Origin of the sequence: Micromonospora sp. WMMA2032 (assembly GCF_002688545.1) — a bacterium.
Lineage (GTDB): Bacteria > Actinomycetota > Actinomycetes > Mycobacteriales > Micromonosporaceae > Micromonospora > Micromonospora sediminicola.
In genome coordinates, this window is record NZ_CP024052.1 from 229,610 (window position 1) to 287,280 (window position 57,671).

Sequence of the window (57,671 nt, forward strand, 5' to 3'; positions counted from 1 at the left end):
CGGCCTCGGCCACCACGACCAGGCCCGGCTCGGTCTCCAGCACGGCGCGCAGCCCGGCCCGGACGACGGGATGGTCGTCGGCCAGCAGCAGCCGGATCGGGTCTCCGGTCACGGCCGATTCCCGGGCGGCGTGCGGGGGAGCCGGGCGGACAGCGTGGTGCCCCGGCCGGGCGCGGAGGCGACGGTCAGGTCGCCGCCGAGCGCGCCCACCCGGGCGCGCATGGACGCCAGGCCGAAGCCACCGGCCTCCGGATCGGCAACGGGCAGCCGGTCGGGGTCGAAGCCGACACCGTCGTCGACCACGTCGACGGTGACCCGGTCGGCGTGGTAGCCGAGCGTCACCTCGGCGGTGGTCGCGCCGGCGTGCCGGACGGTGTTGGCCAGACCGGCCTGGGCGATGCGCAGCAGCGTCACCTCGTACGCGGTCGGCAGCGGAGCGGGCACCCCGGTCACCCGCAGGCGCGCGGCGAGCGGGTGCCGGGCGCCGGTGGTGGCGCACAGGCGCTCCAGCGCGCCGGCCAGCGTGGTGTCGTCCAGCGCGGGCGGGGCGAGCGCGGCGACGAAGCGGCGGGCCTCGGCCAGGTTGTCGACGGCGGCCCGGCGGGCCTGCCCGACGTGGCGGGCGGCCGCGTCCGGCCGGTCGGGCAGCACCCGCTCGGCGGCGCTCAGCAGCAGCTGGATGCTGGTCAGGCCCTGGGCGAGCGTGTCGTGGATCTCCCGGGCGAGCCGTTCCCGTTCGGCCGCCACCCCGGCCTCGTGCTGCGCCCGCGCCAGGTCGGCGCGGGTGGCGGTCAGCTCCTCGATCAGCCGCCGACGGCGTTCGCTCTCCCGGTAGAGCGCCTGGTAGCCCCGAACCACGGCCACCGCGACGGCGGCGCCGAGGGCCGGCCCGACCACGCCCGGCACGGTGACCGCCCCCCGGTGGGCGGCGAACGCGACGATCGCCGCCAGGGCGGTCACGCCGACCGCCACCGCACCGGCGCGGCGGGGGAGCAGGTGCAGCTGGAGGACGTACAGCGGGAAGGCGACCCACAGCCCGTCGGCGGTCAGCGCGGTCAACCCCAGCCAGAGCGCGGTCACCGCCGCCAGCCACCAGCCGGCAACCCGCCGCGAGCGGCGGACACCGGGCAGGAGCGCCCCACCCGCGTACGCCAGCAGGCCCGCCGCCGCGACCGCGACCACGGCCGCCGGGTGCGGGCGGCCGGTGGCGACGGCCCGGAGCCCGGCCAGGGCGAACAGGCCCGCCACGAGCAGGTGCAGGCACCAGGCCAGCACGCGGGCGGTCGGCGTCAGGGTGGGAACGGCGGTGGTCACAGCCCTCTCAGCGTAGAGGAACCGCAGGTCGGCGGGCCTCTGTCGAAAGTCGTAACCGGTACCCCGCCGTTCCGCCCCGAAGCTGCCGTCCGTCGCCGGATGCCGGCCGCCCGGCCGACGGCGACCGTGGAGGGCGACCGCATCCGTCGCCGGAAGGGACCGCCGCCGCCGTGTTCGTCGCCTGGAGAGACCTGAGATTCGCCAAGGGGCGCTTCGCCCTGATGGGCACCGTCATCGTGCTGATCACGCTGCTGGTCGGCCTGCTGTCCGGGCTGACCGCCGGGTTGGACCGGCAGAACACGTCCGCGATCACCGGCCTGCCCGCCGACCGGATCGCCTTCGGCGCCGGGCAGGCGTCGTACGGGGACTCGACCGTCACCGAACGGCAGTGGCGCCAGTGGGCCGCCACGCCCGGCGTGACCGCCGCCGAGCCGCTCGGCATCAGCACCACCCGGGTGACCGCCGGCGGCCGGGGCGCCGCCGTCTCCGTCTTCGGCGTCCGGCCCGGCTCCCGCCTCGGCCCGCCCGGCGTCGACCTCGACGACGGTACGGCGGTGCTCACCACCACTGCCGCCGCCGACCTGGGCCTGCGCACCGGTGACCGCCTCACCCTGGCCGGACGGGAGCTGACGGTGGCGGGGGTACGCGGCGACGCCTCCTTCAGTCACACCCCGGTGGTCTGGACCAGCCTGGACTCGTGGCGGCGCACCGTGGCCGCCGGCGCGGACACCGCCACCGTGATCGCGTTGCGGACCGGTCCCGACGTGGACGTGGCCGCCGCCGACCGGGCCGCCGGCACCCGGACCGTCGGCACCGACGAATCGGTGACCGCGATCGGCTCCTACCGCTCGGAGAACGGGTCGCTGCAACTCATGCGTGGCTTCCTGTTCGCCATCTCCGCGCTGGTCGTCGGCGCCTTCTTCACGGTCTGGACGATCCAGCGCAGCGGCGACGTCGCGATCCTCAAGGCGCTCGGCGCCTCCACCACCGCGCTGCTGGTCGACGCGTTCGGCCAGGCCGGGATCCTGCTGGTCGGCGGGACCGTCGTGGGCACCGCCGTCGCCGCCGGGCTCGGCGCCGCCCTCTCCGGCTCGGACGTGCCGTTCGTGCTGACCCCGGCCACCGTCGCGCTCCCGGCGGCGGTGATGGTGCTGCTCGGCACGCTCGGGGCCGCCCTGTCGGTGCGCCGCATCACCTCCGTCGACCCGCTGACCGCCCTGGGGAGCGCCCGATGAGCCTCGACCTGACCGATGTCACCCTCACCTATCCGGACGGGGACAGCCGGCTCACCGCCCTCGACCACGTCACCCTGTCGGTGCCGAGGGGAAGCCTCACCGCCGTGGTCGGCCCCTCCGGCTCCGGCAAGTCGAGCCTGCTGGCGGTCGCCGCCACGCTCGTCACCCCGGACACCGGGGGCGTCGCCGTCGACGGCGTCGTCACCACCGGCCTGACCCGGGGCGCGCTCGCCACTCTGCGCCGACGCGCGATCGGCATCGTCTTCCAGCAACCCAATCTGCTGCCCTCGCTCACCGCCGCCGAGCAGCTCCAGGTGATGGCCACGTTGAACGGACGGTCACCGGCCCGGGTCCGGCGGCGGGCGGACGACCTGCTCGACGCGGTCGGTCTCGGCGCGCAGGCGGGACGGCGGCCGCACCAGCTCTCCGGCGGTCAGCGCCAACGGGTGAACATCGCCCGCGCGCTGGTGAACGACCCGGTGCTGCTGCTGGTCGACGAGCCGACCAGCGCGCTCGACCACGAGCGGGGCGCCGCCGTCGTCGACCTGATCGCCCGGCTCACCCGCGAGCGGGGCACGGCCACCGTCCTGGTCACCCACGACCGGGATCACCTCGCCGCCGCGGACCGGACGGTCGAGATGCGCGACGGCCGGCTGCACCCGGCGCCGGAGGTTCACCGCCTCCCTTAGTGGTAGAGGGCCGTTGGGCCGAGCTGGACCGGGAGCTGGCGCCGTGGCGCCGGGCCGTCCACCACGCCCTGCTCGGCACCCGGGACCGCTACTGACGGAGATTGACACACGAACTGCGCTTCGTGAATAATGGAGCGTAGTTCGAGGGGGAGTACCCGCCACCGGACGCGCGGTCGTCAGGACGGACCCACCACGGGTCCCGGCCGCGCGGGCCGCCCGCGCGGCGGTCCGGGGAGACCTTCGACCCGTTCGCCGGCGACCAGCCGGCCCGGTCGGAGGGAGCGCCGCGCGTGTCCGTACCCCTGTGGGCCTGGTTGGCCCTGACCGCGGCGATCGCCGTGATGCTGGCGGTCGACCTGTTCCTGCACCGCGACAACCACGTCATCGGCTTCCGTGAGGCGGCCGTGTGGTCGGCGGTCTGGATCGCCGCCGGCCTGGCGTTCGGTGTCGTGTTGTGGCTGTGGCAGGGCGACGAGGCCGCCGGCGCCTACTACGCCGGCTACCTGATCGAGAAGGCGCTGTCGGTGGACAACGTCTTCGTCTTCGCGCTGGTCTTCACCTACTTCGCGGTCCCGGCCGCGTACCAGCACAAGGTGCTGTTCTGGGGCGTCATCGGCGCGCTGCTGTTCCGGCTGGTGTTCATCTTCGTCGGCGCCGGGCTGCTCGAGACGTTCTTCTGGACCGCCTACGTGTTCGGCCTCTTCCTCGTCTGGACCGGCTGGAAGATGGCCTTCCGGCACGACGCCGAGATGCGTCCCGAGCGCAACCTCGTCGTCCGCGTCGTGCGCCGGGTCATCCCCACCGACGCCCGCTACCACGGCGACAGGTTCTTCACCCGCCTCGACGGCAGGCGCGTCGCGACGCTGCTGTTCGTGGTGCTCGTCGCCGTCGAGGCCACCGACCTGATCTTCGCGATCGACTCGGTCGCCGCCATCCTGGCGATCACCACCAGCACGTTCATCGTCTGGACCGCCAACGCGTTCGCCGTGCTCGGTCTGCGCAGCCTCTACTTCTGCCTCGCCGGCCTGCTGCGTCGTTTCGTGCACCTGCACTACGGACTGGCGTTCCTGCTCGCCTTCGCCGGGGTGAAGCTGATCCTCTCCGAGACCCCGGTCGGCAAGCTGCCCATCCCGCTGACCCTCGGCGTCATCGTGGTCACCCTCGCCGTCTCCATCGGATGGAGCCTGGTGACCACCCGGGGCGCCTCCGCGGCGGCGACGGCCCGGGCGGACGAGGGTCGCTGACGACGGATCCGCGCCCGGTCCCCGGCGGTCGAGCCGGGGGCCGGGCCGCCCGCGTCGTGCCCTAGACTCGGCGCAGCGTCGCGTGTCGGTGGCAGGCCGTGTCAGGCATGGAGGCGCCGGACCGGAGGGAGCACGACGATGATGATCGCCGTCCCTTCGCCCTCTCCCCGTGGGTGAGGGTGAGCAGACCAGGCTGGTGGCCTGGAGTCAGGAGATGCGCGCCGTCCACGAGCGGCTGCGCGAGGCGCTGCGGGTGACGCGGCAGGCGTTGGCCGACGGCACGCCGGCGGAACCGGCGACGCGTGATCTGCTGCTGTTCTGTCACGGGTTCTGTGCCGCGCTGACCGCGCACCACGAGGGCGAGGACCGGGAGCTGTTCCCGGCGATCGCGCGGCACCACCCCGAGCTGCGGGAAACCCTGCAGCAGTTGCGGCAGGACCACTCGATGATCGGGCACCTGCTCGCCGGCCTGAGCGCCGCGGTGACCCGGGACGCCCCGCCGGAGGAGCTGGGCCGGCACCTGGAGGGAGTGGCCGCGATCATGGAGTCGCACTTCCGGTACGAGGAGCGGCGACTGCTCACCGTGCTGGAGACGCTGGCGCTGGACGCCGACCCGGCCGACGTGCTGGGCCCCCTGTGACGACAGGTCGTGGCCCGGGTGCGCGAACAACCCCCGCTGAACCCCGTCGATCATGAAAGTGGCGGCGAAGTCTCTCGGATCATGCCGCCAACTTCATGATCGACCGGTGGAGGGGGATGGGCGCACTAGGATCGGGGCGGGGGATCACGGGCGGGGGAGCGGGTCGGGTGGGTGGGTCGCAGCTGCTTGTCGTGCTGGACCGGGACAGCTCGGTGCCGTTGCAGCAGCAGCTCTGCGACCAGATCAGCGGATCCGTGCGCAGCGGCCGACTGCGCGCCGGTGACCCGGTGCCGCCCAGCCGGGAGCTGGCCCACCAGCTCGGTGTCTCCCGCACCGTGGTGACCCGCGCGTACGAGCTGCTGCGGGCCAACGGGGTGCTCACCTCCCGCCGCGGCTCCGGCACCCGGGTCAGCGGCGCGGTGCCCGACCTGCCGCACCGCGACCCGCCGGCCCGGGCGCCGCTGCGGCCGGAGCCTCCGCTGCCCACCGACGCGGGCAGCCCGCTGTGGCGGCCGTGGGAGCCGGCGCCCATGCACCGGCCCGACGGCGCGTACGACTTCCGGCACGGCACGCCGGCGCTGGCCAGCTTCCCGGTGGCCCGGTGGCGGCAGTCGCTCGCCGAGGCGGTGAGCCGGGCCGACGCGGTGGCCCTGGGCTACGGCCCGGCCGAGGGCTCGCCGGCGTTGCGCGACCAGATCACCGCGTTGCTGCGGCGCAGTCGGGCGCTGGACGTCTCCCGCGAGCACACGATCGTGACCAGCGGCGCCACCCAGGCCATGGACATCCTGGTCCGGCAGCTCGTCGGCCCCGACGACGTGGTGGTGATCGAGGACCCGAGCCACACCGTGCTGCGGCAGATCTTCGGCTACTCCCGGGCGGCCGTGGTGCCGGTCCCGGTCGACGCCGAGGGGCTGCGGGTCGACGAGATCGCCGACCGGGTCCGCGGCCACGGCCTCGACCCGGCCCGGGTACGCCTGGTCTACGTCACCCCGTCGCACCAGTTCCCGACCGGGTTCGTCATGTCGGAGCGGCGTCGGCGGGCGCTGCTGCGCTGGGCCCGCGAGCACGGCGTCACGGTGCTGGAGGACGACTACCACAACGAGTTCAGCTTCGCCGCCGAGCGGCTGCCGTCGCTGGCCGCCGACCCGCAGGGCGCCGACGTGGCCTACGTCGGCAGCTTCAGCAAGACGCTGTTCCCCTCACTGCGCATCGGCTACGCGGTCCTGCCGCCGCACCTGGTCCGGCCGTTCCTCGGCATCAAGTGGATCACCGACCGGTTGACCCCGACGCTCACCCAGGAGGCACTGGCCGAGTTCGTCGGCTCCGGCGCGTACGCCCGGCACATCGGCCGGATGGACCGGCTCTACCGGCAGCGCCGGGCCCGGCTGCTGGAGGCGCTCTACGAACACTTCGGCGCCGGCGTCCGCGTCTCCGGCGCGGCCGCCGGGCTGCACGTGCTGGTCACGCTCGGCGGCGCGCCCGGCGCCGACGAGACGGCGATCGTGCGCGCCGCCGCGGTGCGCGGCGTACGGGTCTATCCGGCCTCCGGCTACTTCGTCACCCAGCCGCCGTCCGAGCCGACGTTCCTGATCGGGTACGCGGCGCTGCCCACCGCCCGGATCACCGAGGGAGTGGCGCTGCTGGCCGCCGCGGTGCGGGACGCGACGGCTCGGTGAACCGGGGCCGGCGGAACCGGTCGCGCTGGGCGTACGGCACGGTGCAGTCGAAGACCGCCTTCGCGGTCCGCCCGTCGGCCGACAGCGAGCGGGAGTAGCCGGTGTGCTGGCTCGGATCCAGCGGGAAGCCCTCCCGGTCCGGCAGCACCCGCAGGTCCTGGTCGGCCTGGAAGCGGGTCACCATCGCCCACCACAGGTCCTGGTCGGACTCGACGTCGACGTCCTCGTCGACGCAGAGCACCAGCTTGGCCATCCGGAACGCGTCCAGCACCGCCTCCCCGGCGGCCCGGACCGCCGCGTCGTCGGCCGGGTCGCGCTTGGCCGGCCACTGGAGCACCACCATGAGCTGACCGCCGCCGGCGGTGTGGCAGTGCGCGGCCCGCGCCGGTGTGCCCCGGCGGCGCAGCAGGTCCAGCACGGCGGCCTCCATCCCGAAGCCGAGCAGCACCGACTGCTCGTGGCCGGGGCCGGAGACGGCCTGCAGGATCGGGCTCTCCCGGGCGGTGATCGCGGTGACCCGGATCAGCGGCAGCGACGGGTGCGCCCGGCCCTGGTAGCCGAGGAACTCCGGGGTGGCGACGGCGCCGTGCCGGCTCTCCGGCGCCTGCTCGGCCAGCAGCTCGCCCTCGATCACGTACTCGGCGTGCGCGACGAACTCGGCGTCCACGGTGGCGCACGGCAGCAGCTCGACCGGCCGCCCGCCGAGCGCCCCGGCGACCGCCAGCTCGTCGACCTCCGGCGGCACCAGCGAGGTCGGGCAGCAGGAGGAGAGCAGCACCGCCGGGCCCAGTCCGAGGTGGATCGCCACCGGCAGCGGGACACCCCGGCGCAGGGCTGCCCGGTGGGCCAGTTCGAGATCCCGACCCGGCACCATCCAGATGGTCAGCGTGTCCGGGCCCTGCACGCACATCCGGTGCACGGACAGGTTGCGGACGCCGGTGTCCGGGTCGGTGGCGAGCACCGCGCCGAGCGTCAGGTAGGGACCGGCGTCCTCGTCGGTGAGCACCGGCACCGGCAGCGCGGTGAGGTCCGTCGGCAGGCGTCGGCGGGGCCACCGCGCCGGGTCGGGCGCGGGCACCGGCGGGCGGGGTGCGGCCACCGCGTCGAGCAGCCGGTGCGGCAGCTCGGTCGGGGTGACGCCGAGCAGGCCGGCGGCCCGCCGGCGGGTGCCGTAGAGCCCCATCAGCACGGCCCGGGTGGGGCCGTGGTCGGGGCGTACCCGGTCGAAGAGCACGGCCGGGCCGGGGCCGGTGGGCGGGGCGGCGGGCGCGCCGGCCCAGCGGGCGTAGTGCGCCGAGACGCCGTAGCGGGCGGGCAGCTCCTCGGCCACCCGCACCAGCTCGCCCGGCAGCGGGTCGAGCGTGGCCAGCGCGTGCCGCAGGTCCACCGGCGCGCGCAGCCCGGTCATCGCCGGTCCGTCGGGGCCGGGGCGGCCCGCCGGGCCGCCAGCATCTCCAGTTGCATCCGGGTCAGCTCCTCGATCAGCGCACGATAGGTGGCCACCGCGACCTCCGGCGGCATTGCGTGCCGGTCGGCCAGCTCCCGGACCCGGTCCAGGACCTGCCGGACCCGGTCCGGCGACCGGACCGCCGCCTCGTCCGACTTGTGCACGGTCAACTCCCGGACCACCCGGGTACGGACCGCCAGCAGCTCGACGATCCGCTGGTCGAGCCGGTCCACGGCGGCCCGCAGCTCGGCGATCCGGGCGGGACCGTCGACGGCGTCGACCGGCGGCAGGCCGGCCGACGCCCCCGCGTCGTACGGGTCGGTCACGGCTGCGGGACCCGGTCGATCACGAACACGACGGTCGGCTCGTCGTCGCTGCCCTGCGAGCGGTGCTCCTCGTCGTCGGGGATGACGAAGCCCATGCCGGGGCGGCAGGGCACCGAGCGGTCCCGGAAGTGGATGGTGAACTCGCCCCGCAGCACGTAGCCGGTGTGGCCGCGCAGGCACCAGTGGTGCTCGTCGAAACCGGCCGGCAGCTCCAGCAGCCGCAGCCGCTGCCCCCCGACGTACGCGATCTTGACGCGCCCTTCCGCGCCGGGCTTGTCCCACCTCTCCCACTCGGTCGCCGGGAAGTCGATGCCGACCGGCACGGTCGCCTGCTCAGTGGACATTCTCGGTGTCTCCTCTGTTCGGGACGGATTCGGCGCGGCGCTGCCGCGGCACGCGTTCGTTGCGGTCCCGCCGGGGCAGGACCGGGCCGCCGGTGGACCGCCGGTGCTGCTGGAGCAGCTGCACCATGTCGACCATCCGGTGCACCATCCGCTCCAGCGCGTCGACGCCCTCGGGATCGGTCAGCCCGGGCGTGCCCGTGGTGTTGCGCAGCAGGACGGGGAAGCCGCTGCCCACCAGGATCATGCGGTTGAGCAGCAGGTTGTTGACGATCTGGTTGTGCACGGACGAGTCGCTGTAACGGCGTCCGGTGACGATGATGCCGCCCACCTTGTCCGCCAGCGGGCGGGTGAAACGCAGGTAGCCGACGCCGGCCCGCTCGATGAAGATCTGCATCAGGTGGGCCAGGCCGAACCCGTGCACCGGCGCGGCATAGATCAGCCCGTCGGCGCTGACCATCTGCTCCACCAGCGCCGGGACGTCGTCGTCCAGCTGGCAGGGCAGCGTACGGCTGTTGCAGTCGCCGCACGGGCTGCATGGCGAGATCCGGTGCTCGCGCAGCCGCACGGTGCGCAGGACCGCGCCGCGCTCGGCGATCAGACGCCCGGCGTGCGCGACCGCGAGGTCGGTGTTGCCGCCGGCCCGTTCGGATCCGTTGATGGCCAGGATGGTGGCTGCTTCGCTGGGCAATCGCACCCCCGAGGGCTCGTCGACCGGGACGCGGCGCCGCACCGCGCCGCGTCCCGGCCGGGTTCAGTCCGTCAGCTTTCCGGCGAAGTAGTCGATGTAGGCCTGCATGTCGAAGTGGCCGTGACCGGACAGCGAGAACAGGATCGCCTTCTCCTCGCCGGTCTCCCGGCAACGCAGCGCCTCGTCGATGGCCACCCGGACGGCGTGGCTGGACTCCGGCGCCGGCACGATCCCCTCGCTGCGGGCGAACCGCACGCCCGCCTCGAAGCAGGCGGTCTGCGGCACCGCCCGCGCCTCGATCAGGTCCACCTCGCGCAGCGCGCTCACGATCGGCGCCATGCCGTGGTAGCGCAGCCCACCCGCGTGGATGGCCGGCGGGCGGAAGTCGTGGCCCAGCGTGTGCATCTTGGCCAGCGGGGTGAGCCCGGCGGTGTCGCCGAAGTCGTAGTCGTAGCTGCCCTCGGTCAACGACGGGCAGGAGGACGGCTCGGCGGCCAGGAAGCGGACCGTCCGGCCGCCCTCGAACTGCCGGCGCAGGAACGGCAGCGCCAGCCCGGCGAAGTTGGAGCCGCCGCCGGCCGCCCCGACCACCACGTCCGGGTAGTCGTCGGCCAGTTCGAGCTGGAGCAACGCCTCCTGGCCGATGATCGTCTGGTGCATCAGCACCAGGTTGAGCACCGAGCCGAGCGCGTAGCGGGCCGAGCCGCCGCTGCCCATCGCCGCCTCCACCGCCTCGGAGATGGCCAGGCCGAGGCTGCCGGTGGCGTCCGGGTCGGCGGCGAGCACCGCCCGGCCGGCCTCGGTGCGGTCGCTCGGGCTGGCGGTGACCGTGGCGCCGAACGTCTCCATCAGGCCCCGCCGGTAGGGCTTCTGGTCATAGCTGACCCGGACCATGAAGACGTCGCACTCGAGGTCGAAGTAGGCGCACGCCATCGACAGCGAGCTGCCCCACTGGCCCGCGCCGGTCTCCGTGGTCAGCCGCCGCACGCCGTCGAGCTTGCTGTAGTACGCCTGCGGCACGGCCGTGTTCGGCTTGTGGCTGCCGGCCGGGCTGACCCCCTCGTACTTGAAGTAGATCCGGGCCGGGGTGTCCAGGTCGCGCTCCAGTCGGCGGGCGCGGATCAGCGGGCTGGGCCGCCACTGCCGGTAGATGTCGAGCACCGGGCCGGGGATGTCCACGTCCCGGTCGGTGGCGAACTCCTGGGCGATCAGCTCGGAGGCGAACAGCGGCGCCAGGTCGGCCGGGGTGATCGGCTCCCGAGTGCCGGGATGCAGCATCGGGGGCAGTCCCTTGGGCAGGTCGGGGACCACGTTGTACCAGGTCGTGGGGATGTCGCTCTCGGGGAGGACGAACTTCGTCGTGGTCATGGCCTCTTCCGGTGAGGGGTCGGGTGGATCACGGACGGGCGGTGGCCGGCGCGGCGGGTTCCGGCACGGGCCGGGCCCGGGGTCGCACCCGCAGCACTGCGAACGCGACCACGCCGACCACCGGGGTCAGCAGGAGCAGGAGCAGGACCGGGCGGTGCCCGCCGGCCTGCCAGACGAAGCCCAGCCCCATCGGCACCACGAGCCGGGCGGAGCTGAGCACGAAGCCGTTGAGCGCCATGAACCCGCTGACGCGGCGGGGCTCCACGTGGTCGGCGATGTAGGTGGGCACCACCACCGACGCGATGATCTCGCCGAGCGTCCAGACCACGGTGGACAGCAGCACGGCCGGCAGCGAGAACGCGAACACCAGCACCGCCATCCCCGCCGACCACAGCAGGCCGGCGACGATCAGCAGCGTCCGCGTCGGGTACGCCTTGATCCGCTTCTCGATCAGCAGGCCGGCGCCCACCACGACCACGCTGTTGACGGTGTAGACCGCGCCGACCACCGCCACCGACGACGCCAGCACCTCGGTGACCGCGAGCGGCAGCGTGTACTCCAGGCCGATCAGCGGCGCGACGTAGCAGAACGACACCACCACCAGCACCGCCACGTCCAGGTCCCGCCGCAGCTCGGCCCGCCGCGCGCCGGTCGGCGCGGGCACCGTCGCCGCGTCCCGACCGGTGTCGGCCGGCACGAACAGCCGGATGGTGAGCGCGGCGAGCAGCCCGAGCGCGATGTTGCCGGCGAACATCAGCCCGTACGAGTAGGCCGCGGCCAGACCGCCCAGCAGCGGCCCGACGCCCATGCCGAGGTTGTTGGCGATGTAGCTGACGGTGTAGGCGAACGGCCGCTGCTCCGGCTCGGCGAGGTCGGCGATCAGCGTGTTGGCCGCCGGCGCGAACATGCCCATCCCGACCAGCGCCACGAACAGCAGCGCCGCGTACGTCCAGGGCGGACCGTCCAGCACCGCCAGGCCGAGGTAGCCGACCGCGTTGAGCAGCAGACTGGACACCAGCGCGGCGCGCCGGCCGGCGCGGGCGCAGACCGGGCCGCTGAGCAGGCTTCCGGCGAGCAGGCCGGTGCTGCCCACCGAGATCAGCACCCCGGCCTCGCCGGTGCTCAGCTCCCGGCTGCGCACCAGGTAGACCGCGAGCAGCGGGAAGACGAACATGCCGGCGCGGTTGATGAACGACGCCAGCACCAGCATCCGCAGCGGGCGCGGCAGGGCGCGGAACCGGCTCAGCCACATGGCGACTCCCCGGCCGGCTCGGTGCGTACCTCGAACGCGTCCCGGATGGTCTTGAACCGGGCCCGCACGTCGTCGAAGTCCCGGCCCTCGCAGACGTACCAGCCCAGGACGTCGTTGGAGGCGGTGGGCGGGGCGAGCACGTCGCCGACGCTCTTCCACACGTCCGCGTCGAGCACCGAGTCCAGCGCCCGCAGCTCCTCGGCGGTGGTGATCGCGGTGATCCGGCCGTACCGATCGGAGCAGAGATATTCCGTGCCGGTCTCCGGGCCCAGCACGGTGGCCGGCACGTGCGTCGGGTCCAGTTCCAGCCGGCACCACTCGCCGGCCAGGTTGATGCCGCGCCCGGCCTCGATCGCCGGGACGATCGAGCCACCGCCGGCCCGGGCGGCCGCCTCGCCGAAGACCACCTCGTCGTCGTCGCGGAGGAAGAACTCGACGTGCGCGACCCCGGTACGCATGCCGAAGCCGCGCAGGATCTCCGCGTTGGCGGCCAGGATGCGCCGCTCGGCCGGGGCGAGGTCGTGCTTGCGGGAGACGGTGCCGCCCGGCTCGTCGCGGAACTCCAGCACCGAGTAGGTGTAGCGGGACAGCTGCTCGAAGACCACCTCGCCGTCGCGCAGCAGCGAGTCGACGTGGAACTCCGCGCCGCGCACGTACTCCTCCACCCGGTAGTCGTGCCGCGCGTCGGCGACCAGCGGCCAGACCCGGGCCAGGTCGTCGGCCGAGTCGACCCGGTGGGTGTCGCCGCAGGCCCAGCCCGCGTACGGCTTGACCACCACGGGCCAGCCCACCTCGGCGGCGAACTCGGCGACCGCCCCGACGGTGTCGGGCCGGCAGGACCGGGCCACCGGCACGCCCAGCTCGGTGGCGCGGCGGTGCATCACGTTCTTGTCCCGGAACGTCAGCGCCTGCTCCGGGTCCAGGCCCGGGATGCCGTGGTCGCGCCGGCACCGCGCCGCGGTGAGCACGTCGCCCTCGAACAGCGGGAAGATCCGCTCGACCGGACGCGCGGCCACGATCCCCGCGACCGCCGCGCGGACGGCCTCCGGGTCGTCCAGGTCGGCCCGGTGACAGGGCAGGCCGGCGGCCTCCGGGGCCGGCTGGTCGGCCGGCAGCAGCACCAGCGTGTCCACGCCCAGGTCGGCGGCGGCGGCGACCACGGCGCGGAACTGGGCGAGGTAGCGCCCGGCGGCGGGCCGGTAGACGACCAGGACCGCCCGGTTCACGACCGGCTCCCCGTGGTGCCGCCGGCCGGGCTGAGCGGGGCGTCGAGGGCGAACACCGCGTCCCGGCCGTCCCGGTCCAGCACCGCCCGGGGCCGGGGCGAGCCGGTCAGCTCGCCGAGCGCGTCGTCGAGGCGGGCCAGCGCCGCCTCCACCTCCGCCCGGCCGCCCGGGTGGGCCGCCTCGACGGTGAGCAGCAGCCGGCGGCGGCCCAGGTCGGTGCGGACCAGGTGGCCCTGGCGCCAGTTCCAGCGCCGGGAGTGCGCTCGCCCGTCCCCGTCGGCGTAGACGATCTCACCCGGCTCGGGTCGCTCCGGCGCGTCCGGCGCGCCCAGCGGCAGGTAGGTCTCGGCGCCGTCGGCCGGCCGGACGAACAGCTCGGCGATGCCGTCGACCGCGCACGAGGCCACCGGCAGCGCGGTGTCCAGCGAGACCGCGTTGCAGAGGTCGACGAGCGCGTTGATCCGGGGCAGCCGGTCGCCCCGGGCCACCCGGCGGGCGATCGACTCGGCGGCGCACGGGAACCGGTTCGGGTTCACCCCCACCGCCCGGTACGCGGCCCGCCACGCGGCGACGCCCGGCAGCTCCGCCACCCCGGCCTTGTCCAGGTCGGCCCGGTGCAGCGCGTCCTCGGCGGCGGCCAGCAGCGCCGCCACGGCCGGGGAGGCCGGCCCGACCTCGACCGCCGGCACGGCGATCAGGCCGAGGACGTAGTCCGGCACGCTGCTCAGCACCCGGTCGTCGATGCGGACGGCCAACCGGTCGGCGCCGTCGTCGAGCTGGGTCATCGTCATCCTCGTCGGTTCGGTTCACACGGTCGCCCCGACCGTACGGAGCGGACCAGCCACCGGTTGTGGCCAATCCCGGCGGATCCGGTGAGGCCAATCGGGGCGCTCACCGGCGCACGGCGGCCCTCGGCGCGGGCCGGCCCGGCTCACGTCCGGTTCCGCCCTGAACGGGCGGTTCCCGGTCGTCCCCGGCGCGGCCCGGACGCGCGCCGAGCAGCGCGGCGCCCAGCGCCAGCACGCACAGCGCCGCGCCGACCGGACCGAGCAGGTCGACGGCGTGCTCGCCGCCGTGCCGCAGCACCCGGTTGCCGAGGAAGCCGCCCAGCGCGATGCCGAGGAACGTGGCCGACGAGTTGAGCGACAGCAGCAGCGGCCCGGAGCCCGGCGCGACCGTGAAGAGCCGGTGCTGCTGGGCCGGCTGGGTCGCCATCGCGCTGAGCCCCCACGCCGCCATGGCCAGCGTGGCCGGCAGCAGCGCCTGCCGGGTCAGCGGCAGCGTGGCCAGCACCAGCGCCAGCCCGGCCACCGAGGCCAGCAGGACCGGCCGGGCGCCCCACCGGTCGGTGGCCCGCCCGCCGAGCACCGTGCCGACGACCCCCGGCACGCCGAAGACCAGCAGCAGCACCGCCAGCAGTGTCCCGTCGCCGTCGGTGGCCGGGGCGAGCAACGCCCCGACGTAGGTCAGCGCCAGGTAGCCCCCGGTCATGAACAGCGCGGTGGTGAGCACCGCCGCGCCGACCCGGCCCTGGCGCAGCGGCGCGAGCCGGGCGGCCAGCCCGGGGCCGGCCGGCAGCCGCATCGCCGGCAGCCCGACCGACACCGCCGCCGCGCAGCCGGCGCCGAGCGCGGCGAGCAGCCAGAACGTGGCCTGCCAGCGCAGGTCGGCGGCGAGCCAGGTGCCGAACGGAACGCCCGCCACGGTGGCCGCGGACAGACCGCCGAGCACCACCGCCATGGCCCGGCCACGCCGCTCCGGCGCGGCCAGCGCGGCGGCCGAGGCGGACGCGGCGGGCACGTACAGCGCCGCGCTCACCGCGGTCAGCACCCGCGCGCCGAGCAGCAGCGGCAGGTCGGGGGCGAGCGCCGACGCGACGTTGCCCACTGTGAACCCGGCCAGCGAGAGCAGCAGCACGGTACGGCGCTCCCAGCGGCCGGTGACCGCGCCGAGCACCGGCGCGGCGACCGCGTACGCCAGCGCGAACACGGTGCTCACCCAGCCGGCCGAGGCGACGCTGACGTCCAGGTCCCGGGCCACCTCGGGCAGCACCCCGGCGACCACGAACGTGTCCGTGCCGATGGCGAACGCGCCGACCGCCAGCAGCGGGACCACCGGGACGACCCGCCGCATCAGGCCACCCCCGCCGGCTGCCGGTCCCGGTACGCGGCGGCGTCCCCGGCGACCACCGCACCGCCCAGCAGCACCAGTTCGATCGCCTCCGGCCGGCCCAGCACGGTGATGTCCTGCGCCGGGTCGCCGTCGGTGACCACCAGGTCGGCCAGCCGGCCCGGCTGCACCGTGCCGGCCTCGTCGCCCCGCCCGGCCAGCCGCGCGCCGTTGGCGGTGGCCCAGGTGAGCACCGTGGGCGCCGGGATGCCGGCCATGCTCACGTAGGTCTCCAGTTCCTCGGCGTAGCGGCCGTGCGGCGTCCAGGCGAAGCCGAAGTCGTCGCCGGCCACGATCGGGATGCCCATCTGGACCATCAGCGGCAGGATCCGCAGCGTGTTCTCCACCTCGGCCTCGAACTCCAGCGTCTCCAGGTATTCCGGCGTCTTGCCGTGCGCGGTGCCGGTGGTGAGCAACCGGTGCGGCTGGTGCAGGCTCGGCACCACGAAGATGCCGCGCTCGGCGATCGCCTCCAGCGCCGCGTCGTCGGCGTACGTGGCGTGGTCGATGACGTCCACCCCGGCGGCGATGGCGTTGCGGATGCCGCCCAGCCCGCGCGAGTGCGCCCGGATCCGCACCCCGCGCTCGTGCGCCGCGCGGGCCGCGACCACCAGCTCCTCGGCGGTGAAGAGCAGCTCGTGCGAGCGCCCGTTGGGGAACGTGTCGTCCCCGGTGGAGAACACCTTGATGATCTCCGCGCCCTGGTCGACCTCGGCGTTGACGTAGTCGACCAGTTCCTCCGGGGTGTCGGCCAGTCGCATCAGGTCGGTCGGGATCCGCTGCTTGACCGCCGGGTTCCGCCGCTCCGGCGGGCCGGACACCATCAGGTCCCGGCTGCACGGGGTGATCCGCGGGCCGGGCAGCCGGCCGGACTCGATCGCCCGGCGCAGCGCCATGTCGATGCCGGCCACCGAGCCGGCGCCGACGAACGCGGTGTAGCCCAGCCGGAGCATCGCCGCCGCGTTCGCCGCCGCGCCGAGCGTCACCTCCGGGACGGTGTACTTGAACAGCGTCTCCCGGCCGTCGAGCACGTTCAGGTAGGCGATGTGGGTGTGGCCGAGCGTCATGCCCGGCATCACCGTCCGGCCGTCCAGGTCGAGCACGTCCACATCCGGGTCGTGCAGCGGCGCCTGCGCCTCGGGCAGCACCGCGACGATCCGCTCGCCGTCGAGCAGCACGCTGTGGTGCGGGCGGGACGCCACGCCCAGTCCCTCCTGGACGGTGGCGCGGTGCAGCAACGTTCGTCGGGACACGGTGGTCACTCCGATTCTCGAAGGGGTTCAGCGGTGGCCGAAGAGCAGCCAGACGATCTCCGCGCCGGGGCGGCGGACCACCCAGCGCAGCGCGTGCCGGCGTACCCCCGGGGCGTTGGTCACGGCGAGGTCGGCGTCGCCGGCGGCGAGCAGTTCGGCGGCGTGCTGGGTGGAGTCCGCGTCGACCCACCGCACCGGGCGGTCCGCCAGCGCGGGCGGCGCCAGGTCGCCGAAGATCCGCCGGACCTCCCAGAGCGCGGCCACCGTCACCTCGCCGGCGCCGTCGGGCGCGCCGTCCGCGCGGGCGGCGATGCCGTACTCCGGGGTGGCCTGCGCGAAGTACGCGTCCAGCCGCAGGTCCCGGTGCCAGTGGAAGCGGGTCGCGCCCTGGTAGGCGCTGGGTACCAGCGCCTGGTCGACCCGCCGGTTTACCAGCGCGCCGAGCACCGCGTCGAACGTGTCGCACAGCTCGATCCGCAGCGCGTGCCGCTCGGCGAGGAACGCGGCGGTCAGGTGGCTGGACGTGCCGGGCGGACCGAGCGTCGCCACCGCCGTGCCGGGGTGGCGCGCCCAGCGGTCCACCACCGTCCGCCACCGCCGCCCGTACGCCCCGGCGAGCGGCCCGGGCAACGCGGGGACCGGCCCGGCGGCGGCGGTGTCAGGTGTCGTAGCCACGCCTGCCCGCCATCCGCTGCGCCACCCGGGTCTCGTGGTCGTCGGCGACCCGCCGGTCCACGATCCGGGCCGCCTTCCAGCTCACGAACGCGCCGGTGCTGACGATCGGGTCCAACCCGTCGCTCAGCTCCACCTCGACCGGCACGCCGAGCGCGTCGGCGGCGCGCTCCCGCACCCCGGCGGCCACCCGGGCCGGATCGTCGACCAGGTCCTTGAGCAGTTCCAGCCGGATCGTCAGGCGATCGCCGCCGGTGGCCGGGTCGTGGTCGATCACCACCTGGTAGCCGGCCGAGCCGGTGACGCCGGTGAGCACCGCGCTCTCGATCTGGCCGGCGGTGCGCCGCCGGCCACCCAGCTCGATCCGGTCCAGCGTCCGGCCGACGATCTGCACCAGGTCGCCGGGCAGCTCGCAGTCGCAGTCCGACGCGCCGACCACCACCGCGTCGCCGGTGCGGTAGCGGATCAGCGGCTTCACCCCGTCGACGAGCATGGTGACGGTCAGCTCGCCGCTGCCGCGCGGGCCGTGCGACGCGCCGGTCTCCGGATCGACCACCTCGATCAGGTAGTTGGTCTGGGACAGGTGCATCCGCTTGTTGCGGCAGGCGGTGGCGATGACGAACGCCTCCTGCGACCCGTAGAGGATGTTGTAGACGTCCGCGCCCCAGACCGACTCCAGGTTGTGTGCCAGCGCCGGCGTGCACATCTCCCCGGTGACGAACAGCAGCTTGACCCCGAAGTCCTCGCGCAGCCGGTAGCCGTGGTGCTCGGCGGCCTTGGCCAGCGTCAGCGCCACCCCGGGCGTGCAGCAGATCACCTCCAGGGCCAGGTCCTTCATCAGTTGCAGCGCCTTGGCGAAGCCGATCACCGGCGAGTACGGCCAGATCTTGGCGTTCATCGCGCCGACGTTGCGGGCGACGTCGCCGAGCGTGTCGCCGAACGAGTGCACCTCGGTCGGGCCCATCAGCCCCACCCGGGGCGCGTGGTCGCCGAAGTGGTGCCGGAAGATCGACGCCCAGGACTCGGTGACGTGGGCGTTGCTGGCCACCACCTCCCGGCCGTCGCGGGGGCACGGGGTGGCGGGCCCGGTCGTGCCGGTGGTCTCGTAGAAGAAGACGGCCTCGGCCAGCGGCCGGCTGAGCACGTCCAGCATCTCCTCGCGCAGGTGCGCCTTCGTGGTGAACGGCAACGTGTCGAGGGTGGCCGGCGTGACCGCGGCCAGGTCGATGCCGGCCAGGTGCCGGGCGTAGAACGGCGAGCCGGTGGCGACCTGGTCGAGCACCCGCCGCAGTTGCCGGCGCCGCCAGGAGTCGAGCTGCTCGGCGGTGAGCGTGCGGTCGAAGAAGGCGCGGTGCAGGGTCAGGTAGTCGGCGGCGAAGCCGGCCGCCGGGCCGGTGGTCGGGAGCCACATGGTCGGGGTCCTTTCGGGTGTGGCGCGGGTCAGTGCAGGCCGCCGTCGACGTCCAGCACGGCGGCCGTCACGTAGCTGCTGGCCGGGTCGGCCAGCCAGGCGACGGCCGCGGCGATCTCGTCCGGCGTGCCGAAGCGGCCGGCCGGGATCCGGGCCCGGTAGTCGTCGCGGCGGTCGGCCGGGACGCGGTCGGCCATCGGTGTCTCGACCAGCCCTGGCGCCACCGCGTTGACCCGGATCCGGTGCGCGGCGAGCGCCCGGCCGAGGCTGCGGGTCAGCGCGATCACCGCGCCCTTGGAGGCGCCGTACGCGGCGTCCGGGCTGCCGGACCGGCCGCTGATCGACGCGACGTTCACCACCGTGCCGGGGCGGCCGGCGGCGACCAGCGCCCGCGCGTACGCCAGGGTGCCGAAGAACGTCGCGCCGAGGTTGACGTCGAGCACCTCGGCGTACGTCTTCGCGTCGTAGTCGAGGAAGTCGCGGGCCAGGTAGACGCCGGCGTTGTTGACCAGCACGTCGGGCAGGCCGTGGCGGTCGCGCACGTCGGCGACGACCCGCTCCACCCGCTCCGGCACGGCCAGGTCGGCGACCACCGTCGCGTACGCCGACGGGTCGGCTGCCGGTTCGCGGTCGACGCTGACCACCCGGTGCCCGGCGCGGGTCAGCGCGGCGGTGACGGCCCGGCCGATGCCGCCGGCGCCGCCGGTGACCACGGCGAGCGGGGTCGGGGAGTCGGTCATCACGGTCCTCCGCCGCTCAGCCCGCGACCGGCGCCGGCGCGCCGCGCAGGAAGGTGTCGAACAGCCGCAGCCCGTCCTGGGTCATCACGCTCTCCGGGTGGAACTGCACCCCCTCGACGGCCAGGGTGCGGTGGCGCACCCCCATCACGTAGCCGTCGTCGGCGGCGCGCGCGGTGACCTCCAGCGCCGGCGGCGCCGGGTCGGCGACGATCAGCGAGTGGTAGCGGGTGACGGTCAGCGGCGCCGGCGCCCCGGCGAACACACCCCGGCCGTCGTGCGTGACCTCGCTGGTCTTGCCGTGCATGAGATGCCGGGCCACCGCGACCGTGCCGCCGTAGGCCAGGCCGATCGCCTGGTGGCCGAGGCAGACGCCGAGCAGCGGCACCCGGCCGGCGAACGTGTGCACCAGCTCGACGTGCCCGGAGTCGGCCGGATGGCCCGGGCCGGGGCCGAGGACCACCGCGTCCGGGCGCAGCGCGACGAGCTGCTCGTGGGTGCGGGAACGGGACCGGACCACCACGGTCGCCGCGCCGAGCGTCCGCAGGTACTGGTCGATGATGTGGGTGAAGCTGTCGTACGCGTCGACGAGCAGGACCTTCACGGCAGCAGCTCCTCGCCGGTCAGCGCCCAGTAGGCGGCGCTCATCTTGGCCAGCGTCTCCCGCCACTCGGCGGCCGGCGTGGAGTCGGCGACGACGCCGGCGGAGGCCTGGGTGTGGTAGCGGTGCCCGTCGTGCACGGCGGTGCGGATGCAGAGCGCCAGCACCGCGAACCCGCGCACGTCGACCAGCCCGATCGCTCCGGCGTAGATGCCCCGGGGCTCGTCCTCCAGCCCGTCGATGATCTCCATGGCCCGTAGCTTGGGCGCGCCGGTCATGGTGCCGGCCGGGAACGCGGCGCAGACGGCCGCCCACACGTCCGCGCCGTCGTCGAGTCGGCCGGAGACGGTGGAGACCAGGTGGTGCACGTAGGCGAACGGCTCGACGTCGAGCATCGCGTCGACCGACAGCGTGCCCGGCTCGCAGACCCGGCCGATGTCGTTGCGGCACAGGTCGACCAGCATCACGTGCTCGGCCCGCTCCTTCTCGCTGGCGAGCAGCTCGTCGACCCGGCGACGGTCGGTCTCCGGGTCGGCCGCGCGCGCGGCGGTGCCGGCGATCGGACGCATCGACAGCCGGTCGCCGTCGATGCGCAGGAACAGCTCCGGGCTGGCCCCGATCACGGTCCGCCCGGCCCAGGGCGCCAGGTACATGTACGGCGACGGGTTGCGGTGCCGCAGCCGCCGGTAGACCTGCGCCGGGGTGAGGTCGGTCTCCACCTCGATGCGGTGGCCGATCTGGATCTGGTAGCTGTCGCCCACCTCGATGTGCCGCAGGCACTGCCGTACCCGCCGGGCGAACGTCTCCTCGTCGAGGTTGTCGCGGACCCGGGCCGGCGCCGGCGCGGCCGGCACCTCCGGGTTCCGGTCGGGCCGCCCGGCGAGCAGTCGCGCCACCGGCGGTGTGTCCTCCGGCGGCAGGTGCGGGCCGGCGGCGGAGAGCTGGTCGACGGTGCCGGCGCGCAGGTCCCACCAGACGGTGTGCCGGAACAGCGTCAGCGCGCACCGGGGGAGGTCGTCGACCGTCCGGTCGAGGGAGAGTTCGTCCATGTCGCGGGCCGCCTCGTAGGCCAGCGTGGTCAGGAAACCGAAGGCGAAGCGGTCGGTCGGCACCGACGTGGAGACCGCGAACGCCCGCTGCACGGCGCGGACCACGGCCCACAGCCGCGCCGGGCCGGGCACGACCCAGGTGTACGTCGTGGCGTCGCGCGGCACGGGCGGGCCGAGGGCCGCGGTGACCACCGCGCGCAACGCGCCGCCGAGCGGGCCGGTGGCGGTCAGCTCGCACCGGTCGGCCAGGAACCGCAGTTCGGCGAGTCGGCCCCAGCCCACGGCCGCCGCCTGCCGGTCGCGCGCCGGGCCGTCGAGGCTTTCGAAGAGGTACACGTCCTCCGGGGTGTGCTTTTCCGTCAAGACGGTGTAAAGGGATAACGGATCGACGGACGGCAGTGTGATAGAGGTCACGGAAATCGGAATGGTGTCCGATGGTGGCGTACGTCTCTCCGCCATTGTTCGGTGATGCGCGGTTTGTGCGCTCACCGTGGTCGACAATGAGGACACTGTGGAACCCCCCTCTGAGCAGCCCGCTCCCCGCAACGCCTGCCGGGCAGGGTGGCGTTCGTGACAGATCGGACTTCCCCCGTTGGAAAGGGCGCGCGACCACCCCCGCCCCCTGCGGGGGAAACGGTTGCGGGCCCGGGAAACACTTTCGCCAAGTGCGGATCCCGCTGTCCATACCACTTCGGCTGACCGGGAGGGGACCACTCGGTGTGGCATCTGAGTCTGTCAATGGAAAGTGATACGCGCGAAACATTGGCGGCGCAGCTCCGCAACGCTTTGCGCCGGCAGATCGACCAGGGCGCGCTGCGCCCCGGCACCCGGGTTCCGTCCAGCCGGCAGCTCGCCAAGGACCTCGGCGTGTCCCGTACCGTGGTCGTCGAGGCGTACGAGCAGCTCTGCGCCGAGGGATACCTGACCTCCCAGCGCGGCTCCGGCACCTCCGTCGCGGACGCCGCGCCCGCCGAGGTCGGCTCCGCGCTCACCAGCGACGAGACGCCCGCGCCCGAGGTGTGGGACCTGCGCGCCGGCGGCACCGACGTCTCCGCGTTCCCGCGCCAGGACTGGATCCGCAGCGTCAGCGCGGTGGTCCGCGCCGCCGGTCCCCGCGAGCTGGGCTACGCCCCGCCGTCCGGCCTGCCGCCGGTGCGCCGCACGCTCGCCGGCTACCTCGGCCGGGTCCGCGGCGTGCGCGTCCGGCCCGAACACCTCATGGTCACCTCCGGGTTCGCCCAGGGACTCGCCCTGCTCTGCCGGGTGCTGCGCGACCAGGGGCACGACGCGGTGGGCGTGGAGGACCCGGGCCACCCGGGGGAGTGGGCGTTCATCGCCGACGCCGGGCTGCGCCCGGTGGCCGTGCCGGTGGACCGGCACGGCATCCGCGTCGACGACCTCGCCGCCACCGGCGTCCGGGCGGTGCTGACCACCCCGGCCAGTCAGTTCCCGACCGGGGCGGCGCTCAGCCCGCAGCGCCGCGAGCACCTGCTCGCCTGGGCCCGCGCGGTCGACGGCTACGTGGTCGAGGACGACTTCGACGCCGCGTTCGTGGCCCCGGCGCAGCGCATGCCCGCGCTGCAGAGCCTCGCCCCGGACCGGGTGGTCTACGCGGGCAGCGCCAGCAAGGTCCTCGCCCCCGCGCTGCGGCTCGGTTGGCTGGCCGCCCCGCCCGGGCTGGCCGCCTCGATCGAGCGCGTCCGCGCCGGCTGGGACATCGGCTGCTCCGGGCTGGACCAGCTCGCGTTCGCCCGGCTGGTCGACACCGGCGCGTTCGACCGGCACCTGCGCCGGCTACGGGCCGAGTTCCAGCGCCGTCGCCAGGCGGTGCACCAGCACGTCGCCCGCCACCTGCCCGGCGCGTCACCGCTCAGTGGCGACGGCGGCCTGCAGACCTACCTGGTGCTGCCCCGGTGGTGCGCCGAGGAGTCGATGGTGGAGGCCGCCCGCCGCCGGTCCGTGCTGGTCCGCGGCGGCCGGTTCTACGCCCTGCGCCACGACGACCGCCCGCCCGCGCTGGTGCTCGGCTATACCGGTGTGCGCGGCTCCGACCTCGGCCGCGGCCTGGCCGGCCTGGCCACCGCCTACCGCGACCTGACCCCCTGACCCGCCCTCCCCGCCGCCCCCGCCGTCGGCGTTGACCAAGGAGTTCGCGTCTCGGGTCGGCGTCCCGACCGACGCAAACTCCTTGATCGCCCGCGGGGCGCGGGGTGGGCGGATGAACCGCCTCGCAGCTCTGCTGTCATGAATCCCGGTGGACTGGCGGGAGCGACGGTCAGAGACTGTGGCGATGGAACCGACCGAGACCGCGCTGATCGTCGCCGTGCCCGAGACCGAGCGGGCCGTGGGACACTTTCGATCCGCCCTGGACCGCGCGGCCGGCTGGGGAGTGCCCGCTCATGTGACCGTGCTCTACCCGTTCCTGACCCCGGACCGGATCACCGACGACGTGCTCGCCACCCTGGGCCGGATCTTCGAAGCCACACCGCGGTTCGACATCTCGTTCCCGGAGGTCAAGTGGTTCGGAGACACCGTGGTCTGGCTCTCGCCGCAGCCGGATGACGGGTTGCGCCGCCTCACCGCGGCCGTGTGGCAGCGGTTCCCCGAGGCTCCGCCGTATGCCGGGGCCCATGCCGACGTCGTACCGCACCTGACCATCGGCCATGACGCCCCGAAGCACGTCCTTGCCGAAGCCGCCGAGGCTGTCGCCGGTCACCTGCCCATCCGCGCCACCGTCGACGCGGTCCAGCTCATCGCCGGGGCGCCGGCACCCGACTCCTGGCACCCGCTGCGCGAGTTCCGGCTCGGCACGGCATAGCGCCGCGCTGAGGAGTCCGCCACCACGAACGGCCTATCGTCGCGCCGCGTTCACCGAGGTGGGAACGGGGGACCGGCTTGACAACCCGATCGCGGGTTAGGTTAGCCTAACCTTTGTGACGAGCAGAACGGTCCGGGCCGACGGCCTGTCGGGCAGCCGGTTGCGGCTGGGCTACCACGGCGCCACGGTGGTGCACGACGCCGCCATCGCGCTGCGGCCGGCCGCCGTGACCGCGCTCGTCGGTCCGAACGGCAGCGGCAAGTCCACGCTGCTGCGCGGGCTGGCCCGCCTGCACCCGCTGGAGCACGGCGAGGTCGTGCTCACCGACGGCACCCCGGCCCGGGCGCTGTCCCCCCGGGACTTCGCCCGCCGGGTCACGCTGCTGGCGCAGAGCCGCCCCACCCCGAGCGGGGTCACCGTCCGGGACGTGGTCGGCTACGGCCGGCACCCGTACCGCGGGCGGTGGCGGGCCGGCGACCCGGACGGCCCGGCGGCGGTCGAGCGCGCCATGGCGGTCACCGGCGTCGAGGCGATGGCCGCCCGACCGGTCGACGAGCTGTCCGGCGGCGAGCTGCAACGCGTCTGGCTGGCCACCTGCCTGGCCCAGGACACCTCGGTCCTGCTGCTGGACGAGCCGACCACGTTCCTCGACCTGCGCTACCAGGTGGAGATCCTCGACCTGGTGCGCGACCTCGCCGACACCGCCGACGTCGCCGTCGGCGTGGTGCTGCACGACCTCAACCAGGCCGCCGCCGTCGCCGACCACGTCGTGCTCCTGCACTCCGGCCGGGTCCGCGGCAGCGGCGCCCCGCGCGAGGTGCTCACCGAGGCGGCGCTCACCGAGGCGTACGGCATCCGCGTCGAGGTGACCGTCGACCCGGCCACCGGCCTGCTCTCCACCCGTCCCGTCGGCCGGCACACCCGCCGCGCCACCGCCTGAACCCGTTCCTGCCACAGAAGAGAAACAGATGTTGCGTACCCGCCTGACCCTGCTGGCCGCCACCGCGACCGCGCTGCTGATCACCGGCTGCGGCACCACCGAGACGCCCGCCGCCGCCCCGTCCACCTCCGACGCCGCCACCGGCCCGGTCACCGTCACCGACAGCCGGGGCAAGACCGTCACCCTGAAGGGCCCGGCCACCAAGGTCGTCGGCCTGGAGTGGGGTGAGGTCGAGATGCTGGTCGGCCTCGGCGTGATGCCGGTCGGCGTGGCCGACCCCAAGGGGTACGCCACCTGGGTCACCGCCGCCCCGCTCGACGCGAGCGTCAAGGACGTCGGCACCCGGGGTGAGCCGAGCGTCGACGCGGTCGTCGCGCTCCAGCCCGACCTGGTGGTGATGGAGGCCGAGCGCGGCTCCGCGATCGTCACCCAGTTGGAGAAGTACGTGCCGGTGCTGGTCACCGAGGGCAGCGACGCGACCGACAACATCGGCCGGATGCGCGCCGACCTCACCATGATCGCCACCGCCACCGGCCGTACCGCCCAGGCCGAGAAGCTGCTCGCCGACTTCGACGCCGCCCTCGCCGACGGCCGCAAGAAGATCGCCGACGCCGGCGCGGCCGGCCGGCAGTTCGCCTTCGCCGACGGCTGGAAGGAGGGCAGCACCGTCTCCATCCGGATGTTCGGCCAGGGAGCGCTCGTCTCCCAGCTCGGCATCCAGCTCGGCCTGAAGAACGCCTGGACCGGTAAGACCGACGCGATGTGGGGCCTGGGCCAGACCGACGTCGAGGGACTGACCGTCCTCAAGGGCCAGGACCTGCACTTCTTCTACAACGCCTCGGACGGGCAGGACGTCTTCGCCGACGGGCTGGCCGGCAACGCGATCTGGCGCTCGCTGCCGTTCGTGCAGCAGAACAAGCTGCACAAGATGCCCGACGGCATCTGGACCTTCGGCGGCCCGCTCTCCGCCAAGCAGTACGTCGACCAGCTCGTCACGGTCTACACGGCTTGAGCCAGACGATCGCCCCGCCGGGGCCGGCCACCCGGCCGGCCCCGCTCGGGCCACCGCCCGCCCGCCGCCGGGTCGCCGGCGCGTTCCTGCTCGCCGCCGCGCTGCTCGTCGCCGTCACCGCCGTGCACCTCACCCAGGGCACCTCCTCGGTGGGGGCGGCCGACCTGCTCCGGCTGCTCACCGGCGCCGACGACGAGACCGCCCGGGTGCTGGTCGCCTCCCGGCTGCCCCGCCTGCTCACCGGCCTGGCCGTCGGCGTCGCGCTGGGCTTCGCCGGCGCGGCGTTGCAGTCGACCACCCGCAACCCGCTCGCCTCACCCGACACGCTCGCCGTCAACGCCGGCGCGCACCTGGCGATCGTCGCCACCGCAGCGTTCGGGATCACCCTTCCGGCGCTGCCCGCCGGCGGGCTCGCGTTCTGCGGTGGCCTCGCCGCCGCCGGCCTGGTGATGCTGCTGTCCGCCGGCGGCCGGTCCGCGACCACCCGGCTGATCCTCGCCGGCTCGGCCACCGCGATGGCCCTCGCCTCGCTCACCATGCTGCTCCTGCTGCTCTTCGAGCAGGCCACCATCGGTTTGTTCGCCTGGGGCAACGGCTCCCTCGTGCAGGGCGACCTGGTCGCGTTCACCCAGCTCGCCCCGGTGGTCGGCGGCGCCGCGCTGGTGCTCGTGGCGCTCGGCCGCCGGCTGGACCTGCTCGCCCTCGGCGACGACACCGCCACCGTGCTCGGGCTCGACGTGCGCCGGACCCGGCTCACCGTGGTGCTGCTCGCCGTCCTGCTCTCCGCCGCCGCGGTCACCCTGGCCGGGCCGATCGGGTTCGTCGGGCTCGGCGCGCCGGTGATCGTCCGGCTGCTCGGCCGGTGGGTGCCCGAGGTGCACCGGCACCGGGTGCTGCTGCCGCTGTCCGGCATGGTCGGCGTGGCCGTGGTGCTCGGCTCCGACGTGCTGCTGCGGGCCGTGCTCGGCGGGCAGGCCGGCGTCGACGTGCCGACCGGCGTGGTCACCACGCTCTTCGGCGCGGTGCTGCTGGTCTGGCTGGCCCGCCGGCACCGCGACGCCGGCCCCACCCGGCAACCTCCGGGCGGCCACGCGGCCGTGCGCTCCCGTGCCTTCCACGTCGCCGTCGTCACCGTCTGCGCGGTGGCGGCCGGCACGGCCCTGGTGGTGGGCATGCTGGCCGGGGACACCGGGGTGCTGCTCGGCGACATCGTCAACTGGGTGCGGGGCCGCACCGGGCCGGCGTACACCTTCGTGCTGGACGCCCGGTGGCCGCGCGTCGCGGCGGCGCTGCTGGCCGGCGCCGCGCTCGCGCTGGCCGGCACCACCGTGCAGGCGGTGTGCCGCAACCCGTTGGCCGAGCCGGGCATCCTCGGCATCACCGGCGGGGCCGGCATCGGCGCGGTGTCGCTGCTGACGTTCGCCCCGACGGCCGGGGTGGCCGCGCTCTCCGGTGCCGCCGGTCTCGGCGCGGTCGCCGCGTTCGCGCTGGTCTACGGGCTGGCCCGGCACCGCGGCCTCGACTCCGACCGGCTGGTGCTGATCGGCTTCGCGGTCTGGCAGGGCGGCGCCGCGGTGATCACGTTCATCGTGGTGTCCTCCGACCCGTGGAACACCGGCAAGGCGCTGACCTGGCTGTCCGGCTCCACCTACGGGCGCACCGCGCCGCAGGTGCTGCCGGTGGCGGTCGCGCTGCTGGTCGCCGTCCCGGTGGTGGCCGGGATCCGCCGCGAACTCGACCTGCTCGCGCTGGACGACGACACGCCCCGGGTGCTCGGCGTCCGGCTGGAGCGCGCCCGGCTGGTCGCGCTCGGCCTGGCCGCGCTGCTCACCGCCACCGCCGTGTCGGCGGTCGGCGTGATCGGCTTCGTCGGCCTGGTCGCGCCGCACGCCGCCCGGGCACTGGTCGGCGGCCGGCACACCCGCGTGCTGCCGGTGGCGGTGCTGCTCGGCGCGACGCTGGTCAGCCTCGCCGACACGCTCGGCCGCACCGTCATCGCGCCCGCGCAGATCCCCGCCGGCCTGGTCACCGCGCTGGTCGGCACCCCCTACTTCGTCTGGCTGCTGTGGCGCTCCCGCGCCGCCCGTTGAGCACACCCCGCGATCGCGAGAGGACATCTGTCGATGACGAGCACCCTGGCCGCCGCCCCCTGGCGCGTGTTCACCGTCGAGGTACGCGCGCTGCGCCGGCTCGGCCCGTCGTTCCTCCGGGTGACGTTCGCCGGGCCGGACCTGGACCGGTTCGCCGACAACGGCTACGACCAGCGGATCAAGCTGGCCCTGCCGGTGGTCGAGGGGGCGTCGGCCGAGCTGCCCGCCGGACCCGACTGGTACCAGCGGTGGCGGGAGCTGCCGGCGGGGCGGCGCAGCCCGATCCGCACCTACACGGTGCGGGCGGTCCGCCCGGAGGCGTCCGAGGTGGACGTCGACATGGCGCTGCACGGCGACGGCGGCCCGGCCACCCGCTGGGCGCGGCGGGCCCGACTCGGGGACCGGCTCGCCATGGTCGGCCCGGACGCCGGCTGGCCAGGTGTGCACGGCGGCGTCGAGTTCGCCGCGCCGGTCGGGGCGACGCTGCTGCTGGCCGGCGACGAGACCGCCGCCCCGGCGATCTGCGCGATCCTGGAGCGGCTGCCCGCTGACGCGTGCGGGCACGCGGTGGTGGAGGTGCCGGAGCCGGGTGACGAACTGCCCTGCCGTGCCCCGGCCGGCGTCACCGTGACCTGGTTGCCCCGCGCCGGGGCGCCGCACGGCAGCCGGCTCACCCCGGCCGTGACCGGCCTTGCCGACCGGCTGCTGCCGGTCCCCGCCGCGCCCGTCGCCGCCGTGCCGCCGGCCGAGGTGGACGTGGACCGGGAGATCCTCTGGGAGGTGCCGCAGCGCCCCGACGGGGCCCCGCTCTACGCCTGGCTGGCCGGCGAGGCCGCGGTGATCCGCGGTCTGCGCCGGCACCTGGTCGCCGACCGGGGCGTCGACCGCCGGGCGGTGGCGTTCATGGGCTACTGGCGGGCCGGCCGCGCCGAGTCCTGAGCCCGGTCGGCCCGGCCGCAGGCCGCCTGCCGGTCCGAACCGGCCGCAGGCCGCCCGCCGGTCCGACCGGGCCTCAGGCCGACAGTCGGTCGGCCCGGTGCAGCAGGGCGGCCGCGGCCAGGCCGCCCACCAGGACCGCCACCGCGCCCACCGTCTGGCCGGTCCGCAACGCCTCGGCGAAGGCGGCGGTGACCGCCTCCCGGTCCGGGCCGGCGGCGGCCAGCGCCGCCGGGAACGAGCCGGCGCCGGCCAGCGCGGCCGGCAGCAGCGCGCCGAACCGGGCGTTGAGCACCGCGCCCAGCACCGCGACGCCGAGGCTGCTGCCTACCTCGGTCATGGTGCCGTCCACGCCGGCCCCGGCGCCCGCCTTGTCGGTGGGGATCGCGCTCATCACCGCCTCGACGATCGCCGGGTTCGCCAGCGCGCACCCGGCGCCCATCACCAGCAGCCCGGCCAGCAGCGTGCCGTAACCCTCGGACGGGCCGTGCGTGACCAGCGCCAGACCGCCGGCCAGCAGGGTCATCCCGAGCGCGATGGCGGCCGGCCGCCCGAGCCGGCGGATCACCGACGCGGCCACCCCGCCGGCGGTGAGCACCACGATGGACAACGCGAACGGCGCCATCCGCAGCCCCGCCTCCCAGGCCGGATAGCCCCGGACGAACTGCAGGTGCTGGGTGAGCAGGAACAGCGCGCCGGTGGCGCCGAACGTGATCAGCACGACGCCGCAGACCGCGCCGACGAAGCGTCGGTCCCGGAAGAAGCGCATGTCCAGCATCGGGTGGGCGACCCGCCGCTCCCAGCCGACGAACGACGCCAGCAGCAGCACGCCGGCCGCGCCCGCGCCGAGCACCGGCGCCGACGCCCAGCCGTGTTCGGGACCGGAGATGATCGCCCAGACGACCGCGGTCAGGCCGCCCGTGGACAGCGCCACGCCGCCCAGGTCGAGCGGCCCGCCGGCCGGGTCCCGCGACTCCGGGACCAGCGCCCGGGCGGCGAGCAGGCAGACCAGCACGACCGGCACGTTGAGCAGGAAGATCGCGCCCCACGGCAGGTGCGCCAGGACGAACCCGCCGATCGGCGGCCCGGCGGCGAAGCCCAGCGCGCTGGTGGCCGCCCAGACGCCGATCGCGCGGGACCGCTCGGCGGCGTCGAAGACCTGCATGGCGACGGCCAGCGTCGCGGTGGCCAGCAGCGCGCCGCCCACGCCCATGCCGGCCCGGGCGGCGATCAGCTGCTCGGCGGTGCGGGCGAGCCCGGCCGCCGTCGAGCCGAGCCCGAACAGCGCCAGCCCGACCAGCAGCATCCGCCGCCGCCCGTACCGGTCGGCCGCGCTGCCGGCGCTCAGCAGCAGACCGGACAGCACCAGCGCGTACGCGTTGATCATCCACTGCACGTCGGCGGTGCCGGCGTCCAACTCGACCGTGAGCACCGGCACGGCAACGGTCAGCACGGTGTTGTCCAGCACCACCACGAGCTGGGCCAGGCAGAGCACGGCCAGGATCAGCCAGCGGTGCGGTACCGGGGCCGGGGTCGCCCGGTCGGCGTGCACCGTCGTCGGGTCGGCGCTCGTCGGCTCGGCGCTCACGGTGTCGGCGCGAAGCGGGCGAGCGGGTTGACCAGCGTGCCGGCGAACTGCAACGCGGCGGACGGGTCGGTCAGGTCCACCATCTGCTGGTTGTTGCGCAGCTGGAGCCGGTTGAGGCAGGAGAGGGTGAACTCCGGCGCGAACAGGTCGTACCGGCGCATCCGCTCGGCCAGGTGCGGCACCGTGGTCGCGTAGCCGGTGGCGCACCCGGCCACGGTGCGCCAGAAGTCGTCCTGGTCGAGCACGCCCTCGGTGTGCAGGGCGGCGCTCAGGTGCCGCAGGAAGCAGTCGAAGACGTCGGTGAAGATGGACAGGATCTTCTCGTCCTCTCCGATCGCGGCCCGGATCCGCCGCACCCGCTCCGGCAGGTCGGCCTCCGGGTCCATCACCACGATCTCCTCGGCGATGTCCTTGAAGACCACCCGCTCCACCACGTCGCCGTCCAGCACCAGGATGACGTTCTCGCCGTGCGGCATGAAGGCCAGGTCGTGGGCGTACAGGCTGTGCAGCAACGGCACCAGGTAGGCGTCCAGGTAGCGGCGCACCCAGCGCGCCGGCGGCAGGCCGGACCGGGTGATCAGCGCCGCCGCCAGCGAGCGGCCGTCCCGGTCGAGGTGCAGCAGCGAGGCCATCGTGGCCAGTCGTCGCCCGGGTTCCAGGCCGGGCACCGGGCTCTCCCGCCAGAGCGCGGCCAGCATCTTCCGGTACGGCGAGCCGGGGGCGGTCGCCGCCTCGTACTGCCGGTGCCGGTAGCCGATCGCGGCCCGCTCCCGGATGATCGACAAGCCGGTGCGCGTGAGCACCGGGTCGTTCTCGATCAGGTCGGCCAGCCAGTCGTTGATCGCGGGCGTGGCCTCCATGTACGCGGCGGACAGCCCGCGCATGAAGCCCATGTTCAGCACCGACAGCGCGGTCTTGACGTAGTGCTTCGCCGGGTCGGTGACGTTGAAGAACGTGCGGATGGACTGCTGGGCCAGGTAGTCGTCCGGCCCCTCGCCGAGGCAGACCAGCCGGCGCCGGGCCACGTCGCCGGCGAAGGTGACCGCGAGCCTGTTCCACCACTGCCACGGGTGCACCGGGATCAGCAGGTAGTCGGCCGGGTCGAGGCCGAGCCCGGTGAGCGTGGCGGTGAACCCGGCGAGCGTCTCGTCGCCCAGTTCGGCGCGGACCAGCGCGTCGTAGTCCAGGTCGGCGGCGCAGGTGAACGTGGTGTGGTCACGGTGCGCGGCCAGCCAGAGCAGCCGTACCGGCGCGGCGGTCTCCGGGGCGTACCGGTGGTATTCGTGCACGCCGAAGCCGATCCGCCCGTTGTTGGCCACGAAGCAGGGGTGGCCCTCGGTCATCTGCGTCTCGATCGACTGGAAGTCGGCGGCGGCCAGCTCGGCGGCGGTCACCGCGGGCTTGCCCAGCTTGTACGCGGTGCCCGCGAGGGTGGAGGTGATCTCCTCCAGGTAGACGGGCAGGATCGCGTCGGTGAGGCCGAGCGCGGCGCGCAGCTCCAGGCAGAGGTCGACCGCGTCGAGCGGCAGCTCCGCGTCGTCGCGGCGCCGGGTGATGCTGGCGGCGTCGACCTGCCAGTGGTCCAGCGCCAGCCGCCGCGCGGCGAACCGGTACTGCACCGTGCCGTCGTCGCTGCGCACGACCCACCGCCCGGGGCCGGCCGGCTCGGGGGTGATCAGGCGCTCGTGGGCGAACTCGGCGAGCGCCTTGCGCACCAGCAGCCGGTTGGCCGTCGCCCACGCCTCGGGGGTCAGGTGGTCCACGGACGCGGCGGGGTTCACGGGGTCGCCTCTCCCCGGGCCGCGGCCCGGAATCGTTCCCGGGTGCAGACGCTGAGCAGCGCGTCCTTCTCCGGCTTGCGGATCTCGCCGACGACGGTGAAGCCGACGGCGGCGTTGAGCGCGTGCACGGCGGTGTTGCGCACGTCCGGCTCCACCATCACCCGCCGGGTCGCCGGGTCGGCGAAGAGCCAGGCCATCACCGTGGTGAGCACGGCGCGGGTGAAGCCGTGCGCGGGCGTGTCGGTGGGGGCGCAGAGGAAGTGCATGCCCACGTCGCCGGGCTCCGGCTCGTAGAGGCCGACCAGCTCCACCCGGGCCGGGTCGTACCGTTCGGCCAGGAACGCGGGCCGGCCGCGCCACGAGCCGAGGTACGCGTCGTGGTGCGGGTGGGCGGCGATGCGCCGGTACTCCTCGGCGACGCCGGCCACGTCGGCGTCCTGCATCAGCCAGAACGCGGCCTTCGGATGGGTGACCCAACGGTGCAGCAGCGCCGCGTCGGCGTCGACGTCCAGCGGGCGCAGCGCGAACTCGCCGAGCCGCTCGTCGAGACGGGTGAAGACGTTCACGCCGGACTGATCGCGCATGCGCTCACGGCCCTCGCTTCGCTCGGTGCGTTCGCTCATGCCGGTACCCCGAACTCCTGGAACGCGATCGACTTCTCGATCGGGTAGTGCTCCCGGCCGGTCAGCTCCCGGATGATCCACGAGTTGCGGTAGGGCCCCATGCCCAGGTCGGGCGAGGTGATGCTGTGCGTGTGCGTGCCGGCGTTCTGCAGGAACACGCCCCGGCCGGTGTGGTCGACGCTGTAGTTGCGGGCCACGTCGAAGCGGCCGTGGCCGTCGAAGCGGAGCCGGTCGCGCACCGGGGCGAGGAACTCCGGCACCCGGTAGTGGTAGCCGGTGGCCAGCACCAGGCCCTCGGTGTCCAGCGTGAACGCGTGGTCCTGTTCGGTGTGGCGCAGCCCGAGCCGGTAGCGGCCGTCGGCGTACGCGGCGTCGACCAGTTCGGTGTTGGTCAGCAGCCGGGTCGGCGCGGGCGCGTGCAGGCTCTTCGCGTAGAGGGTGTCGTAGATGTCGTTGATCAGATCGGCGTTGATGCCCTTGAACAGCGGCTTCTGCGCTGCTTCCAGCCGGTAGCGGGTCGGCTCGGGCAGCGCATGGAAGTAGTCCACGTAGTCCGGTGAGGTCATCTCCAGCGTCAGCTTGGTGTACTCCAGCGGGAAGAACCGGGGCGAGCGGGTGACCCAGGTGAGCTGGTAGCCGTACGTGTCGATGTCGCTCAGCAGGTCGTGGTAGATCTCGGCCGCGCTCTGGCCGCTGCCCACGACGGTGATGCTCCGCTTGGCGCGCAAGGACTCCCGGTGCTCCAGGTAGCGGGAGTTGTGGATCAGGTCGCCGCCCACGCCGGCGCAGGCGGGCGGCAGATACGGCGGGGTGCCGGTGCCGAGCACCAGGTGCCGGGCCCGGTGGGTGACCGGCCCGTCCGGCGTGTCGGCGCGTACCACGTAGCGGTCGTCGGCCCCGTCGTGCTCGACGCTGGTGACGACGTGCCGGAAGCGCAGGTTCGGCAGCTTGGCCGCGGCCCACCGGCAGTAGTCGTTGTACTCGGCGCGCAGCGGGAAGAAGCTCTCCCGGATGTAGAACGGGTAGAGCCGCCCGGTCTCCTTGAGATAGCTGAGGAACGAGTACGGCGAGGTGGGGTCCGCGAGCGTGACCAGGTCGGCGATGAACGGCGTCTGCAACCGGGTCGATTCGAGCAGCATCCCGGGGTGCCAGTCGAAGTCGTCGCGCGCCTCCAGGAACAGCCCGTCGAGGTCGTCGATCGGTGCGCTGAGGCAGGCCAGGCCGAGGTTGTACGGGCCCAGCCCGACGGCGATGAAGTCGTGGGTCGACATGGGGTTCTTCCGTTCGGGGCCGGGGTCAGCCGACCGGGCAGGACAGCTCGGCGGTGGCCGCGGTCCGGGCGTACCAGGCGGCGTGGTCGGCGATCAGGTCGCGCACGTGGGCGATGTCGTCGACGGTGGTCTCGGGGTTGAGCAGGGTGAGCTTCAGCCAGTGCGCGCCGTCGACCTTGGTGCCGGCGACCAGGGCCGCGCCGGAGGTGGCCAGCGCCTCGCGGGCGTGCAGGTTGGCCTCGTCGACCAGGTGCGGGTCGGCGCCGGGCGGCAGGTGTCGGAAGACCACGGTGCTCAGCGGGGAGCGGGCCGCGACCTCGAACCGGGGGTCGGCGTCGAACAGCCGCCAGGCGTCGGCCGCGAGGTCGACCACCTGGTCGAAGAGCGCGCCGATCGCGTCCGGCCCCATGATCCGCAGGGTCAGCCAGAGCTTGCACGCGTCGAAGCGGCGGGTGGTCTGGATGCTCTTGTCGACCTGGTTCGGGATGCCCTGCTCGACCGCGCGGGCCGGGTTGAGGTAGTCGGCGTGCCAGGTGGCGTGGCGCAGCACCCGGCCGTCGCGGACCAGCAGCGCGCTGGAGCTGACCGGCTGGAAGAACGACTTGTGGTAGTCGACGGTGACCGAGGTCGCCCGCTCGATGCCGTCGAGCAGGTGCCGGCGGGTGGGGGAGACCAGCAGCCCGCAGCCGTACGCGGCGTCGACGTGCATCCAGACGCCGGCGGCGGTGCAGATGTCGGCGATCTCGGGCAGCGGGTCGATGGTGCCGAAGTCCGTGGTGCCGGCGGTGGCGACGACGGCCATCACCACCTGCCCGTCGCGCCGGCAGCGGTCGATGGTGCGGGCGAGTTCGTCGGTGCGCATCCGGCGGCCGGCGTCGGTGGGCACGGTGAGCACCGCGTCGGCGGAGAGGCCGAGCAGCTTGGCCGCCTTCTGCACGCTGAAGTGGCCGGCGGCGGAGGTGATGATCCGCAGCTGGGCCAGCACCTCCGGCCGGGCCGGGCGGGTGGCCGCTCCGCCGACCACCCGGCGGTGGGTCTCCTCCCGGGCCAGCAGCATGGCCTGCAGGTTCGACTGGGTGCCACCGCTGGTGAACACGCCGTCGGCGGTGGCGCCGAGACCGATCCGTCCGGCCGTCCACTCGATCAGGCGCCGCTCCATCAGCGTGGCGCCGACACTCTGGTCCCAGGTGTCCAGCGAGGAGTTGACCGCGCTGAGCACGGCCTCGCCGAGCAGCGCCGGGATGACCACCGGGCAGTTCAGGTGGGCCAGGTAGCGCGGGTGGTGGAAGTACACCGCGTCGCGCAGCCAGACGTCGTGCAGCTCGTCCAGGGCGGCGTCGGTGTCGCCGAGCGGCCGGTCCAGGTCGATCGCGCCGACCACCGGGGCGAGCGCCTCCGGCGTCACGCCGGTGAACGGCCGGTCGGCCGCGCCCACCCGGCGGGCGACGCGGTCGACGCCGCGCGCCAGCACGTCCCGGTACCGCCCGAGCGAGCCGGCGTTGAACAGGTGGGCGCGCGCTGCGGTGTCGATCGCACTCATGTGACTTCCCGGTCGTCGTGCGGACAGGAGCGCGGGCGGACCGCGCGGAGATCAGATTAGGTTAGGCTTACCTAACAAGCAAGTCCGTCGCGGCGGGTGTCGGGCGGGAGGGCGCTCCGGACGGCGGGAACCGCCGCTGGTGCGCCACGCCCACCACGACCCCGGCGGCCACCAGCCCGAGCGAGGCCAGTGCCACCGCCGGGTAGCCGAACCGTCCGGCGGCGGCGAGCCCGAGCGAGGCGGCCACGAACGAGCACACCAGCCCGAACGACGACAGCACGGTGAAGTCGGTGCCCCCGCTGCCCGGCCGGGAGTAGTCCATGTTGACCGTGTAGAGCACCACGTTGGCGATCGTGTACGCGGCCAGGAAGAAGCAGAGCGCGGCGACCGTGCCGCCGAGCGGCGCCCGGCCGTTCATCAGCGGCAGCAACGCCACCGTGGACAGCGCCAGCGTGACCCCGCCGGCCACCAGCACGCCGGCCCGACCGAACCGGCCGACGCCGAGGCCCGCGACCAGGCCGGCCGCGATCGCCGGCACGCTGGTCACCACGCCGGTCACCACGCCGATCCGGCCCAGCGACCAGCCGGCGTCCACCAGCGCGGGCGTCACCAGCGCGTACGCCATGCCGGCCCCGACGTAGACCAGCGGCACCACGCCGAACGTCCACCACCGGCAGCCGGGCTGGCCGAACACCGACACCAGCGCCCGGTAGGCCGCCCCGATGCGCACGACCCGGTCGGTGCGCTCCGGTTCCCGGAACCGCCACACCACGAGCAGCCCGACCGCGGTCAGCGCGGCCAGCAGGCCGACCGCAGCCGCCCAGCCGAAGCGGTCGTAGACCAGCACGCACGCGCCGCCGCCGAGCAGGTTGCCCAGGTAGCTCGCGGCCACCTGGATGCCGTTGCCGGTGCCCCGGTCGGACGCGGCCAGCAGTCGCACCGCGACCGCGTCGGCGGCGATGTCCTGGGTGGCGGAGAAGAACACGAACGCGGCGCAGATGGCGATGACCGGGCCGAGCTGGTCGGCGGGCCGGGAGAACGGCAGCAGCGCCAGCAGCGTCAGCACCAGGGCGGCCTGCAACACCAGCAGCCAGGACCGGTAGTGGCCGCGGTGACGGGAGCCGTAGCGGTCGAGGACCGGCGCCCAGAGGAACTTGATCGGCCAGATCAGGCCGACCACCTGGAGCAGCGCCAGGGTGTCCAGCGAGGTGCCGCCGTCACGCAGGATGGCGGTGAGCCCGACGGTGATGAAGCCGATGCCGAGGTACTGCGTGACGTAGAGCGCGGTCAGCGTGCCGAGGCGGCCCATCAGACGGCCCGCCAGTAGCCGAGCGCGGTGAGCTGGTGCTTGCCGACGCCGAGGGTCCGCCGGACGTGCCGGGTGATGCTGCGGGTGCTGGCCGCCTCGCACGCCACCCAGTAGTGCGCGGTCCCGGCGGCGGGCAGCGCCGCGCAGACCGTGTCGACCAGGTGCCGGCCGTCGTCGCGGCGGGGCACCCAGGTCACCTGGTGGTGCGCCCGGGCGCGCGGGGCGAGGGCCTTCTCGCCCTCGTGGGCGTACTCCAGCCACACCGTCGCCGGGATGTCCGCGCCGGCGTCGAGGAGGCTGTTCACCGCCGGCAGCGAGGCCGCGTCGCCGACCAGGTAGAGGTGCTCCGGCGTCGGTTCCGGCAGCTGGAACGCGCTGCCCTGCACGGTGGCGTCGATGGTGTCGCCGACCTCGGCGGTGGTCGCCCACCGGGCGGCGACGCCGTCGTGCAGGGCGAACTCCAGCGTGAACCGCCCGTGCTCCGGATCCGGGTCGACGAGCGTGTAGGCCCGCTGGTGCGCCCGCCCGCCGTCGTCGAACCAGAGCCGGATCCACATCGTCGGGTGCACGCCGCACGCGGCCAGCAGCCCACCGTCGTCGAGGAGCAGACGCTGGTAGTGCCCGTCGACCGACTCGGTGCCCCGCACGGTGAGCCGGAAGTCCCGGCCCCCCATGGCCTTGAGCACCAGGCCCTCCCAGTTCCGTTTCACGAACCCCTCCAGGTAAGGTCTGCCTCAGTTAGGGGAGGGTAACCTAAGTTGACCATCCGAGGAAACGGCCGCCCGACGACCCGCGTCGATCGCGATCCGTGGGGCGTGCCCCAGCTCTGGGCCGGCGACGTCGACGCGCTCGCCCGCCTCCAGGGCCGCGTCGCCGCCCAGGACCGGGCCTGGCAGATCAGCGTCGAGCGGTGGCGCGCCGAGGGCCGGCTGGCCGCCCGCGTCGGCGCCGCGGAACTGCCCTGGGACCGGTTCGCCCGGCGGGCCCGGCTGGACGACACCGCCCGTCGCTGCCACGAGCGACTCGACCCGGCGACGCGCCGGTGGGTCGAGGCGTACGTCGACGGCGTCAACGGCGGCCTCGCCGAGGGCGCGGCCGTCGCGCCCGAGTTCGCCGCGACCGGCGCCGCGCCGGAGCCGTGGCAGCCCTGGTCGCCGCTGGGCGTCTTCCTCGTCCAGCACGTGCTCTTCTCCACCTTCCCGAACAAGCTCTGGCAGGCGCACGTCACGCGCACCCTCGGCCCCGACGCGGTCGGACTCTTCGCGGTCGAGGGGCCGGCGTCGGCCGGCAGCAACGCCTGGGCGCTGCCCGCCGACCCGGTCACCGGGCGCGGCCCGGTGCTCGCCGGCGACCCGCACCGGCTGCTCGAACTGCCCGGCATCTACCAGCAGGTGCGCCTGGCCTGCCCCGAGTTCGACGTGGTCGGGCTGGCCTTCCCCGGGGTGCCCGGGCTGCCGCACTTCGGCCACGCCGGCCACGTCGCCTGGGCCGTCACCAACGCGATGGCCGACTACCAGGACCTCTACCGCGAGCAGCTGCGCCGCGACGGCGACCGGGTGCTGGTTCGGGACGCGGACGACTGGATCCCGGTCCCGCGCCACGTCGAGGAGATCGAGGTCCGCGGCGACGCGCCGGAACCGGTCGAGGTGATCGAGACGCCCCGCGGCCCGGTGATCGACCACGACCGGCGCACCGGTGAGGCGATCAGCCTGCGCACCCCGAGCCGGGTCGAGGCGCGCCTCGGCTTCGAGGCGCTGCTGCCGCTGCTGCGGGCCCGGGACACCGCCGACGTCGCGGACGCGCTGCGCCACTGGGTGGAGCCGGTCAACAGTGTGCTCGCCGCCGACACCGGCGGCGCCGTGCGTCGCCTGGTCGCCGGCCTGGTCCCGGTACGCGACGACCGGTGCCGCCGGGAGCCGGTACCCGGCTGGCGGTCGCGACACCACTGGCGCGGCGCCTACCTGCCGATGGTGGACGAGAAGGTCGAGGGCGTCGCGGTCTGCGCCAACGACCGCCGCGACGACGTCGCCGCGCACGGCGTCGACTTCGCACCGCCGCACCGGGCCCGGCGGATCCGGGCGCTGCTCGCCGACGGCGTCGACGCGTCCGCGGTGCACACCGACACCCGGCTGCCGGCGACACCGCTGCACCGGCTGCTCGACCGGCTCGACCCCGACCGGCTCGACGAATCCTCCCGTACGCTGCACCGGCGGTTGACCGGCTGGGACCGCGCGATGGCCGCCGACTCGGTCGAGGCCGGCGCGTTCGCCGCCTGGCGCGCCGCGCTCGCCCGCCGGCTGCGCGCGCACCCGCGGTTGCGGCGGCTGGCCGAGCCGTCCGGGTTCGACGAGCTGTTCACGCCCTGGACCGACCCGGCGGCACGGATCGGCCTGGCACTCGACCTCCTGGTCGAGCGGCACGTCGACCTGGGCGTCGACGTCGTACCGCTCGCTTCCGCCGCGCTGGCCGAGGTGGCCGCCGGTCCGACACCCGAGCCGTGGGGCCGCCGGCACCTGCTGCACCCGGTGCACCTGGGCGTCGCCGCGCAGACCTCGGCCGCGGTCGCGGCGATGCGGCGGTCGGTGGCGCTCGGCGGCGACACCGACTGCGTGCTGGCCACCTCCAGCGTCCCCGGCGTCTCCGACGCCTGCTGGCGCGGGCCGGTGGCCCGCTACGTGTGGGACCTGACCGACCGGGCCGCCGGCGGCTGGGCCGTCCCGTTCGGCGCCTCCGGCGTCCCCGGCGACCCGCACTTCTGCGACCAACTGCGCCACTGGGCCGCCGGCGACCTGATCCCGCTGCCCACCGGACCGCTGACTCCGGCGCCCACCGGGTCCCCGACGAAGGACGAGACGACAGTGACCTACCAGGAGCAGATCCCCGACCTCGGCGAGCTGGCGCTGGAGCCGGTGCGCCCCGACCGGCACGCCGCGCTGCTGCACGGCTGGGTCACCTTGCCCCGCAACGCGTTCTGGGGGATGGGCTCGCACACGCTCGACGACGTCCGCGAGGTCTACGCGTTCCTCGACGGGCTGGAGACCCACCACGCCTACCTGATCCTGCTGGACGGGGAACCGGTCGGGCTGTTCCAGACCTACCGCCCGGAGGCGGACCCGGTGGGCGAGCGGTACCCGGTCCGGCCGGGGGACGTCGGGATGCACCTGCTGCTCAACCCGCCCCGGGGGCGGGCGCGCGGACTCACCACGGCCGTCGGGCCGGCCCTGGCCCGGTTCCTGCTGCGGGACCCGGCCGCCCGGCGCATCGTGGTGGAGCCGGACGTCCGCAACGAGGCGGCGCTGCGCCGGCTCCGGATCGAGGGTTTCACGTTCGCGTCCGAAATCGACATGCCGGACAAGCGCGCGCAGCTCGCGTTCCTGACCCGGGAGCGGTTCGAGGCGGACCACCCGTCGGCGTGACCGCCGCCCTCCGGACGATCTTTTCCGAAGAGGACCGTCCGGAAACACCCACATAGCTACGATTCCCCCGAAATCGGGCAACGGGGGAAAGATGATCAGAACCTTCACAGGCGCCGGGCGCAGAGCCGCCGCGGTCGTCGTCGTCGCGGCACTCGCCGCCCCGCTGCCGGCGGTGACCGCGTCGGCGGCTCCGGTCGGACAACCGCCGCCGGCGCCCGCGGGCCGGGCCGTCGGACCGGTCAACCCGGTCGCGCCGGCGCTGAGCTTCGGGGTGATGACCGAGGGCAACGCCACCGTGGTCGCCAGCGAGAACGAGGGCACCATGGCTGTCGGGGGAGACCTCTCCTTCGGCAACTACCAGCTCGCCAACAACACCGCCGGTTCGTTCGTCGTCCCCGGGGACAGTCGGCCGAGCGCGCTCGTGGTGGGCGGCCGGGTCGACTTCGCCGGCAGCGTGCCCGGCACCCGGCTCCAGGTCCTCTCCCAGGGCTACGCCAAGGTCGGCAACCTCACCGGCACCGTGGTGCGGGACACCGACAACAACGGCGCCGCGGTCAACACCCGGATCCTGCCGACGAACAACTACGACGCCTTCCCACGGGTCGAGCTGACCGTCCGGCAGGCGCCCGCGAACGTCGGCCCCACCTCGCCGATCAACTTCGCCGCCGCGTACGAGTCGTTCCGGTCCACCTCGGTCGGTCTGGCCGGCTGCGCGAACACGGTGGTGCTCCGGACCCCCAACGGCGACGTCCTGCCCAGCCCGATCCCGCCCGGCAGCAACGCGGTCGTCACGCTGACCAGCGGTGTCACCAACGTGTTGAACCTCAGCGCCACCGACCTGAACAACATCGACACGTTGACCTTCCGGGACCAGCCCACGCCGACCACGCCGCTGCTGATCAACGTGGACACCAGCGGCGTCGGGAACACCTTCGACTGGAACGCGCCGAACTTCTCCGGCATCGGCGGCCAGCAGGCCCAGTACGTCCTGATCAACTTCCCGACCGCGACCCGGCTCTCGCTCACCGCGGGAGCCCGCACGGTCGAGGGCAGCATCTACGCGCCGAACGCCGACTTCACCGACCTCTCGGCCAGCAACACCGAGGGCAGCGTGATCACCCGGACGCTCGACCACCGCGGCGGCGAGATCCACTACTTCCCGTTCAGCACGACGCTGACCTGCAACGGCGGCGGCCCGGCCAGCATCGCGGTGGTCAAGTCGTCGACCACCGCGCTGATCGGCTCCGTCGGCCAGCAGGTGCCCTACTCCTTCCGGGTGGTCAACACCGGCGGCGTGCGCCTGACCGACGTCACCGTCGACGACGTGCAGACGCCGCCGTCGTCGAACGCGAACCTGGGGCCGATCACCTGCCCGGTCACCGCGCTCGACCCGGGGGCGTCCACCACCTGCACCGCCACGTACACGGTCACCCAGGCCGACCTCGACCACGGCGGGGTGTCGGACACGGCGACCGCGCGGGGCACGCCCGCCGGTGGCGGCGCCCCGGTGGTCTCCGACCCGACCGACCTCACCATCCCGGCGGAGGTCCTGACCCCGTCGATCTCGGTGCTGAAGTCATCGACCACCACCACCATCACGACCGCCGGGCAGCAGGTGCCGTACCGGTTCGCGGTGACGAACACCGGTGGGCTGACGCTGTCCGACGTGAACGTGACGGACACGCAGACGCCGCCGTCGTCGAACGCCAACCTGGGCCCGATCACCTGCCCGGTGACCACGTTGGCGCCCGGGGCGTCCACCACCTGCACCGCCACGTACACCGTCACCCAGGCCGACCTCGACCACGGGTCGGTGTCGGACACCGCGACCGCGCACGGCACACCACCGGGCAGCACCACCCCGGTCGACTCGGAACCGTCCGAGCTGACGATCGCGGCGACGCCGGTGACTCCCGACATCACGCTGGTGAAGTCCTCGACCACCACCACCATCACCGCCGAGGGACAGCAGGTCGAGTACCGGTTCGCGGTGACCAACACCGGTGGGGTCACGTTGTCGGACGTGAACGTGACGGACGTGCAGACGCCGCCGTCGTCGAACGCGAACCTGGGCCCGATCACCTGCCCGGTGACCACGTTGGCGCCGGGCGCGTCGACCACCTGCACGGCGACGTACACCGTGTCGCAGGCGGACCTCGACATCGGGCGGGTGTCGGACACCGCGACCGCGCACGGCACACCGCCGGGGAGCGCGACGCCGATCGACTCGGACCCGTCGGACCTGACCATCGCGGCGAGGCCGGCGGCCCCGGAGATCACCGTGGTGAAGTCGTCCACCACCACCACGATCACGGCCGCCGGGCAGCAGGTGCCGTACCGGTTCGCCGTGACCAACACCGGTGGGGTCACGTTGTCGGACGTGAACGTGACGGACGTACAGACGCCGCCGTCGTCGAACGCGAACCTCGGCCCGATCACCTGCCCGGTGACCACGTTGGCGCCGGGCGCGTCGACCACCTGCACGGCGACGTACACCGTGTCGCAGGCCGACATCGACAACGGCTCGCTCGGCGACACGGCGACCGCCCACGGCACTCCCGTCGGCGGGGAGACGCCGATCGACTCCGAACCGTCGGATCTGACCGTCCCCCGGGCGCCGGTGACCGCCGGGATCAGTGTGGACAAGACCTCCACCACCACGGTGGTCACCGCACCGGGCCAGCGGGTGCCGTACCGGTTCGTCGTGGTCAACACCGGCGGGCTCACACTGTCGAACGTCACCGTCACCGACGTGCAGACGCCACCGTCGTCGAACGTCGACCTCGGCCCGATCACGTGTGCGGACACGACGTTGGCGCCGGGCGCGTCGACCACCTGCACCGCCACGTACACCGTCACCCAGGCCGACCTCGACCACGGATCGGTCAGCGACACCGCGACCGCCCACGGCACCCCGGCCGGCGCCCAGACGCCGATCGACTCCGACCCGGCCTCGCTGACCGTTCCGGCCGGTGACCCGGCGGTCGACATCGAGGTGGTCAAGTCGTCCGACACGGTCGCGATCACCCAGGTCGGCCAGAAGGTGAACTACACCTACCGGGTGGTCAACACCGGCGGCCTGACGCTGACCAGGGTCACGGTGAACGACACCCTCCTGCCGCCGGCCAGCCGGGACAACCTCACGGTCATCACGTGCGGCCCGGACAACGTCCCGAACGGCACCGTCACGCTGGCGCCGGGAGCGTCGGTCGAGTGCCGGGCCACGTACACGGTCTCGGAGGCCGACTTCGCCCAGGCGTCGCTGCTCGACGTGGCGACGGCCACCGGCACCCCGCCGCGCGGACCCGCGGCCGTCTCCGGGCCGTCGACGCAGGACATCCCGATCCTGCACCCGGGGATCGCGCTCACCAAGACCGTGACGCCGGAGGTGGTGTCCCGCCCCGGTGAGGTCGTCACCTACCGGTACGTGGTCACCGACACCGGCAACACCACGCTGACCGGCGTCGCCGTGGACGAGACCGCCTTCTCCGGCAGCGGGCGGCCCTCGGCGATCACCTGCGACGGCGCCACGCTCGCCCCGGGGCAGAGCCTGACCTGCACGGCGACCTACGCGGTGACCGAGGCCGACGTCCAAGCCGGGCGGGTCACCAACACGGCGGTCGCGGTCGGCACCCCGCCGAGCGTTCCCGGCCAGGACCCGCCGGCGCCGGTCCGCTCCGAGCCGGCCTCCGCCACGGTGACCGCGACCCGGGGCGCGGCGATCGCGCTGGAGAAGTCCGCCGACCCGGGCGAGGTGCACAAGGTCGGCCAGCAGGTGCGGTACCGGTTCCAGGTCACCAACACCGGATCGGTCCCGCTGACCGGGGTCACGGTGACCGACACGCTCGCGCCACCGGCCGACCCGGCGAACCTCGGGCCGATCACCTGTGGTCCGGGCGGCACGCCCAACGGAGCGGTCACGCTCGCGCCGGGGGAGAGCGTCACCTGCACGGCGACGTACACCGTGTCGAAGGCGGACGCCTCGCAGCGGTGCATCACCGACACCGCCACCGCGACGGGCACACCGCCGGCGGGTGCGGCTCCGGTGTCGCCGGAGGCCACGCTCTGCGTCCGGGTGGTGATCGGACCCGGTCCGAAGCCCGGCCCGTGGCCCTGGCACGGCCACGGCAAGCTGCCGGTCACCGGGACGTCGTTCCTGCTCCCGCTGGCCGTCGGCGGCGCGGCGGTGCTGCTGACCGGCGTCACCCTGATGCTGCTGACCCGGCGCCGCCGGATCGGCGCCCGGCACGACTCCGTTTGATCGGCGCCGTCCCGGCGAGGTGGCGGTATCGGCACGTGCCCGATACCGCCACCCCGGCGGCCCGGGGTGAACCGTGGTGAGCCGGTCCGGTGCGGTGTCGCGCCGGCCCGGCGCGGCGCGGGTGGTCACCCCGCTCGAACTCTTCTTCGACCTCGTCTACGTCTTCGCGATCGGGCAGCTCTCGCACCACCTGCTCGCCCACGTCGACCTGCGCACCGGCGCCGAGACGGTCGTCCTGGGCCTCGCTGTCGTCTACGCGTGGTACATGACGGCCTGGGGCACCAACTGGCTGGAGCCGGAGCGCCCGCCGGTGCGGCTGCTGCTCGTCGGCATGATGTTCGCCAGCCTGCTCATGTCCGGCGCGATCGCCGACGCGTTCGACGGCCGCGCCTGGCTGTTCGTCACCGGTTACCTGCTCCTGCAGTTCGGCCGCACCACCTTCCTGATGGTCGCCCTGCGCGGCCGGCCGCTCGGTGGGCACTTCGTCAACGTCGCGGTCTGGGAACTGCTCCTCGGCGTGCTCCTGGCGGCCGGCGCGGCCGTCGGTGACGACGCGCGCCTGGCGCTCTGGGGCGTCGCCGTGCTCGGTCTGCACGCCGGCGCGTGGAGCCTGCACTGGCTGCCGGGTCCGGGCCGCCGCATCGACCTCGGCCACACCGAGATCGCCGGCCCGCACCTGATCGAGCGCTTCCGGCTCTTCTTCCTCATCGCCCTCGGCGAGACGGTGCTGACCACCGGCCGCGCGTTCAGCGACGCGCCGTTCACCGTCGCGCGCCTGCTCGCCCTGGTGGCCGGCTTCACCGGCTCCGTCGCGCTGTGGTGGTGCTACTTCCGACGGGTCGAGCGGATCGGGGTCGAGGCCGCGGAGACCGCGGAGGACGCCGGCGTGGTCGGCTGGCGGGGCACCTGGACGCTGACCCTCGCCGTGCTCGCGCTGATCGGGGTCGCGGTCGGTGACGAACTGGCGATCGCCCACCCGGACGACGTCGGCACGCCCGGCTTCGTCGTGCTCGCGTTCGGCGGGCCGGCGCTGTTCCTGGTGGCCCAGTTCTTCTTCCTGCGCGACGCGCCCGGCAACGGTCCGCGCTCCCGGCTGCTCGGCGTGGTGGCGCTGATGCTCCTCGCGGTCGCCACCGCGCCGCTGCCGAGGCTCGCCGGCACCACCGCCTCGACGCTGGTCCTCGTCGCCGTGGCGGCCTCCGACTCGCTGGGCCGGCGAGACCCGGAGCGGGGCCACCTCGCCCGGTGACCCCGGCTCACGGCCCCGACGGCGGTCCCGGCGTGGCACGGAGGAGCCCGGCCAGGTCCCGCACCGCCTCGGTGTACGACCGCTCGGACTCGCACGGCCAGTGTCCCTTGATCGGCGGCGGGACGCTGTCCCCGGGCGGCGCGACCAGCCCGTCGGGGTCGCGGAGGCGACGGTCCACCCCGGCCGGCGCTTCGGTGACCGCCCCCGACGCGTCCGGACGGTGGGCCGAGAAGACCCAGCCGCCGACCGGGTCGGTGTCGCGCCACAGGTTGCGCCACCGCCAGTCGACCCGGTCCCCGATCTCCCGCAGCACCGCGTCGTCGACGTAGGCCGGGAAGAGCCGGGCGTAGAGCCGCCGCAATGGCGAGCTGTAGGTGAGCAGCGCGACCCGGCCGCTGACCTCGGGCGGCAGTTGCAGGACCGTGGCGGCGACCAGCACCGACCCGTGGCTGTAGCCGGCCAGCAGGACGCCGTTGCCGCTCTCCACCAGGAAGGTGATGCGCCGGGCCAGCTCCGGCACCGCCCGTTCGGCGTAGCAGGGCGGGGCGAAGGGGTGCGCGGCCCGGGGCCAGAACGTGGCGAGGTCCCAGAGCACCCCGACGTGGTGCCGGAACCCGGCGCTGCGGTAGGCGAAGATCCCGGCGACGACGAGGCCGAGCACGGCCGCCGAGACGGTGTAGCCGCCGGCCCCGATGCCGAACGCGACCAGCCCGGCGGGCACGTGCGCGTGGCGTTCGAGGACCTCGCCCGGCGCCGGCCGCAGCAACGCCATCGCGGTGGTCGCCGCGCCGATCCCGGCGAGGACGGCGAAGAGCACCGTGAGCGGCACCAGCAGGTCGGTGAACCGGGCCCGGACGATCGCCGTGCGGACCTGCCGGAGCCGGGGCGCCGCCTCGGCCGGCGGCGACGGGAAGTCCCGGGCCACGATCGCCGCCGCGGCCCGCCGTCGTCCCGGCCGGGACAGCAGCGCCACCAGGACGGCGACGACCAGCGTGACCAGCAGTGCCCGGAAGAAGCCGTAGATCGCCCAGGTGTACGCCCGGGCCGGGCCGGCGATCACGGCGTCGCCCGTGGTCGCGTCCCGGTCCAGCACGTCGGCCGCCCGGTGGACCAGTTCGGCGGAGTACGCCACCGCGAGCCCGCCCGCCGCGGCCGCGACCGCCAGCACGCCCAGCCCGGCCGGCGGCCGGCGTCCCGGCCGGCGGAACCGGTGCCACAGCAGCACGGCGGCCAGGGCGGCCAGCAGCCCGGCGTGGCCGACGAACAGCCAGGTGAGGGTGGAGCCGTAGCCGGGCAGCCCGCCGTCGGGCCGCCAGCGGGCGGGCGCGAGCAGCAGGTGGCCGCCGACCACGAGGGTCAGGCCGATCGCGACCGTCCTGACCGCGCGGGCGACCGTGTCCCGCCGCGGGTCGGCGGGTGCCCGGTCGATCAGCGCGGGCGCGCAGACCAGGACCACGCAGGCGGTCAGGACGGCGCCGGCGGCCACCAGCAGCGCGACGGTCATGGCCGGCGCGCCCTGGGCGGCCCGGGCGGCGAGCAGGCTGACGTCCAGCGTCGCGAACGCCGCGGCGACGTGGATCGAGCGCAACCGCCCCATCAACGGCTCGGCGTCCCACTGGCCGACCGTGCTCAGCGGATGCCGTGAGGCGGCGCGTTCCGGCGCGCGGAGCGCGCTGAAGGAGCGCCCCGGCCGGGTGGCGCCCCACCAGAGCAGGCAGATCGCGGCGACCGGGGCGAGCGCGAGGACCACCAGGCGTACCTCGACCGGCCGTCCACCCAGCCAGGACAGCCAGTTGCGGTCGGACGTGCAGGCCGTCACGGACATGCACTGCCAGGCGACCAGGTCCAGCGCCACCCCCACGACGGCCAGCACGTACAGCGCGGTGAGGCTCAGGCCGAACACCCGGCACAGCGGCCGGACCAGCGTGCCGGCGGACCGGTCGCCCGGCCGCATCCACACCGCCACGTTGAGCAGCATGAACGGGAGCAGGAACAGCAGCGACAGGGTCCGTGTCACGGTGCCCGACGGCAGGTCGTTCCACTGGTACGCCTCCAGCGTCACCCCGTCCGCGCCGTGCTCGTCGGCGTGTCCCGGGCGGGGGCGGTAGAAGCCCGCGTTCCGGTCGCCGGCCACCTGCCGCACCAGGGGCCGCTCCAGCACCTGGGCGGCGCCGGCCGAGGAGACGCCGTGCACCCGCAGCTCCACCACCCCGCCGGGCACGACCGGCCGGCCCGGTGGTGCTGCTCCAGCCGACATCGACCCTCCGAGACGCCGCGCCGCCGGCACGGCCCGCCGGGCGCATCGGCCTACCCGCCCCGGTCGTCGACAAACGCCGCCGGCTGCCGTGTGCGGCCCCGCCGGCCGGGTAAGCGCCCGACGCTTGCAGGTCGACATCTGTTCCGAAGGGAGCCCGCATGACCGGCGCCTCGCCCACGCGCGACGGCTTCGCCGTCGTGGAGATGTTCACCTCCCAGGGCTGCGACAGCTGCCCCCCGGCCGAGGAGGTGCTGTCCGGGATCGACCGGGACGCGCGCGAGCGGGGAGAGCGGGTGTACACGCTCGGCTTCCACGTCGACTACTGGGACCATCTCGGCTGGGCCGACCCCTACGGCGCGGCCGCGCACACGCTGCGGCAGGAGGCGTACGCGCGGGCGTTCGGCTCCGGCGGCCTGTACACGCCGCAGATGATCGTCAACGGCACCGTCGAGTTCGTCGGCTCCGACCGCCGCCAGGCCGCCTCGGCGATCGACGCCGCCCTGGCCACGCCGCCCGGCACCCCGCTGACGCTCACCGTCGTCGAGGCGGGCGACCGGCGGGTGGTGCTCGACTACGGCACCGGAGCGCTGCCGGAACAGGCCCGGTTGAACGTGGCGCTGGTCGAGCGCGGCCTGGAGAACGACGTGCCCCGGGGCGAGAACGCCGGGCGGCGGCTGCGCCAGGACACGGTGGTCCGCACGTTCCGCTCCGCCGAGCTGAACGGGGAGCGGGGACGGGTGGAACTCGACGTGTCGACGGCGCCCGACCCCCGTCGCGCCTCGGTGGTCGGCTACGTGCAGCAGGGCGACCGGGCGGTGGTCGGCGCGGCCGCGGTCGACCTCGGCGACGGGCGCCGGTGATGACCCGCGCCCCGGTCGCGCCCCGGCTGCCGCCGATCACGGTGCGCCGCTGGGTGAACTCCCCGCCGCTGACCCCCGAGGCGTTGCGCGGGCGGGTGGTCCTGGTCGACATCTGGGAGTACACCTGCGTCAACTGGATCCGCACCGCCCCGTACGTGCGGGCGTGGCACCGCGACTACCGGGACCTGGGGCTGACGGTCGTCGGCGCGCACGCGCCCGAGTTCGCGTTCGGCCGGCGGCCGGAGAACATCGACCGGGCGATCCGGGACCACGGACTGACCCACCCGATCGCGATCGACGACGACTTCACGTTCTGGCGTGCCCTGCGCAACGACGCCTGGCCGGCCCGGTACCTCTTCGACAGCGACGGCCGGCTCGTGGACCGGTGGGTCGGCGAGGGCGACTACGACCGGACCGAGGCGGAGATCCGACGGCTGGTCGAGGCGGCGTCGCCCGGCGCGGCGCTGCCCCCGGTCAGCCCCGAGGTGACGGCGTTCGTCACGACCACGCCACCGACGTACGCCGGCATCACCCCGGAGACCTATCTCGGCGCCGACCGGGGCGTACCGGGCACGTACGCGCTCACCGGCGACTGGCGGGTCGACGGCGAGTACGTCGAACTCGCCGCCGGCGCCGGCGAACTCGTCCTGCCCTTCACCGCCGGCGAGGTGAACCTGGTGGCCGACCCCGGTCCCGGCGGACCGGTCCCGCTTCAGGTGCTGCTGGACGGGAACCCGGTCGGCGACGCGCGCGGCGCAGACGTCGACCCGGCGGGCCGGGCCCACGTCGACCGGCCGGCGATGGTCCGCCTGGTCTCCGGCGCGACGTCGGGGGAGCACCGGCTGAGCCTGGTCACCGACCGCCCCGGCTTCCGCGCGTACGTGTTCACGTTCGGACCCTGATCCCGACCGACGAGGAGAGCTCCGTGGCCGTCAAGACCATGACGCCGACCCGTACCACCACCGACATCCGACCGTTCCGGATCGAGGTGCCCGAGGAGGACCTGCGCGACCTGCGGCGGCGGATCGCCGCCACCCGCTGGCCCGAGCGGCAGACCGTCGACGACCAGTCGCAGGGCGTGCCGCTGGAGACCAGCCAGGCGCTGGCCCGCTACTGGGAGAAGGAGTACGACTGGCGCAGGGTCGAGGCCCGGCTGAACGACCTGCCGAACTTCGTCACCGAGATCGACGGGCTGGACATCCACTTCATCCACGTCCGGTCCCGGCACGAGGGCGCGCTGCCGCTGGTCGTCACGCACGGGTGGCCGGGTTCGGTGATCGAGCAGCTGAAGGTCATCGGTCCACTGACCGACCCGACGTCGTACGGCGGCAGCGCGTCGGACGCGTTCCACCTGGTGATCCCGTCGATGCCCGGTTACGGCTTCTCCGGCAAGCCGGACAAGCCCGGCTGGGACCCGGAGCACATCGCCCGCGCCTGGACCGAGTTGATGCGGCGGCTGGGCTACCACCGGTTCGTGGCGCAGGGCGGCGACTGGGGCGCGCTGATCACCGACATGCTCGGCGTGCAGGCGCCACCGGAGCTGGCCGGCAGCCACACGAACATGCCCTGCGTGGTGCCGCCGGAGATCGACGCGCTGATGCAGCGCGGCATCACCGGCGTCAACAACCCGCTGGCCGAGCTGCCGGCCGGGCTCTCCGCGGAGGAGAGGGGCGGCCTGCGAGCGGCTCGACTTCTTCTGGAAGCACTCGGCGTACGCGCTGATCATGACCACCCGGCCGCAGACGCTGACCGCGCTCGCCGACTCGCCGGTCGGGCTGGCGACGTTCATGCTCGACCACGACGCGGCCAGCCTGGAGCTGATCTGCGCCGCCTTCGCCGGCCGGCAGGTCGGCCTGAGCCGCGACGACATCCTGGACAACGTCTCGCTCTACTGGCTGACCAACACCGGTGTGTCGTCGGCCCGGCTGTACGCGCAGAACAAGCTGTCGTTCTTCGCGGCCAAGGGGGTCCGGGTGCCGGCGGCGGTGAGCCAGTTCCCGGACGAGATCCTGCTGGCGCCGCGCAGCTGGGCGGAGCGGGCGTACCCGAACCTGATCCACTACCGCAAGCTGGACCGGGGCGGGCACTTCGCGGCCTGGGAGCAGCCGCAACTGTTCGCCGAGGAGATGCGCGCGGCCTTCCGGTCGCTGCGCTGAGGGACGAGGGCGGTGCGGCCGGGTGGCGTCACCCGGCCGCACCGCCGGTCAGACCTCGGTGAGGCGGACGGCGTCGGCGATGACGAGCCCGGAGGCGGAGCTCCAGCGGCTGACCGCGACCCGGTCGGCGTCACCGGCCGGGAGCGTGAACGTGCCCAGGGTGCGCCACTGCCCGCCGGTCGCCCGTTGGTCGACGTAGACGGTCCGGTTGCCGGTGGTGGTGGCGACGACGTACGGAGTCGAGGCGTTGTAGCCGGAGTTCGCCGGCCACCACGCCTCGACCCGGTAGTTGCCGGTGCGGGGAACGTTGAACTTGTACCAGGCGGCGTCGCTGGCGGCGACCGGGTCCGCGTAGCGGTAGTCGGCGCCGTACCGCTGCCCGGAGTAGGTCGACACCCCCCAGTTGGCGCTGGCGCTGAACCGGCCCGCGGTCGCGTTGTCCACGATCGACGACCACCCGCCGCCACCGCCGGCCATCTTCGCCGCCACGTCGGCGCGCATGGTGTTCAGGTCGATGAAGGACGGGTCGATCTTGCCGGTGGTGCTGGTCTCCCGGTGCCCGCGGGCGTAGCTGGAGTCCCGGCCGAGCCGGGTGAGCACGGCGGCGGTGGCCGCGATGCTGGCGTCGTACTGGGCGGTGGTCATCCGCTGGTCGACGCCGTTGTAGTCGATCTCCCACCCGATCATCAGCGTGTTGCCGTCGCCGGCCGGGATCGGCCCGCTGCCGCCGCTGACGCCGGCGTGGTTGCACCGGCCGGCGGAGATCACGTGGAACACCCCGTGGTAGTCCACCAGGGCCTGGCAGAGCGGGCCGGGCAGGTCGGACCGGCCGTTGATGCAGATGTTGAGCGCCGGGTGCGGGTTGCTCGCGCTGGAGGTGGCCGCGGTGTGGTGCCAGAGCACCCCGATCGGGTCGAAGGAGCCGGGTCGCCCGCGGTTGAGCCAGTCGCCCTCGACCACGACCTGGACCCCGGCGGCCCGGAGCACGTCCACCAGCCAGGGGATGGTCGCCATCACTGCTCCCCGAGCAGGTCGGCCAGGCACTCGGCCTTCGGTGCGGCGACGGCGGCGCCGGGGCGGGCCACCACGGTCAGCGCGGCGGCCACCAGGGCCGGGACGCCGAGCAGGCCACGGCGTCGCAGACGGACGGATCGGGACGTGGGCATGGCGCTCCTTCGGGGACGGCGCTCGGCTTCCAACCGATCGACGGATGTGAGTGCGGGCACGCTATCCCGGATCGGTCCCGATGTCGATACCCTTCATCGCCGCCGTCGGTGATGAAAGGTTTTGCCGAGGAGTGCGCACGGACGCGCCGGAGCCGGTCCCGCCGCGTGGCGGGACCGGCCCAGGACGGCCGCTCAGTTCAGGTGCGCCAGCAGGGCGGTGGCCATGCCCTGTTCGCCGCGGGCGTTCGGGTGGAACGGCGCGGCCGCGTTCTGCGGGATGAGTCCCTCCACCCAGCGGGTGCCGCTGCCCTTGCACGCGTCCCGGCCGATCGACGGGGTGTAGACGTCGGCGTAGCTCGCGCCGTTCGCCGCCGCGGTGTCGGCCAGCATGGTGTTGAGCGCCTTCTCCACCCCGCGCAGGTACGGCACGTCCTGGTAGGCGATCGGCACCACCGGCCAGCAGCCGTACCCGCTGTCCGGCAGGATCGCCGGGTAGCCGAGCACCACGACCCGCGCGTTCGGCGCGGCCTGGCGGACCGCCCGTAGCACGGCCGTCACCTTCGGCACGGTGGCGGTGATCCGGGCCCGGAGCTGGTCGGTGCCGCCGGCGGTGAACCGGTCCTTGCACGGTGAGCCGAGCGGGCTGCTGACGCTCGCCTCGGCGCAGTCGCTGATGATCCCGGAGAAGCCGATGTCGTTGCCGCCGATCTGCACCGTCACCAGCGCGGTGGTCGAGGTGACGGCGTTGAGCTGCGGCGGCACGGTGATGCCGAGCTGCCCGTCGCCGCCGTAGAGGATGTCGTCGGTGGTGGCCCCGGAGCAGCTCACGTCCGCGAACGACGACGAGCCGGCGGACGCGGCGACCAGGGACGGGTAGTTGCGGTTGGACCGCAGGCAGTTCAGGTCGACCTGGGTGGGCACGAGCGGGGCGGCGGTGTACGAGTCGCCGAGCGCCACGTAGCGCCCGGTGGGCACCGCGGCGTTGGCGGGCGCGGCGACGGCGAGCAGCACACCGGCGGTGGCCGCGGCGAGCGCGGCCAGTCGTGCGGCCGTACGTCGTATCGGCAGGCGGGGACGGTTCATGGCGCCCTCCCGGAGCGGGATGGTGGGGGTGGTGGTTCCGGAAGTCTGGTCGCGTCCATGACGCTCGTCAATATAGATGAACCTCATTAAGGGGTGGTCGGGGATGTGGGGGCGCCCCGGGTCGGGGTCTCCGGCCGGGTCGCCGGCGACGCCGGCCACCGTGCCGCCGGCCGTGCGTCGAGACTGTCCGGCATGGAGTTTCTGTGTTTCCACCGTGATCGGCGCGACAGCGTCCCGTTGCGCGAGGCGTTGCGCGAGGAGCACTGGTCCTACATGGACCGGTTCGCGAGCGGAATGATCGCCCGCGGGCCGACCCTCGCCGACGACGGTGAGACGCCCACCGGCAGCCTGCACGTCGTCGACCTGCCCGACCCGGCCGCCGCCCGCGCGTTCGCCTTCGACGAGCCGAACTACCAGGCCGGCGTGTATCGCGACGTGTTGCTCCGACGCTGGCGCAACACGCTGGGGCGGAGCATGGGCGACTTCCCCGGTGGTCCGGTCGGCGGCAACCGCTACCTGGTCCTGGCCCTCGGCGTGGGGCGGGCGGTCGATCTCGCCGTGCCGCCGGACGCGGACCGGCTGATCGCGTACGGCCCGCTGCTGTCGGACGACGGCGACGCCTGGCTGGGCACCGCGATGCTGGTGCGGGCGTCGCATCCGGGGGCGGCGCGCGCCCTCCTGACTGAGCGGAGCTACCCCGACATCGAGGTGCACAACTGGCAGTTCGGCGGGCGGCGCTGAAGTCGTCCCCGCCGGGCGGGCCGCCCGCAATTCTTTGCGAAATGAAGCAAGTGGGCCCTCTGCCGCGTCGGCGGACCCCCGCGCCGACGGATCCGGTCCGCGCTCCGACGCGCCCGTTTCGGTCATCTGGCCAGGTGAAGACCGTCGCCGCGAGGCCGGCGAGACCCAACCGTTACTTGACTCAATACTTCGTTCGCCGTAGGAAGGAACTGTGACTGACGTGGTGACCCCACCGACGAGCCCGGTGAGCCGGGAGCGGTCGAAGGAGATCAAGCGCCGTAGCGTGATCTCCGCCGCCCGCCAGGCCCGGGTGCTGTCCCGGGCCGAGCTGACCGAGCTGACCGGGCTGAGCCCCGCCACGCTCACCCCGCTGGTCCGGGACCTGATCGCCGAGGGCTACCTGATCGAGCGCGGCCCCGGCGCGTCCCGGGCCGGCCGCCCCCGCGCCATCCTGGAGTTCAACCCGCGCGCCGAACTGGTCGCCGCGGTCGCCCTGGAACCGGCCCGGATCAGCTGCGAGATCGCCGACAGCGACGGCGCCGTGATCGCCCACCGCACGGTGCGCCGCACCGGCGACATCGTCGACCTGATCTGCACGGCCGTGCCCGAGCTGGCCGGCCCCGGCCTGCCGGCGCTGCGCGGGGTGGCCATCGCCGCGCCCGGCGTCTCGACCGGCGGCGCGGTCCGGCTCGCCCCCTCCGTCGGGCTGGTCGAGGCCCGCCCGGTGGGGGAGTCGGTCCAGCGGCGGCTCGGCGTGCCGGTCGTGGTGGACAACGACGTGAACCTGATGGCCGCCGGCGAGCACGCCGCCGGCGCCGGGGCCGACGTGGCCGACCTGCTCCTGCTGCACGTCGCCGACGGCATCGGCGCCGGTCTCGTGCTGGACGGGCAGGTCCGTCGGGGCTCCGGCGGCGCGGCCGGCGAGGTCGGCTTCCTGCCGCTCGACCGGGCCGACCGGGGGCACGACGGGGTCGGGCCGTTCGAGGCCCGCTGGTCGGAGAGCGCGGTCGCCGAGCGGGTGGTGGCGCTGGCCCCGGGGCGCCGGCCGGCCGCGCCGGTGCGGGCGCTGGTGGAGCTGGCCGCCGCCGACGAGCGCGCCGCCGCCTACCTGGCCGACCTGCTCGACGCCTGGGCTCGGCTCATCGTCTCCTGCGCCTGCGTGATCGACCCCGGCCGGGTGCTGCTCAGCGGCGCCGCGGCCGACCTCGACGACGCCGCCGTGGCGCGGCTGCAGGCACTGGTGTCCGCCGCCGCGCCCAGCCCCACCGAGGTCCGCCGCGCGGTGCTCGGTGACCGGGCGGTGCTCTACGGCGCGATCAGCTACGCGCTCTCGGCCGCCGCGTCCGGCCTGTCCGCCCTACTACCCGCTCCCTGATCGACCGTTCCCCCTCACACCCCTCGGAGGTACCCCATGAGACGTCGACTCCTGCTCGCCGGAGCGCTCGCCACCGTCCTCGCCGCCGGCACCGCCTGCGGCGGCGGCTCCGGTGACTCCGGCGGCGGCGCGGCCGAGAAGCTCACCATCTACACGGCCCGCGACAAGAAGGTCACCACCTACGTCGTCGACAAGTTCACCGCCAAGTACCCCGAGTACAAGGGCAAGGTCGAGGTGCTCAACCTGGGCGCCCAGGAGATCCTGGAGCGGGTCCGCGCGGAGAAGGCCAACCCGCAGGCCGACGTCTGGTGGGGCGGCACGCAGCAGGGTCTGGCCGCCGGTGCGTCCGAGGACCTGCTGGCGGCGTGGCAGCCGTCGTTCGCCGGCAAGATGGACGCGGCGTACAAGGACCCGCAGGGCCGGTGGTTCGGCGAGATCCTGCTGCCCGAGGTCATCATGTACAACAACAAGGCGCTCACCCCGGAGCAGGCCCCGAAGGACTGGGACGACCTGCTGAAGCCGGAGTGGAAAGACAAGATCATCATCCGCGACGTGGCCGCCTCCGGCACCATGCGGTCGATCTACTCCGCGATGATCGTGCGGCAGTCGCCCGACGGCAGCAACCCGCAGCCGGGCTACGACTGGCTGAAGAGGCTCGACGCCAACACCGGCGCGTACGCGGCCAACCCGACCGACCTGTACCTCAAGCTGTCCCGCCAGCAGGGCACGCTGAGCGCCTGGAACCTGCAGGACATCCTGCTCCAGGCCAACCAGGCCAACATGCCCTTCGGTTACGTGATGCCGGCCTCCGGCGCGCCGGTCCTGGTCGACGGGCTGGCCCAGGTCAAGGGCGGCAACAGTGCGGGCGCGCAGAAGTTCCTCGAGTTCCTCTTCGACGACTCGCTCCGCGCCGAGCTGGCCAAGGACTACTACCAGATCCCGGCCGTGGACATCGCCGAGAAGCCGGAGTGGCTGGCCCAGCTCGACCTCAAGCCGCTGGACGTCGACTGGGACGTGATCGGCAAGAACGAGACCGAGTGGATCAACCACTGGAACAGCCAGATCAAGAACAAGGGCTGACCGGACGGGACGCCGGGTGCCCCGCGCACCCGGCGTCCCGCCGTCGCCGTTCCGCACCACCCACCCCGTCACCGGTCGGACCCGGTTACCGGACGCAAGGAGAGACATCATGATCGATGTCACGCTGGAGTCGGTGAGCAAGCGCTTCCCGCGTGCCGGCGACACCGCGGCGGTCGACGACGTCGACCTCCGCATCGGCGCGGGGGAGTTCTTCACCCTGCTCGGCCCGAGCGGCTGCGGCAAGACCACCACCCTGCGCATGGTCGCCGGCTTCTACTTCCCCAGCTCGGGCCGGATCCGCTTCGGCGCCGAGGACGTCACCAACCGGCCGCCGAACAAGCGCGACACCGGCATGGTGTTCCAGAACTACGCGCTCTTCCCGCACCTGAGCGTCGCCCAGAACGTGGCGTACGGCCTGAAGATCCGCAAGGTCGGCCGGGCCGAGTCCCGCCGGCGCATCGACGAGGCGCTCGGGCAGGTCCACCTCGCCGGGTACGGCGACCGGCGCATCGACCAGCTCTCCGGCGGCCAGCAGCAGCGCGTCGCGCTGGCCCGGGCCCTGGTGATCCGCCCCCGCACGCTGCTGCTCGACGAGCCGCTGTCCAACCTCGACGCCAAGCTGCGCGAGGAGACCCGGGTGGAGATCCGCCGGATCCAGAAGGAGAGCGGCACCACCGCGCTCTACGTCACCCACGACCAGGCCGAGGCGATGGCCATGTCCGACCGGATCGCGGTGATGGAGTCCGGCCGGGTCCGCCAGGTCGGCACGCCGCAGGAG

General features: G+C 74.2%; 50 protein-coding genes and 2 pseudogenes (2 of these 52 running past the window's edge). 23 read left to right on the forward strand and 29 right to left on the reverse strand.

Annotation, left to right across the window (positions count from 1 at the left end; genetic code table 11):
* Both CO540_RS00995 and CO540_RS01000 read right to left on the reverse strand, forming a co-directional pair.
* Positions 1-112, reverse strand: the start of a protein-coding gene (locus CO540_RS00995; RefSeq protein WP_099160494.1) for a response regulator transcription factor. The gene continues 524 nt to the left of window position 1, outside the view; only the first 112 of its 636 coding nucleotides appear in the window; its start codon is at positions 110-112; its stop codon lies beyond the left edge, outside the window.
* Complete coding sequence (locus CO540_RS01000) at positions 109-1,314, reverse strand: sensor histidine kinase (protein WP_099160496.1); 1,206 nt, start codon at positions 1,312-1,314, stop codon at positions 109-111. Before CO540_RS01000 ends, CO540_RS00995 begins: the two co-directional genes overlap by 4 nt.
* 221 nt (positions 1,315-1,535) lie before the next feature.
* Here CO540_RS01000 and CO540_RS01005 point away from each other — a divergent pair, with 221 nt between their 5' ends.
* From CO540_RS01005 to CO540_RS01025, 5 genes are all read left to right on the forward strand, one after another.
* Complete coding sequence (locus CO540_RS01005; protein WP_253866322.1) at positions 1,536-2,549, forward strand: ABC transporter permease; 1,014 nt, start codon at positions 1,536-1,538, stop codon at positions 2,547-2,549.
* Positions 2,546-3,238, forward strand: coding sequence for an ABC transporter ATP-binding protein (locus CO540_RS01010; RefSeq protein ID WP_099160500.1), 693 nt, complete (start codon positions 2,546-2,548; stop codon positions 3,236-3,238). Before CO540_RS01005 ends, CO540_RS01010 begins: the two co-directional genes overlap by 4 nt.
* Before the next feature lie 290 nt (positions 3,239-3,528).
* Positions 3,529-4,482 (forward strand): TerC family protein, encoded by a 954-nt coding sequence (locus CO540_RS01015; protein ID WP_256386026.1) that lies wholly within the window; start codon positions 3,529-3,531, stop codon positions 4,480-4,482.
* Between the two features lie 169 nt (positions 4,483-4,651).
* Positions 4,652-5,122: a hemerythrin domain-containing protein gene (locus tag CO540_RS01020; RefSeq protein ID WP_099160502.1), complete on the forward strand. Its 471-nt coding sequence runs from the start codon at positions 4,652-4,654 to the stop codon at positions 5,120-5,122.
* 167 nt (positions 5,123-5,289) lie between these two features.
* Positions 5,290-6,798, forward strand: coding sequence for a PLP-dependent aminotransferase family protein (locus CO540_RS01025; RefSeq protein ID WP_099160504.1), 1,509 nt, complete (start codon positions 5,290-5,292; stop codon positions 6,796-6,798).
* On the opposite strand, the gene CO540_RS01030 is transcribed toward CO540_RS01025, so the two are convergent.
* From CO540_RS01030 to CO540_RS01100, 15 genes are all read right to left on the reverse strand, one after another.
* Positions 6,743-8,206 (reverse strand): UbiD family decarboxylase, encoded by a 1,464-nt coding sequence (locus CO540_RS01030; protein ID WP_099160506.1) that lies wholly within the window; start codon positions 8,204-8,206, stop codon positions 6,743-6,745. The two genes, CO540_RS01025 and CO540_RS01030, sit on opposite strands and share 56 nt — an antisense overlap.
* Positions 8,203-8,571 (reverse strand): chorismate mutase, encoded by a 369-nt coding sequence (locus tag CO540_RS01035; protein ID WP_253866324.1) that lies wholly within the window; start codon positions 8,569-8,571, stop codon positions 8,203-8,205. The genes CO540_RS01030 and CO540_RS01035 overlap by 4 nt, the downstream gene beginning before the upstream one ends.
* Positions 8,568-8,915 carry a cupin domain-containing protein gene (locus tag CO540_RS01040; RefSeq protein WP_099160508.1) on the reverse strand — a complete coding sequence of 116 codons (348 nt, stop codon included), beginning with the start codon at positions 8,913-8,915 and terminating at the stop codon, positions 8,568-8,570. The genes CO540_RS01035 and CO540_RS01040 overlap by 4 nt, the downstream gene beginning before the upstream one ends.
* Entirely contained in the window at positions 8,905-9,609 is a 705-nt protein-coding gene (locus tag CO540_RS01045) for a flavodoxin family protein (RefSeq protein ID WP_253866326.1), read from the reverse strand. Before CO540_RS01045 ends, CO540_RS01040 begins: the two co-directional genes overlap by 11 nt.
* A 57-nt stretch (positions 9,610-9,666) precedes the next feature.
* On the reverse strand, positions 9,667-10,971 hold the full coding sequence (locus tag CO540_RS01050) for a TrpB-like pyridoxal phosphate-dependent enzyme (protein WP_099160513.1): 1,305 nt from the start codon (positions 10,969-10,971) through the stop codon (positions 9,667-9,669).
* A gap of 28 nt (positions 10,972-10,999) precedes the next feature.
* Positions 11,000-12,223, reverse strand: coding sequence for an MFS transporter (locus CO540_RS01055; RefSeq protein ID WP_099160515.1), 1,224 nt, complete (start codon positions 12,221-12,223; stop codon positions 11,000-11,002).
* Positions 12,214-13,449, reverse strand: a complete 1,236-nt coding sequence (locus CO540_RS01060; RefSeq protein ID WP_099160517.1) for an ATP-grasp domain-containing protein — start codon at positions 13,447-13,449, stop codon at positions 12,214-12,216. The genes CO540_RS01055 and CO540_RS01060 overlap by 10 nt, the downstream gene beginning before the upstream one ends.
* Positions 13,446-14,234, reverse strand: coding sequence for a B3/4 domain-containing protein (locus CO540_RS01065; protein WP_099164523.1), 789 nt, complete (start codon positions 14,232-14,234; stop codon positions 13,446-13,448). The genes CO540_RS01060 and CO540_RS01065 overlap by 4 nt, the downstream gene beginning before the upstream one ends.
* Before the next feature lie 106 nt (positions 14,235-14,340).
* Positions 14,341-15,582: an MFS transporter gene (locus tag CO540_RS01070; protein ID WP_099160519.1), complete on the reverse strand. Its 1,242-nt coding sequence runs from the start codon at positions 15,580-15,582 to the stop codon at positions 14,341-14,343.
* Positions 15,582-16,871 (reverse strand): amidohydrolase family protein, encoded by a 1,290-nt coding sequence (locus CO540_RS01075; protein WP_253866328.1) that lies wholly within the window; start codon positions 16,869-16,871, stop codon positions 15,582-15,584. Before CO540_RS01075 ends, CO540_RS01070 begins: the two co-directional genes overlap by 1 nt.
* A 27-nt stretch (positions 16,872-16,898) precedes the next feature.
* Positions 16,899-17,546, reverse strand: a complete 648-nt coding sequence (locus CO540_RS01080; protein WP_099160523.1) for a prephenate dehydratase — start codon at positions 17,544-17,546, stop codon at positions 16,899-16,901.
* Positions 17,530-18,954, reverse strand: a complete 1,425-nt coding sequence (locus CO540_RS01085) for a phenylacetate--CoA ligase family protein (RefSeq protein WP_099160525.1) — start codon at positions 18,952-18,954, stop codon at positions 17,530-17,532. The genes CO540_RS01080 and CO540_RS01085 overlap by 17 nt, the downstream gene beginning before the upstream one ends.
* Positions 18,955-18,983: 29 nt before the next feature.
* The gene (locus tag CO540_RS01090; protein WP_099160527.1) at positions 18,984-19,694 is read right to left on the reverse strand and encodes an SDR family NAD(P)-dependent oxidoreductase; all 711 of its coding nucleotides are present in this window, start codon (positions 19,692-19,694) and stop codon (positions 18,984-18,986) included.
* 16 nt (positions 19,695-19,710) lie between these two features.
* Entirely contained in the window at positions 19,711-20,295 is a 585-nt protein-coding gene (locus CO540_RS01095; RefSeq protein WP_099160528.1) for an aminodeoxychorismate/anthranilate synthase component II, read from the reverse strand.
* Entirely contained in the window at positions 20,292-21,677 is a 1,386-nt protein-coding gene (locus CO540_RS01100; protein ID WP_253866330.1) for an anthranilate synthase component I family protein, read from the reverse strand. Before CO540_RS01100 ends, CO540_RS01095 begins: the two co-directional genes overlap by 4 nt.
* Before the next feature lie 426 nt (positions 21,678-22,103).
* Here CO540_RS01100 and CO540_RS01105 point away from each other — a divergent pair, with 426 nt between their 5' ends.
* From CO540_RS01105 to CO540_RS01130, 6 genes are all read left to right on the forward strand, one after another.
* The gene (locus tag CO540_RS01105) at positions 22,104-23,447 is read left to right on the forward strand and encodes a PLP-dependent aminotransferase family protein (protein WP_253866333.1); all 1,344 of its coding nucleotides are present in this window, start codon (positions 22,104-22,106) and stop codon (positions 23,445-23,447) included.
* Positions 23,448-23,631: 184 nt separating this feature from the next.
* The gene (locus tag CO540_RS01110) at positions 23,632-24,159 is read left to right on the forward strand and encodes a 2'-5' RNA ligase family protein (RefSeq protein WP_099160531.1); all 528 of its coding nucleotides are present in this window, start codon (positions 23,632-23,634) and stop codon (positions 24,157-24,159) included.
* A gap of 115 nt (positions 24,160-24,274) precedes the next feature.
* Positions 24,275-25,099 (forward strand): ABC transporter ATP-binding protein, encoded by an 825-nt coding sequence (locus CO540_RS01115; protein ID WP_099160532.1) that lies wholly within the window; start codon positions 24,275-24,277, stop codon positions 25,097-25,099.
* 28 nt (positions 25,100-25,127) lie between these two features.
* The gene (locus CO540_RS01120; protein ID WP_099160533.1) at positions 25,128-26,111 is read left to right on the forward strand and encodes an ABC transporter substrate-binding protein; all 984 of its coding nucleotides are present in this window, start codon (positions 25,128-25,130) and stop codon (positions 26,109-26,111) included.
* A complete protein-coding gene (locus CO540_RS01125) occupies positions 26,108-28,201 on the forward strand; it encodes an iron ABC transporter permease (protein ID WP_172967772.1) in 2,094 nt (697 codons plus the stop codon). The genes CO540_RS01120 and CO540_RS01125 overlap by 4 nt, the downstream gene beginning before the upstream one ends.
* A 33-nt stretch (positions 28,202-28,234) precedes the next feature.
* Positions 28,235-29,140 carry a siderophore-interacting protein gene (locus CO540_RS01130; protein ID WP_099160534.1) on the forward strand — a complete coding sequence of 302 codons (906 nt, stop codon included), beginning with the start codon at positions 28,235-28,237 and terminating at the stop codon, positions 29,138-29,140.
* Positions 29,141-29,213: 73 nt separating this feature from the next.
* Here the strand turns inward: CO540_RS01130 and CO540_RS01135 are convergent, their stop codons facing one another.
* From CO540_RS01135 to CO540_RS01165, 7 genes are all read right to left on the reverse strand, one after another.
* A complete protein-coding gene (locus CO540_RS01135) occupies positions 29,214-30,689 on the reverse strand; it encodes an MFS transporter (protein WP_099164525.1) in 1,476 nt (491 codons plus the stop codon).
* A 32-nt stretch (positions 30,690-30,721) separates the two neighbouring features.
* Positions 30,722-32,506, reverse strand: a complete 1,785-nt coding sequence (locus tag CO540_RS01140) for an IucA/IucC family siderophore biosynthesis protein (RefSeq protein WP_099160535.1) — start codon at positions 32,504-32,506, stop codon at positions 30,722-30,724.
* Entirely contained in the window at positions 32,503-33,090 is a 588-nt protein-coding gene (locus tag CO540_RS01145; RefSeq protein ID WP_099164526.1) for a GNAT family N-acetyltransferase, read from the reverse strand. Before CO540_RS01145 ends, CO540_RS01140 begins: the two co-directional genes overlap by 4 nt.
* Positions 33,091-33,125: 35 nt before the next feature.
* Positions 33,126-34,400, reverse strand: coding sequence for a lysine N(6)-hydroxylase/L-ornithine N(5)-oxygenase family protein (locus tag CO540_RS01150; protein ID WP_099160536.1), 1,275 nt, complete (start codon positions 34,398-34,400; stop codon positions 33,126-33,128).
* Between the two features lie 25 nt (positions 34,401-34,425).
* A complete protein-coding gene (locus CO540_RS01155) occupies positions 34,426-35,940 on the reverse strand; it encodes an aspartate aminotransferase family protein (protein ID WP_172967773.1) in 1,515 nt (504 codons plus the stop codon).
* Between the two features lie 67 nt (positions 35,941-36,007).
* Complete coding sequence (locus tag CO540_RS01160) at positions 36,008-37,249, reverse strand: MFS transporter (protein ID WP_099160538.1); 1,242 nt, start codon at positions 37,247-37,249, stop codon at positions 36,008-36,010.
* Entirely contained in the window at positions 37,249-37,959 is a 711-nt protein-coding gene (locus CO540_RS01165; protein ID WP_099160539.1) for a siderophore-interacting protein, read from the reverse strand. Before CO540_RS01165 ends, CO540_RS01160 begins: the two co-directional genes overlap by 1 nt.
* A 54-nt stretch (positions 37,960-38,013) precedes the next feature.
* Here CO540_RS01165 and CO540_RS01170 point away from each other — a divergent pair.
* The 4 genes and pseudogenes from CO540_RS01170 to CO540_RS01180 form a co-directional block, all read left to right on the forward strand.
* Positions 38,014-40,083, forward strand: a pseudogene (locus CO540_RS01170) (penicillin acylase family protein); the annotation flags it as partial.
* A 24-nt stretch (positions 40,084-40,107) separates the two neighbouring features.
* Complete coding sequence (locus CO540_RS30670; RefSeq protein ID WP_253866794.1) at positions 40,108-40,665, forward strand: GNAT family N-acetyltransferase; 558 nt, start codon at positions 40,108-40,110, stop codon at positions 40,663-40,665.
* 91 nt (positions 40,666-40,756) lie between these two features.
* Complete coding sequence (locus CO540_RS31240) at positions 40,757-44,926, forward strand: choice-of-anchor A family protein (RefSeq protein WP_099160540.1); 4,170 nt, start codon at positions 40,757-40,759, stop codon at positions 44,924-44,926.
* A gap of 76 nt (positions 44,927-45,002) precedes the next feature.
* Entirely contained in the window at positions 45,003-46,175 is a 1,173-nt protein-coding gene (locus CO540_RS01180) for a low temperature requirement protein A (RefSeq protein ID WP_157779035.1), read from the forward strand.
* A 7-nt stretch (positions 46,176-46,182) separates the two neighbouring features.
* Here the strand turns inward: CO540_RS01180 and CO540_RS01185 are convergent, their stop codons facing one another.
* Positions 46,183-48,432 (reverse strand): hypothetical protein, encoded by a 2,250-nt coding sequence (locus tag CO540_RS01185; protein WP_099160542.1) that lies wholly within the window; start codon positions 48,430-48,432, stop codon positions 46,183-46,185.
* A 158-nt stretch (positions 48,433-48,590) separates the two neighbouring features.
* On the opposite strand from CO540_RS01185, the gene CO540_RS01190 reads away from it, so the two are divergent.
* From CO540_RS01190 to CO540_RS31245, 3 genes and pseudogenes are all read left to right on the forward strand, one after another.
* Entirely contained in the window at positions 48,591-49,292 is a 702-nt protein-coding gene (locus CO540_RS01190; protein ID WP_099160543.1) for a thioredoxin family protein, read from the forward strand.
* Positions 49,292-50,194, forward strand: coding sequence for a redoxin (locus tag CO540_RS01195; protein ID WP_099160544.1), 903 nt, complete (start codon positions 49,292-49,294; stop codon positions 50,192-50,194). Before CO540_RS01190 ends, CO540_RS01195 begins: the two co-directional genes overlap by 1 nt.
* A 38-nt stretch (positions 50,195-50,232) precedes the next feature.
* Positions 50,233-50,784 (forward strand): annotated as a pseudogene (locus CO540_RS31245) (epoxide hydrolase family protein); the annotation flags it as partial.
* Here the strand turns inward: CO540_RS31245 and CO540_RS31250 are convergent.
* Complete coding sequence (locus CO540_RS31250) at positions 50,754-50,903, reverse strand: hypothetical protein (RefSeq protein ID WP_371682317.1); 150 nt, start codon at positions 50,901-50,903, stop codon at positions 50,754-50,756. The pseudogene CO540_RS31245 and the gene CO540_RS31250 overlap by 31 nt on opposite strands.
* A gap of 113 nt (positions 50,904-51,016) precedes the next feature.
* Between CO540_RS31250 and CO540_RS31255 the strand changes: the two genes are divergently transcribed.
* Complete coding sequence (locus tag CO540_RS31255; RefSeq protein WP_371682318.1) at positions 51,017-51,448, forward strand: hypothetical protein; 432 nt, start codon at positions 51,017-51,019, stop codon at positions 51,446-51,448.
* 48 nt (positions 51,449-51,496) lie between these two features.
* Here CO540_RS31255 and CO540_RS01205 read toward each other — a convergent pair whose 3' ends face one another.
* The 3 genes from CO540_RS01205 to CO540_RS01210 form a co-directional block, all read right to left on the reverse strand.
* A complete protein-coding gene (locus tag CO540_RS01205) occupies positions 51,497-52,462 on the reverse strand; it encodes an N-acetylmuramoyl-L-alanine amidase (protein ID WP_099160545.1) in 966 nt (321 codons plus the stop codon).
* Positions 52,462-52,614, reverse strand: coding sequence for a hypothetical protein (locus CO540_RS30290; protein ID WP_172967774.1), 153 nt, complete (start codon positions 52,612-52,614; stop codon positions 52,462-52,464). Before CO540_RS30290 ends, CO540_RS01205 begins: the two co-directional genes overlap by 1 nt.
* A 192-nt stretch (positions 52,615-52,806) precedes the next feature.
* Positions 52,807-53,697, reverse strand: coding sequence for an SGNH/GDSL hydrolase family protein (locus CO540_RS01210; protein WP_099160546.1), 891 nt, complete (start codon positions 53,695-53,697; stop codon positions 52,807-52,809).
* A gap of 192 nt (positions 53,698-53,889) precedes the next feature.
* Here CO540_RS01210 and CO540_RS01215 point away from each other — a divergent pair, with 192 nt between their 5' ends.
* The 4 genes from CO540_RS01215 to CO540_RS01230 all read left to right on the forward strand — a co-directional run.
* Positions 53,890-54,438, forward strand: a complete 549-nt coding sequence (locus tag CO540_RS01215; RefSeq protein WP_099164528.1) for a YciI family protein — start codon at positions 53,890-53,892, stop codon at positions 54,436-54,438.
* A 211-nt stretch (positions 54,439-54,649) separates the two neighbouring features.
* Positions 54,650-55,813: an ROK family protein gene (locus CO540_RS01220; protein WP_099160547.1), complete on the forward strand. Its 1,164-nt coding sequence runs from the start codon at positions 54,650-54,652 to the stop codon at positions 55,811-55,813.
* Positions 55,814-55,849: 36 nt separating this feature from the next.
* Positions 55,850-56,893, forward strand: coding sequence for an extracellular solute-binding protein (locus CO540_RS01225; RefSeq protein ID WP_099160548.1), 1,044 nt, complete (start codon positions 55,850-55,852; stop codon positions 56,891-56,893).
* A gap of 109 nt (positions 56,894-57,002) precedes the next feature.
* On the forward strand, positions 57,003-57,671 hold the 5' portion of the coding sequence (locus CO540_RS01230; RefSeq protein WP_099160549.1) for an ABC transporter ATP-binding protein. 405 nt of this gene lie beyond the right edge of the window; only the first 669 of its 1,074 coding nucleotides appear in the window; the start codon lies at positions 57,003-57,005; the stop codon falls past the right edge of the window.

Coding starts and splice junctions, on each gene's coding strand:
- CO540_RS01005 (WP_253866322.1), top strand. CDS start 1,536: ATGGGCACCGTCATCGTGCTGATCACGCTGCTGGTCGGCCTGCTGTCC.
- CO540_RS01010 (WP_099160500.1), top strand. CDS start 2,546: ATGAGCCTCGACCTGACCGATGTCACCCTCACCTATCCGGACGGGGAC.
- CO540_RS01030 (WP_099160506.1), bottom strand. CDS start 8,206: ATGACCGGGCTGCGCGCGCCGGTGGACCTGCGGCACGCGCTGGCCACG.
- CO540_RS01040 (WP_099160508.1), bottom strand. CDS start 8,915: ATGTCCACTGAGCAGGCGACCGTGCCGGTCGGCATCGACTTCCCGGCG.
- CO540_RS01050 (WP_099160513.1), bottom strand. CDS start 10,971: ATGACCACGACGAAGTTCGTCCTCCCCGAGAGCGACATCCCCACGACC.
- CO540_RS01055 (WP_099160515.1), bottom strand. CDS start 12,223: ATGTGGCTGAGCCGGTTCCGCGCCCTGCCGCGCCCGCTGCGGATGCTG.
- CO540_RS01065 (WP_099164523.1), bottom strand. CDS start 14,234: ATGACCCAGCTCGACGACGGCGCCGACCGGTTGGCCGTCCGCATCGAC.
- CO540_RS01070 (WP_099160519.1), bottom strand. CDS start 15,582: ATGCGGCGGGTCGTCCCGGTGGTCCCGCTGCTGGCGGTCGGCGCGTTC.
- CO540_RS01085 (WP_099160525.1), bottom strand. CDS start 18,954: ATGTGGCTCCCGACCACCGGCCCGGCGGCCGGCTTCGCCGCCGACTAC.
- CO540_RS01090 (WP_099160527.1), bottom strand. CDS start 19,694: ATGACCGACTCCCCGACCCCGCTCGCCGTGGTCACCGGCGGCGCCGGC.
- CO540_RS01110 (WP_099160531.1), top strand. CDS start 23,632: ATGGAACCGACCGAGACCGCGCTGATCGTCGCCGTGCCCGAGACCGAG.
- CO540_RS01120 (WP_099160533.1), top strand. CDS start 25,128: ATGTTGCGTACCCGCCTGACCCTGCTGGCCGCCACCGCGACCGCGCTG.
- CO540_RS01130 (WP_099160534.1), top strand. CDS start 28,235: ATGACGAGCACCCTGGCCGCCGCCCCCTGGCGCGTGTTCACCGTCGAG.
- CO540_RS01145 (WP_099164526.1), bottom strand. CDS start 33,090: ATGCGCGATCAGTCCGGCGTGAACGTCTTCACCCGTCTCGACGAGCGG.
- CO540_RS01150 (WP_099160536.1), bottom strand. CDS start 34,400: ATGTCGACCCACGACTTCATCGCCGTCGGGCTGGGCCCGTACAACCTC.
- CO540_RS01155 (WP_172967773.1), bottom strand. CDS start 35,940: ATGAGTGCGATCGACACCGCAGCGCGCGCCCACCTGTTCAACGCCGGC.
- CO540_RS01160 (WP_099160538.1), bottom strand. CDS start 37,249: ATGGGCCGCCTCGGCACGCTGACCGCGCTCTACGTCACGCAGTACCTC.
- CO540_RS31240 (WP_099160540.1), top strand. CDS start 40,757: ATGATCAGAACCTTCACAGGCGCCGGGCGCAGAGCCGCCGCGGTCGTC.
- CO540_RS01185 (WP_099160542.1), bottom strand. CDS start 48,432: ATGTCGGCTGGAGCAGCACCACCGGGCCGGCCGGTCGTGCCCGGCGGG.
- CO540_RS01190 (WP_099160543.1), top strand. CDS start 48,591: ATGACCGGCGCCTCGCCCACGCGCGACGGCTTCGCCGTCGTGGAGATG.
- CO540_RS01195 (WP_099160544.1), top strand. CDS start 49,292: ATGACCCGCGCCCCGGTCGCGCCCCGGCTGCCGCCGATCACGGTGCGC.
- CO540_RS31250 (WP_371682317.1), bottom strand. CDS start 50,903: ATGCCGCGCTGCATCAGCGCGTCGATCTCCGGCGGCACCACGCAGGGC.
- CO540_RS31255 (WP_371682318.1), top strand. CDS start 51,017: ATGACCACCCGGCCGCAGACGCTGACCGCGCTCGCCGACTCGCCGGTC.
- CO540_RS01205 (WP_099160545.1), bottom strand. CDS start 52,462: ATGGCGACCATCCCCTGGCTGGTGGACGTGCTCCGGGCCGCCGGGGTC.
- CO540_RS30290 (WP_172967774.1), bottom strand. CDS start 52,614: ATGCCCACGTCCCGATCCGTCCGTCTGCGACGCCGTGGCCTGCTCGGC.
- CO540_RS01210 (WP_099160546.1), bottom strand. CDS start 53,697: ATGAACCGTCCCCGCCTGCCGATACGACGTACGGCCGCACGACTGGCC.
- CO540_RS01215 (WP_099164528.1), top strand. CDS start 53,890: ATGGAGTTTCTGTGTTTCCACCGTGATCGGCGCGACAGCGTCCCGTTG.
- CO540_RS01225 (WP_099160548.1), top strand. CDS start 55,850: ATGAGACGTCGACTCCTGCTCGCCGGAGCGCTCGCCACCGTCCTCGCC.